At 54.1% G+C, this 57,671-nt stretch carries 46 protein-coding genes, 3 pseudogenes and 1 other annotated feature (1 of these 50 only partly in view); of the genes and pseudogenes, 35 read left to right on the top strand and 14 right to left on the bottom strand.

What is annotated here, in order from left to right:
- The 4 genes and pseudogenes from JGC47_RS14165 to JGC47_RS14155 form a co-directional block, all read left to right on the top strand.
- Positions 1-3,981 carry the 3' portion of an RHS repeat-associated core domain-containing protein gene (locus JGC47_RS14165; protein ID WP_013035848.1) on the top strand. 627 nt of this gene lie to the left of the window's left edge, so 3,981 of the gene's 4,608 nt are visible here — the last part of the coding sequence; its start codon lies beyond the left edge, outside the window; its stop codon occupies positions 3,979-3,981.
- A 3-nt stretch (positions 3,982-3,984) separates the two neighbouring features.
- Positions 3,985-4,464, top strand: a complete 480-nt coding sequence (locus tag JGC47_RS14160) for a hypothetical protein (RefSeq protein WP_013035849.1) — start codon at positions 3,985-3,987, stop codon at positions 4,462-4,464.
- Positions 4,465-4,504: 40 nt separating this feature from the next.
- Positions 4,505-4,750: pseudogene (locus tag JGC47_RS18050) on the top strand (hypothetical protein); the annotation flags it as partial.
- 419 nt (positions 4,751-5,169) lie between these two features.
- Positions 5,170-5,377 (top strand): annotated as a pseudogene (locus tag JGC47_RS14155) (hypothetical protein).
- A gap of 163 nt (positions 5,378-5,540) precedes the next feature.
- Here the strand turns inward: JGC47_RS14155 and JGC47_RS17685 are convergent.
- Positions 5,541-7,156: pseudogene (locus JGC47_RS17685) on the bottom strand (TonB-dependent siderophore receptor); the annotation flags it as partial.
- Between the two features lie 389 nt (positions 7,157-7,545).
- Here JGC47_RS17685 and JGC47_RS17680 point away from each other — a divergent pair.
- The 4 genes from JGC47_RS17680 to JGC47_RS14125 all read left to right on the top strand — a co-directional run bounded on the left by JGC47_RS17680 (position 7,546) and on the right by JGC47_RS14125 (position 14,329).
- Positions 7,546-8,385 carry a hypothetical protein gene (locus JGC47_RS17680; RefSeq protein ID WP_004164802.1) on the top strand — a complete coding sequence of 280 codons (840 nt, stop codon included), beginning with the start codon at positions 7,546-7,548 and terminating at the stop codon, positions 8,383-8,385.
- A complete protein-coding gene (locus JGC47_RS14135) occupies positions 8,373-12,350 on the top strand; it encodes a membrane-targeted effector domain-containing toxin (RefSeq protein ID WP_004164801.1) in 3,978 nt (1,325 codons plus the stop codon). The genes JGC47_RS17680 and JGC47_RS14135 overlap by 13 nt, the downstream gene beginning before the upstream one ends.
- Positions 12,351-12,528: 178 nt before the next feature.
- The gene (gene tri1, locus JGC47_RS14130) at positions 12,529-13,623 is read left to right on the top strand and encodes an ADP-ribosylarginine hydrolase Tri1 (protein ID WP_004159844.1); all 1,095 of its coding nucleotides are present in this window, start codon (positions 12,529-12,531) and stop codon (positions 13,621-13,623) included.
- 61 nt (positions 13,624-13,684) lie between these two features.
- The gene (locus JGC47_RS14125; RefSeq protein WP_004159843.1) at positions 13,685-14,329 is read left to right on the top strand and encodes a DNA-3-methyladenine glycosylase I; all 645 of its coding nucleotides are present in this window, start codon (positions 13,685-13,687) and stop codon (positions 14,327-14,329) included.
- A gap of 444 nt (positions 14,330-14,773) precedes the next feature.
- On the opposite strand, the gene JGC47_RS14120 is transcribed toward JGC47_RS14125, so the two are convergent.
- Positions 14,774-15,913, bottom strand: a complete 1,140-nt coding sequence (locus JGC47_RS14120) for an acyltransferase family protein (RefSeq protein ID WP_004159842.1) — start codon at positions 15,911-15,913, stop codon at positions 14,774-14,776.
- Positions 15,914-16,249: 336 nt separating this feature from the next.
- Here JGC47_RS14120 and prfC point away from each other — a divergent pair, with 336 nt between their 5' ends.
- From prfC to yjjJ, 10 genes are all read left to right on the top strand, one after another.
- Complete coding sequence (prfC, locus tag JGC47_RS14115; RefSeq protein WP_004159838.1) at positions 16,250-17,839, top strand: peptide chain release factor 3; 1,590 nt, start codon at positions 16,250-16,252, stop codon at positions 17,837-17,839.
- 273 nt (positions 17,840-18,112) lie between these two features.
- Positions 18,113-18,727: a molecular chaperone OsmY gene (osmY, locus tag JGC47_RS14110; RefSeq protein WP_004159837.1), complete on the top strand. Its 615-nt coding sequence runs from the start codon at positions 18,113-18,115 to the stop codon at positions 18,725-18,727.
- Between the two features lie 122 nt (positions 18,728-18,849).
- A complete protein-coding gene (locus tag JGC47_RS14105) occupies positions 18,850-19,011 on the top strand; it encodes a DUF1328 domain-containing protein (RefSeq protein ID WP_004159835.1) in 162 nt (53 codons plus the stop codon).
- 102 nt (positions 19,012-19,113) lie between these two features.
- The gene (locus JGC47_RS14100) at positions 19,114-20,166 is read left to right on the top strand and encodes a patatin-like phospholipase family protein (RefSeq protein ID WP_004159830.1); all 1,053 of its coding nucleotides are present in this window, start codon (positions 19,114-19,116) and stop codon (positions 20,164-20,166) included.
- Entirely contained in the window at positions 20,163-20,939 is a 777-nt protein-coding gene (locus tag JGC47_RS14095) for a metal-dependent hydrolase (RefSeq protein ID WP_004159829.1), read from the top strand. Before JGC47_RS14100 ends, JGC47_RS14095 begins: the two co-directional genes overlap by 4 nt.
- Positions 20,940-21,201: 262 nt before the next feature.
- A complete protein-coding gene (gene deoC / locus JGC47_RS14090; protein ID WP_004159828.1) occupies positions 21,202-21,981 on the top strand; it encodes a deoxyribose-phosphate aldolase in 780 nt (259 codons plus the stop codon).
- 122 nt (positions 21,982-22,103) lie between these two features.
- Complete coding sequence (gene deoA / locus JGC47_RS14085; protein ID WP_004159826.1) at positions 22,104-23,426, top strand: thymidine phosphorylase; 1,323 nt, start codon at positions 22,104-22,106, stop codon at positions 23,424-23,426.
- Between the two features lie 63 nt (positions 23,427-23,489).
- Positions 23,490-24,713, top strand: a complete 1,224-nt coding sequence (gene deoB, locus JGC47_RS14080) for a phosphopentomutase (protein ID WP_004159825.1) — start codon at positions 23,490-23,492, stop codon at positions 24,711-24,713.
- A gap of 73 nt (positions 24,714-24,786) precedes the next feature.
- Complete coding sequence (deoD, locus tag JGC47_RS14075; RefSeq protein ID WP_004159824.1) at positions 24,787-25,506, top strand: purine-nucleoside phosphorylase; 720 nt, start codon at positions 24,787-24,789, stop codon at positions 25,504-25,506.
- A 146-nt stretch (positions 25,507-25,652) separates the two neighbouring features.
- Positions 25,653-26,984: a type II toxin-antitoxin system HipA family toxin YjjJ gene (gene yjjJ / locus JGC47_RS14070; protein ID WP_004159823.1), complete on the top strand. Its 1,332-nt coding sequence runs from the start codon at positions 25,653-25,655 to the stop codon at positions 26,982-26,984.
- A gap of 29 nt (positions 26,985-27,013) precedes the next feature.
- Here yjjJ and JGC47_RS14065 read toward each other — a convergent pair whose 3' ends face one another.
- Positions 27,014-27,673, bottom strand: a complete 660-nt coding sequence (locus tag JGC47_RS14065; protein ID WP_004159822.1) for a YtjB family periplasmic protein — start codon at positions 27,671-27,673, stop codon at positions 27,014-27,016.
- A 158-nt stretch (positions 27,674-27,831) separates the two neighbouring features.
- Here JGC47_RS14065 and serB point away from each other — a divergent pair, with 158 nt between their 5' ends.
- Genes serB through nadR form a run of 3 tightly spaced genes read left to right on the top strand, consistent with a single transcriptional unit; the run spans position 27,832 to position 31,482 of the window.
- Positions 27,832-28,809: a phosphoserine phosphatase gene (gene serB / locus JGC47_RS14060; protein ID WP_004159820.1), complete on the top strand. Its 978-nt coding sequence runs from the start codon at positions 27,832-27,834 to the stop codon at positions 28,807-28,809.
- Between the two features lie 9 nt (positions 28,810-28,818).
- Positions 28,819-30,201 carry a DNA repair protein RadA gene (radA, locus tag JGC47_RS14055; protein ID WP_004159819.1) on the top strand — a complete coding sequence of 461 codons (1,383 nt, stop codon included), beginning with the start codon at positions 28,819-28,821 and terminating at the stop codon, positions 30,199-30,201.
- A 48-nt stretch (positions 30,202-30,249) separates the two neighbouring features.
- Positions 30,250-31,482, top strand: coding sequence for a multifunctional transcriptional regulator/nicotinamide-nucleotide adenylyltransferase/ribosylnicotinamide kinase NadR (gene nadR, locus JGC47_RS14050; RefSeq protein WP_004159818.1), 1,233 nt, complete (start codon positions 30,250-30,252; stop codon positions 31,480-31,482).
- Positions 31,483-31,553: 71 nt separating this feature from the next.
- Here the strand turns inward: nadR and JGC47_RS17810 are convergent, their stop codons facing one another.
- Positions 31,554-31,676, bottom strand: coding sequence for a hypothetical protein (locus tag JGC47_RS17810; protein WP_004159817.1), 123 nt, complete (start codon positions 31,674-31,676; stop codon positions 31,554-31,556).
- Between the two features lie 170 nt (positions 31,677-31,846).
- Between JGC47_RS17810 and JGC47_RS14045 the strand changes: the two genes are divergently transcribed.
- Together JGC47_RS14045 and JGC47_RS14040 are read left to right on the top strand one after the other, a co-directional pair.
- Positions 31,847-33,013, top strand: coding sequence for a collagen-like triple helix repeat-containing protein (locus JGC47_RS14045; RefSeq protein ID WP_004159815.1), 1,167 nt, complete (start codon positions 31,847-31,849; stop codon positions 33,011-33,013).
- Between the two features lie 60 nt (positions 33,014-33,073).
- Positions 33,074-34,813, top strand: a complete 1,740-nt coding sequence (locus JGC47_RS14040) for a ShlB/FhaC/HecB family hemolysin secretion/activation protein (protein ID WP_004159813.1) — start codon at positions 33,074-33,076, stop codon at positions 34,811-34,813.
- Positions 34,814-34,905: 92 nt separating this feature from the next.
- On the opposite strand, the gene JGC47_RS14035 is transcribed toward JGC47_RS14040, so the two are convergent.
- Positions 34,906-35,907, bottom strand: coding sequence for a zinc-binding alcohol dehydrogenase family protein (locus tag JGC47_RS14035; RefSeq protein ID WP_004164798.1), 1,002 nt, complete (start codon positions 35,905-35,907; stop codon positions 34,906-34,908).
- 97 nt (positions 35,908-36,004) lie between these two features.
- Here JGC47_RS14035 and JGC47_RS14030 point away from each other — a divergent pair, with 97 nt between their 5' ends.
- Positions 36,005-36,886, top strand: coding sequence for a LysR family transcriptional regulator (locus JGC47_RS14030; RefSeq protein WP_004159809.1), 882 nt, complete (start codon positions 36,005-36,007; stop codon positions 36,884-36,886).
- A 65-nt stretch (positions 36,887-36,951) separates the two neighbouring features.
- On the opposite strand, the gene ettA is transcribed toward JGC47_RS14030, so the two are convergent.
- Positions 36,952-38,619, bottom strand: coding sequence for an energy-dependent translational throttle protein EttA (gene ettA, locus JGC47_RS14025; RefSeq protein ID WP_004159807.1), 1,668 nt, complete (start codon positions 38,617-38,619; stop codon positions 36,952-36,954).
- A gap of 272 nt (positions 38,620-38,891) precedes the next feature.
- On the opposite strand from ettA, the gene JGC47_RS14020 reads away from it, so the two are divergent.
- Positions 38,892-39,161, top strand: a complete 270-nt coding sequence (locus JGC47_RS14020) for a hypothetical protein (RefSeq protein ID WP_223386160.1) — start codon at positions 38,892-38,894, stop codon at positions 39,159-39,161.
- Positions 39,162-39,454: 293 nt separating this feature from the next.
- On the opposite strand, the gene deoR is transcribed toward JGC47_RS14020, so the two are convergent.
- Together deoR and JGC47_RS14010 are read right to left on the bottom strand one after the other, a co-directional pair.
- Positions 39,455-40,198 carry a DNA-binding transcriptional repressor DeoR gene (gene deoR / locus JGC47_RS14015; protein WP_004159804.1) on the bottom strand — a complete coding sequence of 248 codons (744 nt, stop codon included), beginning with the start codon at positions 40,196-40,198 and terminating at the stop codon, positions 39,455-39,457.
- 296 nt (positions 40,199-40,494) lie between these two features.
- Positions 40,495-40,728 carry a hypothetical protein gene (locus JGC47_RS14010; RefSeq protein ID WP_004159802.1) on the bottom strand — a complete coding sequence of 78 codons (234 nt, stop codon included), beginning with the start codon at positions 40,726-40,728 and terminating at the stop codon, positions 40,495-40,497.
- Between the two features lie 213 nt (positions 40,729-40,941).
- Between JGC47_RS14010 and sltY the strand changes: the two genes are divergently transcribed.
- The gene (gene sltY, locus JGC47_RS14005) at positions 40,942-42,864 is read left to right on the top strand and encodes a murein transglycosylase (protein WP_004159798.1); all 1,923 of its coding nucleotides are present in this window, start codon (positions 40,942-40,944) and stop codon (positions 42,862-42,864) included.
- Positions 42,865-42,950: 86 nt separating this feature from the next.
- A complete protein-coding gene (trpR, locus tag JGC47_RS14000) occupies positions 42,951-43,283 on the top strand; it encodes a trp operon repressor (protein ID WP_004159797.1) in 333 nt (110 codons plus the stop codon).
- Here trpR and yjjX read toward each other — a convergent pair.
- Complete coding sequence (gene yjjX / locus JGC47_RS13995; protein WP_004159796.1) at positions 43,269-43,817, bottom strand: inosine/xanthosine triphosphatase; 549 nt, start codon at positions 43,815-43,817, stop codon at positions 43,269-43,271. The two genes, trpR and yjjX, sit on opposite strands and share 15 nt — an antisense overlap.
- A gap of 50 nt (positions 43,818-43,867) precedes the next feature.
- Here yjjX and gpmB point away from each other — a divergent pair, with 50 nt between their 5' ends.
- Positions 43,868-44,515 carry a 2,3-diphosphoglycerate-dependent phosphoglycerate mutase GpmB gene (gpmB, locus tag JGC47_RS13990; RefSeq protein ID WP_004159795.1) on the top strand — a complete coding sequence of 216 codons (648 nt, stop codon included), beginning with the start codon at positions 43,868-43,870 and terminating at the stop codon, positions 44,513-44,515.
- Positions 44,516-44,722: 207 nt separating this feature from the next.
- Here gpmB and JGC47_RS13985 read toward each other — a convergent pair whose 3' ends face one another.
- Entirely contained in the window at positions 44,723-45,082 is a 360-nt protein-coding gene (locus tag JGC47_RS13985; protein WP_013035854.1) for a hypothetical protein, read from the bottom strand.
- A gap of 105 nt (positions 45,083-45,187) precedes the next feature.
- Positions 45,188-46,072, bottom strand: a complete 885-nt coding sequence (gene robA, locus JGC47_RS13980) for an MDR efflux pump AcrAB transcriptional activator RobA (protein WP_004159793.1) — start codon at positions 46,070-46,072, stop codon at positions 45,188-45,190.
- 206 nt (positions 46,073-46,278) lie between these two features.
- Between robA and creA the strand changes: the two genes are divergently transcribed.
- Positions 46,279-46,752 carry a protein CreA gene (creA, locus tag JGC47_RS13975; protein ID WP_004159792.1) on the top strand — a complete coding sequence of 158 codons (474 nt, stop codon included), beginning with the start codon at positions 46,279-46,281 and terminating at the stop codon, positions 46,750-46,752.
- 72 nt (positions 46,753-46,824) lie between these two features.
- Here creA and arcA read toward each other — a convergent pair whose 3' ends face one another.
- Complete coding sequence (arcA, locus tag JGC47_RS13970; protein ID WP_004159791.1) at positions 46,825-47,541, bottom strand: two-component system response regulator ArcA; 717 nt, start codon at positions 47,539-47,541, stop codon at positions 46,825-46,827.
- 988 nt (positions 47,542-48,529) lie between these two features.
- On the opposite strand from arcA, the gene thrL reads away from it, so the two are divergent.
- From thrL to thrC, 4 genes are all read left to right on the top strand, one after another.
- On the top strand, positions 48,530-48,601 hold the full coding sequence (gene thrL, locus JGC47_RS18045; RefSeq protein ID WP_071524094.1) for a thr operon leader peptide: 72 nt from the start codon (positions 48,530-48,532) through the stop codon (positions 48,599-48,601).
- Positions 48,537-48,658 (top strand) — a sequence feature (Thr leader region). Its footprint overlaps the gene before it by 65 nt.
- Positions 48,659-48,682: 24 nt before the next feature.
- The gene (gene thrA, locus JGC47_RS13960) at positions 48,683-51,145 is read left to right on the top strand and encodes a bifunctional aspartate kinase/homoserine dehydrogenase I (RefSeq protein WP_013035856.1); all 2,463 of its coding nucleotides are present in this window, start codon (positions 48,683-48,685) and stop codon (positions 51,143-51,145) included.
- 2 nt (positions 51,146-51,147) lie between these two features.
- Positions 51,148-52,077, top strand: coding sequence for a homoserine kinase (gene thrB, locus JGC47_RS13955; RefSeq protein ID WP_004159786.1), 930 nt, complete (start codon positions 51,148-51,150; stop codon positions 52,075-52,077).
- A 3-nt stretch (positions 52,078-52,080) separates the two neighbouring features.
- Positions 52,081-53,367 (top strand): threonine synthase, encoded by a 1,287-nt coding sequence (gene thrC, locus JGC47_RS13950; protein WP_004159784.1) that lies wholly within the window; start codon positions 52,081-52,083, stop codon positions 53,365-53,367.
- 63 nt (positions 53,368-53,430) lie between these two features.
- Here thrC and yaaA read toward each other — a convergent pair whose 3' ends face one another.
- The gene (gene yaaA / locus JGC47_RS13945) at positions 53,431-54,207 is read right to left on the bottom strand and encodes a peroxide stress protein YaaA (protein ID WP_004159782.1); all 777 of its coding nucleotides are present in this window, start codon (positions 54,205-54,207) and stop codon (positions 53,431-53,433) included.
- A gap of 267 nt (positions 54,208-54,474) precedes the next feature.
- Between yaaA and tal the strand changes: the two genes are divergently transcribed.
- Positions 54,475-55,428, top strand: coding sequence for a transaldolase (tal, locus tag JGC47_RS13940; RefSeq protein WP_013035857.1), 954 nt, complete (start codon positions 54,475-54,477; stop codon positions 55,426-55,428).
- Between the two features lie 194 nt (positions 55,429-55,622).
- Positions 55,623-56,210, top strand: coding sequence for a molybdopterin adenylyltransferase (mog, locus tag JGC47_RS13935; RefSeq protein ID WP_004159779.1), 588 nt, complete (start codon positions 55,623-55,625; stop codon positions 56,208-56,210).
- 127 nt (positions 56,211-56,337) lie between these two features.
- On the opposite strand, the gene JGC47_RS13930 is transcribed toward mog, so the two are convergent.
- On the bottom strand, positions 56,338-57,489 hold the full coding sequence (locus JGC47_RS13930) for an acyltransferase family protein (RefSeq protein WP_004159777.1): 1,152 nt from the start codon (positions 57,487-57,489) through the stop codon (positions 56,338-56,340).
- Positions 57,490-57,671 lie beyond the last annotated feature (182 nt).

The raw sequence follows: 57,671 nt of genomic DNA, 5'->3' as shown, positions 1-57,671 counted from the left end.
GTACTGGCCGAAGGCTGCGAAAAAGTGCTGATTAACGGCCAGCCGGCGGTGCGCAACGGCCACCGCAGCAGCTGCGAAGCGAAGGTCGAAGTCAGCGACGATACGCGGGTACGCATCGGTGGTAACACCATGGTGGTGCGCGAAATTCGCAGCGGTAAAAGCGCCATCGCCTGTTTTATCGGCAATCTGCTGGGTGGCGGGCTGGGTAAAGAGCTGGGCGCAATGGCCATCCAACTGCTGGATCGCAGCGTGGCGCGGCTGATGGTGCGGCGTGCGCTGCGCCAGACCGTCTGCGCCCTGGGCGGGGAAGCGGCCGGAACGGCCATCTCCGCCAGCGCGGCGGCGGGCGGTGGCGCGGTGGCGCGTGCGGCTTCCCACACCCCGCATCCGGTGAATATCGCTCTTGGCTCCAAGATCCTCGCCGGTGAAGAAGATCTCGACTTTGTGCTGCAGGATCGCATTCCGCTTTACTGGCAGCGTGTCTGGCACAGCCGCAACGCCGCCTGCGGCATGCTCGGCAGCGGCTGGATGCTGCCGTTCGAGACCCGTCTGCTGCAGGTGCGCGCGCCGGACGGCAGCCTGCATTTCACCTGGCGTGATATCTCCGGCCGCGAGCTGGGCCTGGGCGAAGTGCGCCCCGGCGACGTCATCCAGTTCCACGAAGACGGCTTCACCCTCTACTGCACCCTGCAGGGCGTACTGGTGATGCAGACCGCACAGGGCGAGTTCTTCCTCTACGAGCCTGACAGCACCCGCACCGGTGAGTGGCGCATTGCGCGCCAGTACGACCGTCACGATAACTGCCAGCATTTCAGCTGGAACGATGCCGGGCAGCTGGTAGCCATCACCGGTGATAATGAGGCGCTGGACGTGCGCCTGAGCTATGAGCCGCAGCACGGGCGGCTGGCGGCGGTGCATCAGCAGGTGGACGGTGCGCCCCGGCTGCTGGTGCGCTACGACTACAACGCCGGGGGGCAACTGTTGGCGGTACGGGATGCTGACGGCGTAGTCACCCGCCGCTTCAGCTGGGATCGCGCCAGCGATTTGCTGGCGTCACACGGCTATGCAAGCGGGATGAACATCACCTACCGCTGGCAGCCCGCAGCCGGTGCGGCAAACTGGCGGGTGGCGGAGTACCAGGTTTGCGACGGCACGGAATGCCTTGAACACTGGCTGATTGACTGTGACGAACAGGCGCGGCGCGCTACCGTCACCTGCCTGTCCGGCAGCAGCAGCGAACACTGCTGGGATGAGCAGGGCCGCATTACCGCCTGGACCGACGGCTACGGCGCGCAGTGGCGCTACCGCTGGGCGGAGGAGGGTGAACTGTTGCTCAGCAGCGAAGGCCCGGAAGGGCGGCGCTGGGAATACGGTTATGACGACCGCGCCAACCTGACGCGGGTCACCGATCCGCTCGGACGGGCGACGCTGACCCGCTGGCACCCGGTGTGGGCGCTGCCGGAGCAGGAGGTGACGGCGGACGGCGCGGCCTGGCGCTATCAGTACAACGCCGCGGGTGACCTGGTGACGGTCACCGATCCTGAGGGCGGCGTTACCCGCTTTGACTGGAACACACAGGGCGACCTTATCAGCCGCACCGACGCGCTGGATAACACCCAGCATTTCTGGTGGGACGCACGCGGCCAGCTGCTGCGCGACGAGGACTGCTCGGGACAGAAGAGCCACCGCTGCTATGATGCCGCCGGCATGCTGGTCAGCCACACGGACGCCGCCGGCAACGGTACGCGCTGGCAGTGGAGTCCGGCCGGTCGTCTGCGCATGTTGCTCCGCGCCGACGGCCGCGAAACGCGCTATGAATACGACGAAGCCGGGCAGCCGTGCGCCGAAATCGTTGATGGCCACAGCGAGCGCCGGGTAAACCGCAACGTGCGCGGTCAGGTGATCGGTGAGATCGACCCGGCGGGTCACGCCACCCGCTACCGCTATGACCGCTTTGGCCGCATGACCGGATTAATCAACGCCAACGGCGAACGCTGGCAGTTTGAATATGACAACGGCGTGCGGCTGCTGGCGCAGACCGACTATGCCGGCAGGCGCAGCCGCTATCGCTATGACGTGCTGGGGCAGCTGACGGCGGTGACGCGGCAGCCGCTGGCGAATGATACGCCGCCGCTGCCCGAACAGACCACGCTGATGGAGTACGATGCGCTGGGTCGCATCAGCGCGAAGCAGACGGCGGAACAGCGAACCGCGTACGCATATCAGCCGCATGGCATCACGCTGCACAGGGTGGCGCTGGCACGGTGGCGGCAGGCGCAGTCTGCGGGGCGGGCGGCAGAGTGGGATGAAACGCTGACCTTCAGCCACGACGCGCTGGGCAACCTGCTAAGTGAGGAGAACCAAGGCGGGCGCTGGCAGCATCAGTACGATGCGCTGGGCAACCTGCAGCAGAGCACGACACCCGACGGGGCGGCGCTGCGGTTTATGCGCTACGGCAGCGGGCACCTGCTGCAGGTTGACCTGCAACAGGCGGGCCGCCGCGTGGAGCTGGCGGGCTACCGTCGCGACGCGCTGCACCGCGAGGTGACGCGCAGCCAGGGGCCACTGAGCCTGGAGACGCGCTATGACCGGGCCGGGCGCATCGTGATGCGGCGCAGCGCGCTGCTGGAGCGGCGCTACCAGTGGGACGGGCTGGACCGGGTGACGCAGCAGATGCTGATTCAGGGCGGCGGCGCGAAGGCGGACGAGGCGGAGTTTGCGCAGCAGCGCTTTGGTTACGATGCGCTGGGCCAGGTGACCAGCCGGCTGCGGCCGCAGCACGCGGAGCGTTTTCACTACGACGCGGCGGGCAACCGCACGGCCCATCCGGGCCAGACGGTGTGGCACAACCTGCTGCTGCGGCTACAGGGTGCGCGCTGGGAGTATGACGGCTTTGGCCGCCTGGCGTGGCGGCGCGCGGGGCGTGACGGTACAGAGCAGCGCTTCGCCTATGACGACGAACACCGCGTCAGCGAGGTCACGCTGACCGGCCACCGCGAGTACAGCCGGGCGGTCTACCGCTATGACCTGCTGGGGCGGCGCACGCAGAAGATCCTCTACCGCCACGGCGAGGCGGAAGAAAACGCCGAGGTTATCCACTTCGACTGGAGCGGGCTGCGGATGGTGGGCGAGCGCAGCAGCCGCACGCCGCAGCGGCGCACGCGCTATATCTACGGCGAGGGCGGCTGGGAGCCGCTGGCGCGGGTGGACAGCGTGGGCGAGGACGACCCCGGCGAGGTGTTCTGGTATCACACGGAGCTGAACGGCCTGCCGGAGCGGATGACGGATGAATACGGCGAACGGGTATGGCAGGGGCGTTTCTCGGCGTGGGGTGAAGCGGAGCACGAAAGCAGCCCGCGCGGGCTGCGGCAGAATCTGCGCTTCCAGGGGCAGTATTTTGACGCCGAGACCGGGCTTCACTATAATTTATACCGCTATTATGATCCGGTGGGTGGAAGGTTTACTCAGACAGATCCGATCGGGTTGGCGGGGGGAGTGAATACCTATGCTTACGTTCCTGACCCTCTCAATTGGATCGACCCGCTGGGATTAAAAGCCAGATGTGCACCTACTAAAGAAAATGATCATAATCAGGCAGCATTTGGTAGACAGTGGCAGGGAAGAGGAATTTATAAAGGTCGTGATTCGTGGTCAAATACTATGCTAAAAGAAGGTGACATTGTTTATGGTGGTGCACCTGGACAGTCTGGCTTCTATTTTGACAAAGCCACTTTGGATGCGGCTGGCGGTAGCAGAGAAAAACTCTGGAAAAGCTTACAAGTTCTACCTCACCCAACATATGGATATAGAAGTAAAATACAAGCTTACCGTATTAAAAGAGAAACAATTGCTGGTACTGGTAAGGCTTTATCACAAGATCCGTCCCAAGGATTTGGAACAGGTGGCGGGACGCAGTTCTTTTTCTCTAATTATAAAACCGTCTTAGAGCCCATTGGAAATCCTTTTGGATTAGGTAGTTAAAATATGAAATTAGAATTTAACTTAAATAGTTTGATCATAAATGGCAATATTTTATTATCACCTTTTCAAAGTAAAAATAAACTCATAAGCGAGAATTTGCCATGGGAAGAATGGATAAGAAATGATAATGAGGTTGTGTCATACAGAATTATATTGGTAGATAAGAAAAGTAAGTCTAAAGTTTTTTTGATTGTGACATTCATTTCTCCAATAAATGATAATTCTTTGCTGTGTAGCTGGTATTTGTCCCCAGAGAATCTAATGAATGGAGAACAAAAAAAACCTGAAGGAAAAGTCACAAAATCTTTAAGGAAATGGTTTTTTGATAAAACAAAAGTTGAGATTCCTATTGGTGGAGATTGGGGACATATCGATGCCGTTTATGATCATTGGAACACTGTAGGTGTTATAGCTTGTAATTATAGATATTCATTCAAAAGCGAATCTGAGTGGGAAAAATACAGGAAAATAAATGAATTCTAATTACTTTTGCAACATTTAATTTCCGAGCTTGAGGGAATGAGTTGCTAAAGCCTTTGATAAAGGAATTTATAAAAAAAGGCAACCTTACAAGTATTAAACGTTCTATAAATATCATGGATTGAATAATATAATTGGCAGGAAATATTCATGGCTAACTATTGAGAAATATAGTTCTGAGGAAATGTTAAGACAAAGTTTTCGTGATGGGCTTAACCTGTATGCGTATGCGCCGAATCCGTTAAGTTGGCTTTATCCGCTGGGGTTGAGTAAATGCAAATCTGATTTTTATGTGGGACCTGCTTGAGCAAGTGTGACGATGCCTTCTACTGCTTATCGATAGATGAGCACTAAATTTGCCAGTCAAACGATGGAAAGAAAGTCGGCTCCATTAAGTTATTTCTGATATACAAAATATAAAACAGGACATGAAGTCAGAGATGTTTATCAAATATTTTATGAGAAAGGCAACCCTGATTCATGGAGTGATGCCCGACTGTTAGGTGAATTCGACACTCTGCAACTTTATAAAAATGGAGTGCCTCAGGTCAAAGTTCCACTTGCCAATGGCGACAAAGGGCCGGGATATGAACTTTTCACCAGTGCATATCCACAATATGGAAAAGGTGGAGCATTGCAATTATTACCGGCAGAAAAAGGCTATTCAGTATTCTTCGACAAAATCAGCATCCTCCCAGAGTAAATGCTATGACAGAGAAAGAGTTAAGAGAGAAACTTGTTTATTTAATAAATAAGTATGTGCCAAAAAATGAAAGGGAACCTTTTTATGAACTTATTTCAAGGGAAGATGTTCCTGTTAAAGGTATTTTGGCGGATTTTAATAAAGTAAAAACAATCACTGTCGAAAAAAAAAGATGGTGATTTAATAAGTGATATATATTTTAATTTTTGCTAAATGAAGCCGGAGCCGATCCCAAAGATCAATCCGGCTTTTTACCTTAAATATCCCTTCACGCCAGCATCGCCATCATCCGCCGTTTCGCCCGGTTGTGACGGCGGGGATGCGACCGCCGCCGGCGCACGACAACCGGCTACAGGTGTGCTTTACCGATCAGCTATCAGAACAGCACCGAGTAGTTCAGGCCAAAGGTACGCCTACGGCCTTTATAGCTGTAAAGAGTGGCATCGCCGTATGTCGGGCTATACAGCCCTGGTGCACGTCGACCCCAGGCGGTGGTGTACGCTCTATCCAGCAGGTTCTCAATGCTGAAGCTAAGTTTGCCGACGGGCAAATCGTAGCTGCCGAGGAAATCCACGGTGTGATAGCCGTCGATCTTTTTACCCGCCGCATCCGAGAAGTCGAAGGTTTGCATGCTCTGCAAACGCAGGCTCCAGTCGCCCGGCGCCCAGTTCAGCCAGGCGCTGACTTTCGCAGGGCTGGCACTGTCGACGGTAAGTTTATCCCATTTGCCATCAGCGCGGGTTTCGGACTTGATGAGGTTAAAGTTGGATCCGGTGCTCCACTCACTGTTATCAAAGAAGTAATCGATCTGACCTTCGATGCCATAAATGCGGCGTCAGTCATCGTCAAGGTTGATGGTCATATCGGTTTTATTGATGCTGATGGTTTTATCAGACAGTGAATAATAAGCCGCAGCTGGGTATACACGCTATCGCCGGTACAACGCCAGCCAAGTTCATAGGCGTCTACCTTGATATCATCAAGTTTGGAGTCATTGACGTTAACGCTGTTGGTCAAATTATAGTGACCATTTGCCAGATTATAGGTGCCGGAACCGTAGTATTTGGCGACATCCGGTATCTCAAAGCCTTGTGAAAAGTTAAACCATACCTGCTAACGTTCCGTAATACGGCCGAGTATGCCGGCGTTAAACAGCAAATTGTTATAGCTGGTTTTGCCGCCCGGCACATCAGCGGAGGTCGCTTTGCCGCTGGCAATGGCCTGCTGCTGCGCATAACTCACAAAGTCATCGACTCTGTTTTCGGTGTATTGATAACGCACGCCGCCGCTTAAGGTGATGGCATCAATGGGGTAACTGCTTTGCAGGAACGGGGCCAGATTGGTGATGCTGTAGTCGGGGTAGCGGCCAACGTGATAGGTGTTTTCCAGCGTCATCCCGCCGCTTTGCGCGCCTTCTGTCAGGTTGAGGAATTGCTGATTGGCATTGAAGCTTTCATGGTCGGCGTCTACGCCGTAGGTTAGCGTCAGCGAGTCGACAGGTTTACCGTTCAGCGTCAGCTTGCCGCCATAAAAGTCAGTTTTCTGCCGGGAAGCGCCGATGCTGGCTACCTGGCTTTTGGTCAAGGTTGGGAACGGGTAAAAGGTCAGGCTGTCATCACGGTAATAGACCTGAGCCACCAGATCCTGCCCAAGGAAATCGACATTGGAGTATTGCAGGTTAATCAGATGACGTTCAGTTCCCTGCAGGTAGTCAGAATTGAGGTTGCCGGAGTTATACGCTTTCCCCTCGCCGGTCACTGCCGAGAAGTTTTCGCCGAGGAAAAGACCGTGCTGCCGTCCGACTCGTTCATGCAGTACTGTGTGGTCAGCTGCAGCTGCTGATGGTCGTCAATGTTAAGCGTGCCGGTGCCCATCAGGTCCAGCCTGTCTGAACTGCAAGCTGGTTTGGGTATTATCGATAATGACTTCGTCACCTTTGCCGTCATACCAGCCGCCGTAGCGCTGATATGACAACGAAAGACGACCCGATGCTTGTCACTTAAGCCTGCATTTCTGCCCACCCCCTGGTGAGGGGGGAAGCCAAAAAAAAGGATGACCAAAGGCGGTGCTTGCCGCGCTGGTAACCATCAGTTCCGGGCTGAGCCGCGGACGCTTGCAGGGGCCTCCGCTGGCTGCGGCGGCATTTATCGTTGTGCAAAGCCGGGTATTCCTTCCGTCTGCGGTGCCGCAGCTCAGTTATGGCGACATGTTGTGTGACAGATAGGGAATGTCGCAACGTAAGCGGCGTTGATGCGTCCTGGCACCGTAAGGAATAAGAGCGTTATTTGCTATCAATAAATGTCAACTGACTGAAATTGATGAGCGACTTCCATTACCTTGATAGGTGTTATGCCAACCCACCTGTCAATGGAGATCGCATCGTGACCAATATCAATTTGCAGACTTCACCACAGATCATCATCCCCTGTACGTCGGGAACTGCTTCCGGGATTGACGAGCAGTCAACCTCACTGAACGGGTTGCTGAAATCCGTGACCAATTCGACCGCGAGGTATCTGGTCGATCCTGTTATCAACACCGGGATGGGGGTTTACAGGTCGTTACGCGAGCGATCACCCTGGCGTGAATATCTGCCCTGCAAGCAGGATATTGAACTGAAAGGGATCCAGTCAGAGGGTGAGGCTTTGCGCAGCGAAGCTGAGTTAATCAATGATTCGCGCCGCAGACAGAATGAGCACCAGATCCTGCCGCTATTGCTGAAGGGGAAAGTAGGGATTGCCCTTGGCGCGGCTTTACTCGCCGGAGCGGGCTTAGGCAGCGGATATTATTTCAGAAGAAAGTCGGGGAATTTCACCGAGGATCAACCCGCTACGTGGTCTCTCACTTCTGACCATTCGCCTGGCGGTAGTGGCGGAACGCCGGAGGACTCATTGGGTATTCATCCGTATGATCATGATGATGCAGTGAGCAGTAACAGCTATCAATTTCGCTCCCTTTCAGATGTGGTACCAGGAGAAGAAAAAATATCTACAACTAAGGTACAGATAGCTAACCCAAGGGGAAGGCGGCATGTTGATATTCCCGAAAAAATAAAACCGGTAAACCGGAAAATTAGCTGGCTTCTCTACAACGAAAATTATCTGGATGAAGTGAATGTCAGTAAAGAAATTATGCTGTATGCTGCCGCAGGTTATTTGCTTGGTCGGGGGGGGATGGCTCCGTCGGGCAAAATAACAGATACAGAATATTGGCCAGAATAATATTATCTTCCGCCGACCTGTATGGCGGGGGAGAGGATGAGTTATTATCTCTGGAGCAGGAAAAATCTGCGGTTCGCTTCTGGTTTTTCAGTAATGTTCTGGGAAGTTCCCTGGTGGAGAATATTACAAAAAAAATTGCGTCCTTTCATCCTTATCCTTTTGATTATACGCCCATTGCTATTAAGGATGTCTTCTCTGTAACAAAGCTGTATAGTTACGGTAATCTCTATTTAAAAAGGCTTGGAGAAAATTATACTGATGCATTTAAAAAGATGTGGAATTCTATACTTCATGAAGAGATGCCCTTTCTCAAGTTTGCCGATACTTTAGATAAAACTTTTGTACTGCACGGTGAGAAATTCGCTTCTCTTTATGCAGGAACGAGGTTTTTAAGTGATGTTAAAAAATCGAACTATAGCGCAGAAGAAGCCGTCAAAGCCGGTGATGTAATATGGAAATATGCGTTAAGTGGTCATTTCACAGAAGATCAACTAGGTTATCTCCAGGCGCCGGCCATTTATTTTATGGCCCGACATTCACCAGACAAAGTCGCTTATGTGATGCCATTCAACGAAACCAGTGCTGTTGCCGTTCTCGAATACATACGATACAGAAAAATGAACGCATTGATTCCGCTCTTCAACAATTATAGCACGGCGGTCAAATCATGGCTCACTAAGAGGAAGCTGGCAGACAAGATTATATCTCAGTGCCCCACAGGAGAACTTTACTCTCTGCCTGATATAGCTGATGGCATCCGCCATGAACAGGAGCGTCGTAAAAAGGGCGTTGATGCATCAAGACAAATTTATATGAATGGAATGAGAAAACCTTGTAAGAGTGCGCCAGAGAATTTGAACAGTAAGTATCTGGAGCTAACAAGTCACGTCGCAGACAGCTTCTACCAGTTCGACCAATTCCTCGTTAATTCAGCATTTGAAGATTTACCAATAATTGAGTATCAATTTATTACGGCTAAAGAGTCCATCATGTGTCCGGTTGATTTTAGTATGCATACAGATAAGCCGCGGGGCCTCTCAATCAGGCCGGTAAGAGATATGGATATAAAAGTTTCCCTGGAGAAAACCGAGCTTATTTCCGTTATGCAGGCAGCTGAAGAGAGAATATACGCGCTGGTGGAACAAATCGAAACGGCAGGAGGGTATAAGGTTATCAGGGTTGATCGTGATATCCTTAAATTCATCAGTGCCGGAATTTTAGATTACAACAAATTCGCAGCTAACTGCCGGGTCGTTGGTAATGAGTTAAAAAGCAATCATGACACTTTTTTCTTTTCAATAAAATCCGTTCTCAACACAGTTGTAGCCAGAGAGGGTAATATTGAATTTCTCGTTAATTTTTTAAGCGCAAAGCATCGTGAGAATCTTTATCATTCTCTTTATGAATCGGGTAACGATCAATCAGATTTTATAAGTATGTGGAACGTGCTCAAGCATATTATCCCTTTATATGACTGTATTGATGGAATAGTAAAAAACGAGCCTGCTCAGGCTTTACCTTCATGCCTGATGGATGCATTATCACTGACGCCCGGAGTCGGTATTGCGACAAATCTTAGCGGGCGTTTTGCTATCAGCCTTTCAACCGGCATCCGTCATGGCATCGCTACTGTAGGCAAAGCGGGGATCGCATTGGCGGTTAAAAATACGCTTAAGCATGTCAGCCTGCCCAGCATCGGCGAAATGGCCATATTAGGAAAAACAGCACTCAGAAGCATCGATCCAGGTTTTGAACTGCTGTCGACCGCCAGCAGGAGTTTTAGTGCGAAAATCAAGGTACTGCTGGCTTCCGATAAAAATACGGCTGACCTGGCTGCCAGGATCACTCCATCGAACGCTATCGGTAGCAGGCAACTTGCACCAGCAGATGAAGCACTAATGGCTTTGGTACCCGGTACGGAATTAAGAATACCTCTTAAAAGTATCGTGAATAATAATGGGCAGAACGTTTATGTGCGGTTTAACCCTGAAACGGGAGAAGCATTCGGAATACATTATCATCTCGAAGGCGAACAGCTTCATCAAATCGCTATGAAATATCCTGTTGAGAGTGACTATGCTGAAAATAACCTTGAATATACACTGGGTGATGTAACTCCATTAAATCGCGATAATCTTCTTACGCTGACTTCTGATGGTAAAGGCGTATACAGATATATCGATGCGTTTACACATCAAATTACGCACGCATTAAAAATTAATGGGCAATTTTATCGGGTTCGTCCCGGAGGGCAGGAGTGGTTGTGGCACGTTGACGGTAAAAATGATATCAAGCTTGCCCGTTTTGATGACGTTTATTATAAAGTCGATGAAGATAAAATAATGGACGTGAAGTATACAACCTGCCGGTCACGGCGCGCACCCACCGGGCACTGCATACGTTTGTCCCCCAAACTTGAAAATGCTTTCAAAGAAAATAAGCGCTGGGGAGTCACAATACATGATATCCCCTATATCAGACCCGCAGATTCTCACCCAGGGCTGTATATTGATGCAGATCGAAAGATTTATATAAAATATGAGAATGTCTACTTCAGACTGAAGAATGAACACAAAAATAAACCGGATGACATCCTTTCAGTCATAAGACCCAAAACGGGCTTATTTTCGGGAAATGTTATCACTAGAAGAATAGCAGAAGTTACCGTCAGCAGACAAAAAGGGGCATATCACTTCACCACGCCGGAAGAGAATATGAGTGAATGTGCCGGAGTCAGTAAAGACGTTTCAGAGCTGCATTCTGCGATGAGAAGGTTATCATTTGCTGATTATCACTCTTATGATATACCCGAAGAGATGAGAGAAACTATTCAAGTGATGGATAAAAAAACATTGCAGGATAGAGACTATTACTTTCATGGCTTGAGGCCATCACAGCAGGATGTCGTCGATAAGTTCAGAAAAATAACAGATGATATGCTGCTGGATGCCGAAGAATTTTTTAAAAGGGAAGCGGGCAATTTCAATAAATGTGATATTCCCACCATTGCCTCAACGGATGAGCCGAAAGATGTTTTAAAAAAAATATATGATAAAGCAGGTGGCATTGTTATCGGGGAATCTCACTCTTCGATAGCGAGTAAAAAATTCATTGTCGACAATATAGATCGACTCTATGAAAACGGCGTCAGAACGATTTTCATGGAACATCTGCAGAAGGATATGCACCAGGCCGATTTGGATAATTACTTAGTAACGGGGAAAATGACGGACAATCTGCAACGTTTCATCATACAGTTGGATCGTGATTATGCTACCGACTATGAGGGCAAATATTCATTTATGGGGCTGATTAAAGCCGTACAGCAGAGACATATCCGCATCACGGCTATCGACTCATTTGTCAGTTATTATGGTTTGAAGCCAGGTCAGGCCGGGACTAACAGAGTGAAATTAATGAATTACTACTCTCATTTACTGATAAATAAATATCAGCTGCACCACCAAAATAAATGGATTGCTTTGGTGGGTAATACCCATTCAAATACCTTCTTTAATATACCGGGCGTGGCTGAATTAAACAGAGCGGTAGGGACCAGGGTCAGAGACATCCCACAGAATGAAGCGGGAGGGATATTTAAAGATCCTGGCGAAGTTTGTAATTCTATTCAATCATGTAGGGGGAATGTGCTACAAGGGGATATCTTGCTTGAAATGGCGGTAGTTAATCCGCCCGGCTGGGTGACAATTCCTCGGATAAGAAACACTTTGAAAAAACCTGGCCATTTTGCTATTTGCAGGAAAGGTAATAAAAATGTACTGACCTATATGAACAGGGACTCAGTTATTCAGGATATCCCCATCGAATCAGGTGAGGATAATAAGTTCTACCTGGACACAAACGAAAACAAGTGGCAGGGGGTTGCCAGCGAGCGGTTTGAACGCCTTGATGCGATGATAGACTTCATTATAAATGAGCGAGGAATGAAGCTGCTTGCCTTATAATCATTGCGCGCTACTCTCTGGTCGGGTATGTGCAACGCCCTGACTGACTGTTAGAATATGTATTACCCGGTGCGGCGGATACGCTCGTCGCATCAGGGTACTCTGTTTGCGCCGCCTGTTGTACAACTCAGCCTGCTTTTCGCCCGGCTTCCGTCCCTCCTCAGATAAGAAGAGAGTTATGCCCATCGATCTGCGTCAGCCTTATCCACTGCTCAACGGCTATGTCTTCAACCATTACCGTCAGTACTGCCCCAGCGAGTATCAGCAAGATCTCGCACAGGGCCGCGATGTGCACGTTGATTATGCCCGCTGGCTGAATGAGCAAAGCCCGCTCCCACAGTGGTTGCGCCATCCGCAGCAGCAGGGCAGCGAACAGCAGCGGCTAGATCGCGCCAAAGGGGCGCTGGTCGGGTTGGCGGTAGCGGATGCGGTGGGCACCACCCTGGAGTTTCAGCCGCGTGACCAGCAGTTCGTTAGCGATATGGTCGGCGGCGGCCCGTTCCAGCTTAAGGCGGGCGAATGGACCGATGACACTTCAATGGCGCTGTGCCTGGCGGAAACCTATCTTCACCACGCCAGGCTTGATCTGACCGGGTTTCGCAACCGGCTGGTTAACTGGTATCGGCACGGGGTAAACAGCGCCAACGGCATCTGCTTTGATATCGGCAACGCTACCCGCCATGCGCTGGAGCAGTATCTGCTTCAGGGGGCTGACTGGTTTGGCAATACCGATCCCCATAGCGCGGGCAATGCGGCGATTATCCGTCTGGCTCCGGCGGCGATTTTTCAGCGTCACTCCCTGCTGCGTACCCTGCATGATGCAGAACAGCAGGGGCGTGCGACTCACGGCGCAACGGAGTCGCTGGATGCCAGCCGCCTGCTGGCGCGGGTGCTCTGTTTATTGCTGAACGGCGCAGATAAGCACACCGCAATGGCTCCGGCGCTGTGTCCGTTCAATGCGCGCACCGCGCTGATCAATGCCGGGGAATATCGGCAGAAATCCCGCGCGCAGATCCGCTCCAGCGGCTATGTGATTGATACGCTTGAAGCGGCGATGTGGGCGATATGGCACACCGATAATTTCCGTGACGCGGTGCTGCTGGCGGCCAATCTGGCCGACGATGCCGACAGCGTGGCCGCCACCGCCGGGCAGATTGCCGGGGCGCTTTACGGCTACGATGCCATCCCGGCGGGCTGGCGGGAAAAACTGGTCGAAGAGCCGCGCATCGCCCAGCTGGCGCAGCGGCTGTATGAAACCGCCCCGGTGGCATAGCGCATTTTTCTCAGTTGCTGCCTTGTTTGCTTTACCCCCAGCTGACGCACCGGAGACGAGAATGGAAAAAAAAAGCTCAGAACGACAGCCGCCGGGATTGATCCTCAGCGCTGACGGGCGTCCCTGCTGTTACTGGCAGCCGTCAATGCCCGACTATCATGATAATGAGTGGGGCAGGCCGGTGGTGGACGACCGTCTGCTGTTTGAAAAAGTCTGTCTGGAGGGCTTTCACGCCGGCATGTCGTGGCAGATGATTTTTCACAAGCGTGAACATTTTCGCCGCGTCTTTGATGGCTTCGACTATCGGCGCGTTGCGCGCTACGACGACAACAATGTGGCGCGGCTGATGGCGGATAAAGGCATCGTGCGTAATCGGGCTAAAATTTGCTCGACGATAAATAATGCGCGCCGTGCGCTGGCGCTGGAGCAGGAGGCGGGCTCACTGGCCGCCTGGTTCTGGCAGTTTGCCCCCGCAGCAGAGGATCGCCCGGCGCCGATCGATCTTGACTACTGGCAGACGCACAAAACCTCACCACAGGCGCTGGCGATGTCGCAGGCGTTGAAGAAACGCGGCTGGACGTGGGTAGGGCCGGTAACCGCCTATTCACTGATGCAGGCGCTGGGAATGGTGAACGATCATCTTGTGGGCTGCTGCTGCCGTGAGGCATGCGAAACCGCGCGATCGCAGTTAACATGGCCGCTGTAAGTGCATTAATGCGGCGCATCGCGGTCTTTCGATTTATTAAGCGCCCGCAAGCATCATGATATCAAATGCTCCTTTTATGCCAGAGATGGCCTGCCGCCGCGCTTTTACCATTATTGCTTATCCAGACAACATTTTCTGTTTATGATTTTTCCCATTTATAGAAATTTCATATCTCGCCACCCTACAAACTGTGCTTTGATTCCGTGCAACAGGAGAAAGCTTGCTCTTAATTATTCGCACTCATTCGTCATTATCCTCATTGCTATTTGACGGGCTGGTGGGTGTTGATTGGTTAAAAACGGTTCATCATATTCAGACAAAAGAAGGACTATAATGCGGGCAGACAGCAAGTTTATAGCTGGTTAATTAACGTAAGTCATAACAGTTACAAAAATGATGTCTGTGGGGAGTTTGTTATCGCATCCTGTGTGAAATAAATATTATTCACTTAGTGTATTTAACTCTCAGTCCCATAAACGGCTTTTCTATCATATAAAATGTAAAAAAAGATGCGATTATGATTAACGGCACCCTGACCGCTGACTCAGCGATAGATAAAGAGACGGTGGTGGGGTTGTCCCATCCTGTAAGCTCATTTATCATGCGACCCACCGGGAGGTGGAGGAGATACATAGAAAAGCTAATCATCCCCAACTTAGACAGAGATTCGCTGATCCTTTTACACTCGGGTAATTTCGCCGTCAGATAGCAAACCACAACAACAGACCAGCAGAGGGCCTCGATAGGGAATGAAAATGCGCTAAATCCAGTTGTTGTCTTTTTAAATAAAAAAAGACATGTCAAAGAAGTCAATGAAAACAATAAAAATGGTATTTGATATATCCAGCGTGATAAGAATGACAACGAGCCATTTCTATAGGCGTAAGCGGCCAGCATCCCAAGTGCAAACTGGTCAAGTCTGCCAATCATGGTGTGATACATATTGTAATATATATCGCCCCCCTTAAGAACGGCTATATTAAATCTGGTGGCAATCATTAATACCACTAAGCCAGCTAAATACTTTGGCCCGTATTTGTTTAAGAATAAAGCAAGAAAAGGGAATATCAGGTAAAACTGAAACTCTACGGCAATAGTCCATATTGGTCCGGAAGGATAGAATTCGTGACCCCATCCAGTATATGAGTTACCGGTATTAAGCTGTAACGTTAACACCCTGAATATGTCCATGGGCGTAGACTGCTGCCTGCTACAGCAGATCAAAATAAATACAAGAAAAACTAAAAGCGGGAATATCCTTAGTATTCTGTTATAGATGTAGCCCGAATAACGTATTTTGTTTTCACCGCAGTTGCTTATCAGGCAAAAAAGAAAACCGGTAAGAACTAAGAAAAATGACACGCCGCTCGATCCATTTTCCAGCCACAGTCTGAAAAATGCGTTAACAGAGTATGTCCCGTCCCAGTTAATGTCTCCGCGAAAATGATGTAGCATAAGCAACACGGCGGCAAAAAAACGTAGGTGATCCAGGCGCTCCATATAATTAATATTAAGTGATTTCAATATCTTGTCCAGGATAATCAGTTGTTTTTGGGTGGGGTTTTGAAGTGAACCATTCTTCATCAGAACATCGCCGATCTTATTACATCTCTGAGTGTAGTCAAGATTTTCAGCAGCAGCGTCAGGTATGATGGCCTCAACGCGAGGGGGAAGCCCTCTTGTGGCGTTAGCACGGTGGGATGAGAGCACAGCAGGGCTGACGATCTTACCTGTTCATCGTGACCGCTCTCGGCCATGTCATCGTCACGATACGCTGCCACCATAAGGATTCGATACCGACGATCCGTCATCGCAATGGAGAGCATAGGGGCGCAGTATCTGGATCGACTTATGTTTGTTAAACTGCTTAGCTAAAACCAATATGAGTACACGCTTGAGTACATAATTCAGGGTTACAGAATGACAGAGTTAGTAAAAGCCTTTGAAATAGAGCGCCGCCGCACTTTTGCCATCATTTCTCATCCGGATGCCGGTAAAACCACCATCACCGAAAAAGTGCTGCTGTTCGGGCAGGCAATCCAAACCGCCGGTACGGTAAAAGGCCGTGGCTCCAGCCAGCATGCCAAATCTGACTGGATGGAAATGGAGAAGCAGCGTGGCATCTCCATCACCACTTCAGTGATGCAGTTTCCCTATCGCGGCAGTCTGGTAAACCTGTTGGATACCCCGGGGCACGAAGACTTCTCTGAAGATACCTACCGTACCCTGACGGCGGTGGACTGCTGTCTGATGGTGATTGACGCGGCAAAAGGCGTTGAGGATCGCACCCGCAAGCTGATGGAGGTCACCCGTCTGCGTGACACGCCGATCCTGACCTTTATGAACAAGCTGGATCGCGATATCCGCGACCCGATGGAGGTCATGGATGAAGTGGAAAGCGAGCTGAAAATCGCCTGTGCGCCCATCACCTGGCCGGTTGGCTGCGGCAAGCTGTTTAAAGGCGTTTACCATCTGTATAAAGATGAAACCTACCTGTATCAGTCCGGTAAGGGCCATACCATTCAGGAAGTGCGCATTGTCAAAGGGCTGGATAACCCGGAGCTGGATGCGGCCATCGGTGAAGACCTCGCCGCGCAGCTGCGCGACGAGCTGGAGCTGGTGCAGGGGGCCTCGCACGAATTCGACCGTGACGCGTTCCTCAAAGGCAAGCTAAGCCCGGTTTTTTTTGGTACGGCGCTGGGTAATTTTGGCGTTGACCATATGCTGGACGGGCTGGTGGAGTGGGCGCCGTCGCCGATGCCGCGTGACACCGATCTGCGTACCGTTTCCGCTGGCGATGAGAAATTCAGCGGTTTTGTGTTTAAGATCCAGGCTAATATGGACCCGAAACACCGTGACCGCGTGGCGTTTATGCGCGTGGTATCCGGTAAGTACGAAAAAGGCATGAAGCTGCGCCAGGTACGTACCGGTAAAGACGTGGTGATTGCCGATGCGCTGACCTTTATGGCCGGTGACCGATCACACGTTGAAGAGGCGTATCCCGGCGACATTATCGGCCTGCATAACCACGGGACTATCCAGATCGGCGACACCTTCACCCAGGGCGAGAATATGAAGTTCACCGGCATTCCGAACTTCGCGCCGGAACTGTTCCGCCGCATTCGTCTGCGCGACCCGCTGAAGCAAAAACAGCTGCTGAAAGGGCTGGTACAGTTGTCGGAAGAGGGCGCTGTACAGGTGTTTCGTCCGGTGCATAACAACGATTTGATCGTTGGCGCGGTGGGGGTGCTGCAGTTTGATGTGGTGGTGGCGCGGCTGAAAAGTGAATACAACGTTGAGGCGATTTACGAAGCCATCAACGTCTCTACCGCCCGCTGGGTTGAATGCGACGATGTGAAGAAGTTTGACGAATTCCAGCGTAAAAATGAGATTAACCTGGCTCTTGACGGCGGTGATAACCTGACCTACATCGCCCCGACAATGGTCAACCTGAACATCACTCAGGAGCGTTATCCTGACGTGACGTTCCGCAAAACCCGCGAGCATTAATCTCGCTTTATGCCGACGGCGGCGGGCCTCCCTGGTCCGCCCGCTTACAGACTGCTCCTAAAAACCTGTTTTTTGCTGCTTTATCAATCAATCGCTCTACCGTTTCCGGTGAAATCCTGATTACCAACTATATTCATTGCCACAGGACGAAAATATGCGGCGCGGTTGCTGCAACGTTCACAGGCGATAGCACCATGCCGACCCCTACAGTCACGTCGTTTGTGGCTGAAAAACTCACCGTTGTGAGTGAACCAAGACAAAAGGAACAAATCGATGATGAAGACTAACATTGCAAAAACTCTGATGGCAGTAATGGTAGGTTCTGTACTGGTAAGCGGTTCTGCTCTGGCAGACGAATCGTTGACCAATAAAGCGCAGACCAGCGCGGACAGTGCAGGCGCCAAGCTCGACAGCTCGATGAAAAAAGTTGGCGGCTATATGGATGACAGCGGCGTTACCGCTAAGGTGAAGGCGGCGCTGGTTGATGACGAAGCGATCAAAAGCACCGATATCTCTGTTGAGACCCACAGCGGCGTGGTAACGCTTAACGGCTTCGTGGCTACGCAGGATCAGGCAGAAAAAGCAGTAGCGGTAGCGAAGAAAGTCGAAGGCGTGAAGTCCGTTAGCGACAAACTGCATGTGAAAGACAGCACCAAACAGAGCGTGAGCGGTTATGCCGGCGACACGGCAACCACCAGCGAAATCAAAGCTAAACTGTTAGCGGACGACATCGTACCGTCACGCCATGTGAAGGTCGAAACCACTAATGGTGTCGTACAGCTAAGCGGTTCGGTAAAAACTCAGGCGCAGTCTGAACGTGCCGAAGGCATTGCTAAAGCCATTGACGGCGTGAAAAGCGTTAAAAACGATCTGAGCGTGAAGCCGTAACCGGTTGGCGGCCCCATACCGGGGTCGCTACCCGTACCACCCGTTAAGAAATAGTCCGGCCAAATTCAGGCCAGCCGGACGCTAAGCAATAGTCCGATTTCACTACAGGTAAGGAGGGGCTTATGTTTCGTTGGGGTATTATCTTCCTGGTTATTGCGTTGATTGCAGCGGCATTAGGTTTTGGGGGGCTGGCGGGTACAGCAGCATGGGCAGCTAAAGTTGTCTTCGTTGTCGGTATCGTTATCTTCCTGATCAGCCTGTTCACCGGCCGTAAGAAGCTATAATCAATTGCTCAAGCGCATTGCAAAGGTTGGCAGCAAGCGCTCCACGGCGGTAAATGATGACGGGTATCCTCTTTACGCGCCGTAACTGAGAGGATACCTGACTTGGGCATACACATTCCGATTACCCCTGGTAACATCGAGCCGCTAAGGCTACAGCGATTCCGGCCAGGCAAGCTTGCCCTGGTGTGCGAAGGCGGCGGACAGCGCGGTATTTTCACGGCAGGCGTGCTGGACGAATTTCAACGTGCACACTTCAACCCATTTCATCTGATGCTTGGCACTTCTGCCGGGGCGCAAAACCTTTCAGCCTTTGTCTGCGCACAGCCAGGTTATGCCCGCCGGGTAATTATGCGTTACACCACCAGTAAACGTTTTTTTGATCCTCTGCGCTTTGTGCGCGGTGGGCACTTGCTCGATCTTGACTGGCTGATTGAAATCACACGCAAAGAGCTGCCGCTGGCAATTGAAGCCGGTGAGAAACTGTTTGCCTCCGGGCGCGAGTTTTATATGTGTGCCTGCCGCAGCGACGATTACAGCGCCAGCTACTTTGCACCCACTTCAGAAAACTGGCACGATTTAATCAGGGCTTCCAGCGCCATACCGGGCTTCTGTCGTCGCGGCGTTAACCTGGCGGGCGTCAGCTATCTGGACGGCGGTATCAGCGATGCCATCCCGGTGCGTGAGGCGGCGCGGCGCGGGGCTGAAACTATCGTCGTTATCCGTACCGTTCCGCCGCAAACCACCTTGACGCCACACTGGCTAAAAAGGGCGGAACGCTGGTTGAGCGATGGCGCACTGCAACCGCTGGTCAACATCATTCAGCTGCATGAAGAGAGCTATCTTCAGACCCAGCATTTCATTAACCAGCCGCCGGGTCAGCTACGTATTATTGAAATCTATCCGCCGCACCCGCTGTCCAGCATGGCGCTCGGCAGCCGGGTGGCCTCGTTAAATAAAGATTATCATTTGGGCAGACGCTGCGGACGTTACTTCCTTGCCACGCTTGGCGAGTGGTTGAACGAGGATACTCAACGGGTGCATCAGCAGATTGTGATACCGCCAGCCCCCGTGGCCAATGAGGCAAACCGTCTGGGAGCGAGAGTGGAACCACGGGTGGGTGCTGATTCTGATTACAATAAGGGGTCGCTGGCATGACGCCATGTTTTGTCGATACGCACTGCCATTTTGATTTTCCGCCATTCGTTGGCGATGAACAGGCAAGCCTGCAACGAGCCGCTCAGGCCGGGGTAGAGAAAATCATTGCCGTCAGCGTATCGGCCACGCATTTTGATCGGGTGATGGCGCTGGCAGAACGGCATTCTGCGGTGTATGCCGCGCTCGGGCTGCATCCGATGGCGGTGGCAGAGCATAATGAGCAAAGCCTTGTCGCGCTTGAACAGCATCTGCAACGGCGTCATCACAAAGTGGTGGCCATCGGCGAGACCGGCCTCGATCTGTTTATCGACCACCCGCAGTTTGAGCGGCAGCAGGCATTGCTTGATGCGCAGCTGCGCCTGGCGCGCGATTACAGTCTGCCGGTGATCCTGCATTCGCGCCGTACTCATGACAAGCTGGTGCAGCAGCTGCGCCGTATCGATCTGCCGAGGCGTGGCGTGGTGCACGGTTTCGCCGGGAGTGAACAGCAGGCGCTGGCGTTTATCCGCGCCGGTTATGCGATTGGCGTAGGAGGCACGATCACCTATGAACGTGCCAGCAAAACCCGTCACACTGTTGCCCGCCTGCCGCTAACCTCACTGCTGCTGGAAACCGATTCACCCGATATGCCGCTGCAAGGTTTCCAGGGGCAGCCCAACCGTCCTGAGCGAGTCAGAGATATCTGGCACGCCCTGTGCGCTCTGCGCGACGAACCCCCGCAGCAAATAGCTGAAACGCTACGCGAGAACACCCTTACCCTGTTTGGCGTATGAATACGGAGAGCGGCAGCCTGACGATCCTCTGATGTGATAATTCTAACATTATTCTGACGTTTACTTCGTGCCCGTTGCCGCCTCTGGCAGCCGCTTGACGATGATCGCCGCGAAATTCATCTCACAATGATGCCACTGTCCTATGCTGTTCGTGAATCTTCCCACAAAATAATGACCCACAGGCTGTTATAATCCTCACATTGCGGGCGATCTCCGGCGTGAGCCTGTCAAACGCCCCCATCCAACTTTTCTGGAGATAATCATGTCTGATGTCAAAACTCAGGCGCTGCGCGCGCTGCAACTGATGGATTTAACCACGCTCAATGATGATGATACTGATGCCAAAGTGCTCGCTCTCTGTCGTCAGGCGAAATCTCCGGCCGGTAACACCGCTGCCATCTGCATCTATCCGCGCTTTATTCCACTGGCGCGCAAAACGCTGCGTGAGCAGGGGACGCCGGAAATTCGCATTGCCACGGTGACTAACTTCCCCCACGGTAATGATGATATTGAGATTGCGCTGGCGGAAACCCGTGCGGCGATTGCTTACGGGGCCGATGAGGTTGACGTGGTATTCCCGTACCGTGCGCTGATGGCCGGTAATGGCACCGTCGGCTTTGAGCTGGTAAAAGCCTGTAAGCAGGCGTGTTCGGCAGCGAATGTGCTGCTAAAAGTGATTATTGAAAGCGGTGAGTTAAAAGAGGACGCGCTGATCCGTCAGGCGTCAGAAATAGCCATCGATGCCGGTGCCGATTTCATCAAAACTTCCACCGGAAAAGTGCCGGTCAACGCCACGCCAGCGGTAGCGGAGATCATGATGCGTACTATTGCCGCGAAAGGTGTTCACCAGCAGGTTGGCTTTAAGCCAGCCGGTGGCGTACGTACCGCAGAAGAAGCGGCGCTGTATCTGCAACTGGCAGACGACATCCTTGGACCGGACTGGGCTGATGCGCGTCATTTCCGTTTCGGTGCATCCAGCCTGCTCGCCAGCCTGTTAAACGCAGCGGGGTTTAACAGTGCTGCCAGCGACAGCAGCTATTAATCATTGCGCATCCACCCCGTGTCTGATTAACCATCCTGCACTGCGTTTGCGTATCCAAAACGGCGACTGCCATCACGCCAATATGGACCCGTATCATTGATGGCATTGATCTGGGAGTCATTGTGTTTCTGCCACAAGAAATCATCCGCAAAAAACGTGATGGTCATGCACTGAGCGAAGAAGAGATCCGTCAGTTCATCAACGGCGTGCGTGACAACTCGGTTTCAGAGGGGCAGATCGCCGCGTTGGCGATGGCGATCTGGTTCCGGGATATGACTCTGCCGGAGCGTGTGGCGCTGACTATGGCGATGCGTGATTCCGGTTCGGTACTCAGCTGGCAGGCGCTGAATCTCAACGGCCCGCTGGTGGACAAACACTCAACCGGCGGCGTTGGCGACGTCACGTCGCTGATGCTTGGCCCGATGGTGGCCGCCTGTGGCGGCTATGTGCCGATGATCTCCGGTCGTGGGCTTGGTCATACCGGCGGCACGCTGGATAAACTGGAAGCCATTCCCGGTTTTGATATTTTCCCACCGGACGATCGCTTTCGCCAGATTATCAAACAGACAGGAGTGGCGATCGTCGGCCAGACCCGTTCGCTGGCTCCGGCGGATAAGCGCTTCTATGCCACGCGTGATATTACCGCCACGGTAGATTCCATCCCGCTTATTGCTGCCTCGATCCTTGCCAAGAAACTGGCTGAAGGCCTGGATGCGCTGGTCATGGACGTAAAGGTTGGTTCCGGGGCGTTGGTGCCGACTCTGCCCCAGTCTGAGGAGCTGGCGCAGGCTATTTTTGGCGTAGCAAACGGTGCCGGTTGTAAAACCACCGTGCTGTTAACCGATATGAACCAGCCGCTGGCTTCCAGTGCCGGTAATGCGCTGGAAGTGCGTGAAGCGGTGCAGTTCCTGACCGGCGGGTATCGTAATCCGCGCCTGCTGGAAGTGACGATGGCGCTGTGCAGCGAAATGTTGCTCTCCGGCGGGCTGGCGAAGTCAGGCGACGAAGCGCGGATGAAGCTGCAGGCGGTGCTGGACAACGGCGCCGCCGCCGGGGTGTTCGCGCGCATGGTGGCGGCGCAGAAAGGCCCGGCGGACTTTATTGAGCGTATCGACAGTTACCTGCCCGCGCCGATGCTAAGTAAAGCGGTTTATGCCAGCACCAGCGGCACCGTCAGCGCGATGGATACCCGTGCGCTGGGGATGGCGGTAGTGGCGATGGGCGGCGGTCGCCGCCGGGCCAGTGACAGCATTGACTACAGTGTTGGCTTCAGCGAACTGGTGCAGCTGGGCGATAAGGTTGATGGCCAGCGTCCGCTGGCGGTGGTCCATGCCGCCAGCGAAGCCGGCTGGCAGCAGGCGGCGCAGGCATTGCAGCACGCCGTCGTTGTCGGGCAGGTGCAGCCGGCGCCAACGCCAGTTATTTATCGCAGAATCTCGCAATAAGCGGTATTCTGCTGCGATCGGATTTTTTTAACTCTTAACGCGAGAACCGCGCAGGAGAACGGCATGAAACGTGCATTTATCATGGTGCTGGATTCTTTCGGAATAGGAGCCAGCAAAGACGCTGATAAATTCGGCGATAAAGGCTCGGATACCCTCGGCCATATTGCCGAGGCGTGCTTCAAAGGTGAAGCGGACAAAGGGCGTAAAGGCCCGCTCCATCTGCCTAATCTGACCGCATTAGGCTTAGGTAAAGCGGCAGAGGCATCAAGCGGGAGATTTCCGCCGGGGCTGGATAAAAACGCTGACATCATCGGCGCTTACGCCTATGCCAGCGAACTTTCTTCCGGTAAAGACACGCCGTCAGGTCACTGGGAAATTGCCGGTGTGCCGGTGCTGTTTGACTGGGGCTACTTTAGCGACACGCAGAACAGTTTCCCGCAGGACCTGCTGGATTTACTGGTGGAAAAAGCCGATCTGCCCGGCTATCTCGGTAACTGTCATTCGTCCGGGACGGTGATCCTCGACCAGCTTGGCGAAGAGCACATGAAGAGCGGCAAACCGATCTTTTATACCTCCGCCGACTCGGTATTTCAGATTGCCTGTCATGAAGAAACCTTTGGCCTTCAGCGTCTGTATGCACTGTGCGAAATTGCGCGCGAAGCGCTGACCGCAGGCGGTTACAATATTGGCCGCGTGATTGCACGCCCGTTTATTGGCGATAAGCCGGGCCACTTTGAGCGTACCGGCAACCGTCACGATCTGGCAGTCGAACCCCCGGCACCGACCGTTTTGCAGAAACTGGTTGATGAGCAGGGCGGCGAGGTGATTTCCGTCGGTAAAATCGCCGACATCTATGCCCAGGTCGGCATTACCAAAAAGGTTAAAGCGACCGGCCTTGATGCGCTGTTTGCTGCCACTGTTGCCGAAATGAAGACCGCGCCGGACAACAGCATCGTGTTCACCAATTTCGTTGATTTTGATTCAACGTGGGGGCACCGCCGCGATATTCCAGGCTATGCCGCCGGGCTGGAGCTGTTCGACCGCCGTCTGCCGGAACTGATGGCGCAGGTGAAAGAAGGGGATATCCTTATTCTTACTGCGGATCATGGTTGCGACCCAAGCTGGCACGGAACCGAGCACACGCGTGAGCATATCCCGGTGCTCATTTTCGGGCCGGGCGTCAAGCCGGGTGATTATGGCTATCGTGAGACGTTCGCCGATATTGGCCAGACGGTTGCCCATCATTTCGGCCTGTCACCAATGGCCTGGGGCAAACCGCTCTTCTGAAGGTTAAAGCGCGCTTTAACACTGTTCGTAACCGGCCAGCTTGACCTGGCCTGCAATAACATAAGGATTAAACATGGCTACGCCTCATATTAACGCTGAGATGGGTGATTTCGCTGACGTGGTGCTGATGCCCGGTGACCCGCTGCGCGCAAAGCACATTGCTGAAACCTTCCTGCAGGATGCCGTAGAAGTCAATAACGTACGCGGTATGCTGGGTTATACCGGCACCTATAAAGGCCGCAAAATCTCGGTAATGGGCCACGGTATGGGCATCCCTTCCTGCTCAATCTATGCCAAAGAACTGATCACTGAATTCGGCGTAAAGAAGATTATTCGCGTTGGTTCATGCGGCGCGGTACGCAACGACGTGAAGCTGCGTGATGTGGTGATTGGCATGGGAGCCTGTACCGATTCCAAAGTGAACCGCATGCGTTTCAAAGACCATGACTTCGCAGCGATTGCTGATTTCGAGATGGTACGCAACGCGGTTGATGCTGCACAGGCGTTGGGCGTGAAAGCGCGCGTGGGGAATATTTTCTCCGCCGATCTGTTCTACTCGCCGGACCCGCAGATGTTCGACGTGATGGAGAAATACGGCATTCTCGGTGTGGAAATGGAAGCGGCCGGTATTTATGGCGTAGCGGCAGAGTTCGGCGCCAAAGCGCTGGCGATCTGCACCGTGTCCGACCATATCCGTACCCACGAGCAAACCACTGCCGCCGAGCGCCAGACCACTTTTAGCGAGATGATTGAGATCGCGCTGGAGTCGGTTCTGCTGGGCGATAAGGCGTAATTTCCCCCTGTCGAGGCTGGTATCTGCCAGCCTTTTTTATTGAGTATCTATTCATATTTCATCTCTCCTGAAAGCTTTTTTTCTTTTATCACAGGCCATTACGTGCTAATTATCTATTCATCAATCTATCCACCGATCTATTCATTATGAGCGATCTGACGTCACTGCTGCTACAGGGACCGCTGGATGCCGCCAGCCTGCAGGCGCGGCTTGGCGTCAGCCAGGCCACGCTGTCCCGCCTGATTAAGGCCCGGCCGCAGGTGCTGAAATATGGTCGCGCCCGCGCCACGCGCTATGCCCTGCTGCGACCGCTGCGCGAGGTCAGTCAGTTTCCCTTGTGGCAAATCGATATCGCCGGTCAGGCCCATGCTGCCGGGCAACTTTACAGCGTTTGGCCAGCGGGAAGCTGCGTGGTGCAGGACGCAAGCGCCAGCTGGCACTATTATCCCGGATTACCCTGGTATTTAAGCGATATGCGCCCGCAAGGCTTCCTTGGGCGGGCGTGGGGCCGCGACTGCGCGCGGCAGCTGGGGCTGCCGGAGGATATCCGCCAGTGGAGTGACGATCATTGTCTGTTGGCACTGAGCAGCCGGGGAGCCAACGTCACGGGCAGCTGGCTGATCGGCCAGCACAGCTACCGGCAGTGGTTGCAACAGCCACGCCCGGCGGCGATAGTGCTGGCCGACAAAGCCACCCGTTATCCGCAACTGGCCAGCGAGGTTCTGGCCGGCGAGCAACCCGGTTCTTCTGCGGGGGGCGAACAGCCTAAGTTTGCCAGCCTGGCCGAGCTGCCCGACGGCAGTCTGGCACATGTTTTAGTTAAATTTACCCCGGCGCGCGCTAACGAAAACAGCCAGCGCTGGTGCGATCTGCTGCGTGCCGAGGCGCTGGCGTTACGGCTGATGCAACAGCATGGGCTGGCAGCGGCGCAGACGGCGCTGATAGCCGCCGGCAACGGTCAACTGTTCCTTGAGGTGGTGCGCTTTGACCGCGCAGGGGAAAACGGGCGGCACAGCATGGTCTCCCTTGAGGCGGTGCAGGCAGAGTTTATCGGCAATCCGCACCACTGGCCTGCAGCATTACAGCAGCTGGTGCAGCAGAAGCGCCTGAGCGATCGCGATGCACAGCGCGGCACGTTACAGTGGGCATTTGGTCGCCTGATTGCCAACGGCGATATGCACGCCGGCAACCTGTCGTTTTTCCTCACCGATGGCGGCTTACGGCTGACGCCAGCCTATGACATGTTGCCGATGAGCTTTGCACCGAACAGCGCCGGTTATATGCGCGACAGCGCCGTGGCGCTTCGGCTTGATGACAGCGTGAGCCAGCACCACTGGCAAACCGCACTGGAAATGGCCGGGCAGTACTGGCAGTTTATCAGCGCAGAATGCGCCTTCAGTTCGGGCTTTCGGCAGCTGGCGGCGGAGATGCAGCAGCAGCTGCACGGGCTGGCCGGGCACATTGCGCGGATGGCGTAAGTGAACTGAAGCTTTAGCGGCTGGCCGGGTTATTTTTCCGCGTTGGCCGACGATGAATCATCCTCATCGTCTTCTTTCACCGGGTTATTGGCGGTAAGCAGGAACGGTGACTGCTGCCAGCGGGTGCGGCGGTCGCGCAGCAGCGTACGGGTGAGAATGATGCCGATAGCCAGCGCCAGCAGCATCATCAGGCGCAGAATATTGGTGGTGTTATCCACCTGTTTAGCTTCGGTGACCAGCACATGGGTATCCAGCGTGACGCGCAGGAAACCGCCGGGGCCGTCTTTACTCTCCAGCGGTTGTACAATCTGATGGTTGAAATAGCTGCCGGCCCGCTGTCCGTCGAGCGCCAGGCGATCGCGCACATTGATATTTTGACCGCTGTGTGCCACCAGGTTGCCCGAGCCATCGTACAGTGAAATATCAAGAATACGGCTTTCGTGCGTCAACTGGTTGAGCGTGTCGACGATTTTTTGCTGGTTATCGTCTGAATTATCCATCAGCGGCGTCAGACTCCAGGCCACCTGGCGGGTCAAGGTATGCGCCAGCTCTTCTACCTGTTCGGAACGTGCCGCCTGGTGGCTCAGACTGAACCATGATGCGCCCTGCATGAGCACAACCAGTAACGCGAGGCTAATCAGTACGATCGCCGTGCGGTGCAGGCGAAACTTGATTTTGGCTTTTGCCATGTCGACCCTTAAAATTGCCAGATGAACATCTGCCGCCTGAAGTCAGGCGGGGATAGCTTTATGTTGCCAGAAGGCGGGCTTACAGGGTAGCCTCTTGCCAGGTTTTAATACGCTCCTCGTTTACGCGTAACGGGGTGAAAGTTCTTACAGGAGCTGTAATGCCAAACAGTCTGACCTGGTGCGACCTGCCTGCAGAAGTCTCTCTCTGGCCGGGATTACCTCTTTCTTTAAGCGGCGATGAAGTGATGCCGCTTGACTACCGTGCTGGCCGCAGCGGTTGGCTGCTATACGGGCGGCAACTCGACAAAGCCCGCCTCACCGCCTACCAACACCAGCTGGGGGCAGCGATGGTCATTGTCAGCGCCTGGGCGGTGGAAGACTACCAGGTGGTGCGTCTTGCCGGTTCACTGACGCCGCTGGCGGCCCGCCTGGCGCATGAAGCCGGGCTGGATGTTGCGCCGCTGGGCCGCATCCCGCATCTGAAAACGCCGGGTTTGCTGGTGATGGATATGGATTCGACGGCGATTGAGATCGAGTGTATTGATGAGATTGCCAGGCTGGCGGGCAGCGGCGCACAGGTGGCCGAGGTCACCGAACGCGCGATGCGCGGCGAGCTGGACTTTGCCACCAGTTTGCGTCAGCGCGTGGCGACGCTGAAAGATGCGGATGCCCGTATCCTGCAAACCGTACGTGACGAGCTGCCGCTGATGCCGGGCCTGACTTCACTGGTGCAAAAGCTGCAAGCGCTGGGCTGGCATGTGGCCATTGCCTCCGGCGGTTTCACCTGGTTTGCTGAATATCTGCGTGATACGCTGCGATTGTCGGCTGCGGTTGCCAACGAGCTGGAAATCCGCGATGGTAAACTGACGGGTGAAGTCGTGGGCGATATTGTTGACGCCGCATACAAAGCCGAGACGCTGCGCCAGCTGGCGACGCGTTTTGCCATTTCACCGCAGCAGACCGTTGCCGTTGGCGATGGTGCCAACGACCTGCCAATGATCAAAGCCTCCGCGCTGGGGATTGCTTACCACGCCAAGCCGAAGGTCAATCAACAAAGCGAATTCATTATTCGTCATGCTGACCTGCTGGGGGTGTTCTGCATTCTCAGTGGCAGCCTGATCCACGAAGAGCGTTAAGGGGAAGATTTGGCCAAAGCGGTAAAGCGCGCCTTTGTTTGTAACGAATGCGGCGCAGATTATCCTCGCTGGCAGGGGCAATGCAGCGCCTGTCATGCCTGGAATACCATCACCGAAGTGCGGCTGGCGGCATCGCCCACCGTGGCGCGCAATGAACGTCTGACGGGTTATGCCGGCAGCGCTGGCCCCAGCCGGGTGCAGAAGCTGTCGGAAATCAGCCTGGATGAGTTACCGCGTTTCTCTACCGGCTTCAAAGAGTTTGACCGCGTGCTCGGCGGCGGCGTGGTGCCGGGCAGTGCCATTCTGATCGGCGGCAATCCCGGTGCCGGGAAAAGTACTCTGCTACTGCAAACTCTGTGCAGGCTGGCCGAGGGGATGAAAACCCTGTACGTCACCGGGGAAGAGTCGCTGCAACAGGTCGCCATGCGCGCCCATCGGCTGGGGTTACCCACCGCCAACCTGAATATGCTGTCGGAAACCAGCATTGAGCAGATCTGCCTGATCGCTGAACAGGAACAGCCGAAGCTGATGGTGATTGACTCGATCCAGGTGATGCATATGGCGGATATCCAGTCTTCACCCGGCAGCGTTGCCCAGGTGCGTGAAACCGCCGCTTATCTGACGCGTTTTGCTAAAACCAAAGGTGTGGCTATCGTAATGGTCGGCCACGTCACTAAAGATGGTTCGCTGGCAGGCCCCAAGGTGCTGGAGCACTGTATTGACTGCTCGGTGCTGCTGGATGGCGATGCCGATTCGCGCTTTCGTACTTTGCGCAGCCATAAAAACCGTTTTGGTGCGGTCAATGAGCTGGGCGTGTTTGCCATGACCGGGCAGGGGCTGCGCGAAGTCAGCAACCCGTCTGCCATCTTCTTAAGCCGTGGTGACGAAATCACTTCCGGCAGCTCGGTGATGGTGCTGTGGGAGGGGACGCGTCCGCTGCTGGTCGAAATCCAGGCGCTGGTAGACCATTCGATGATGGGTAACCCCCGGCGCGTTGCCGTCGGGCTGGAGCAGAATCGTCTGGCGATCCTGCTGGCGGTGCTGCACCGCCACGGCGGCCTGCAAATGGCCGATCAGGACGTGTTCGTCAACGTGGTCGGTGGCGTCAAGGTAACGGAAACCAGCGCCGACCTGGCGCTGATGCTGTCGATGGTCTCCAGTCTGCGCGACCGTCCGCTGCCGCAGGATCTGGTGGTCTTTGGTGAAGTGGGGCTGGCAGGAGAAATACGCCCGGTACCCAGCGGGCAGGAGCGTATTTCTGAAGCGGCCAAACATGGATTCCGCCGGGCGATTGTTCCAGCCGCCAACGTGCCGAAGAAGCCGCCGGAATATATGAAAGTGTACGGTGTGAAGAAGCTGGCCGATGCGCTGGCCATCCTTGACGACCTATAATGACATGACGCGGGGCAGCATGGCCCGCCGATCCTGCAGGAGGCATACGTGTCGTCTTTTGACTATCTTAAAACCGCAATCCGGCAGCAGGGCTGTACTCTGCAACAGGTGGCCGATGCCAGCGGCATGACTAAGGGCTATCTCAGCCAGTTGCTCAATGCCAAAATCAAAAGCCCCGGCGCGCAGAAGCTGGAGGCGCTGCACCGCTTTCTCGGGCTGGAATTTCCACGTCGGGAAAAGACCATTGGCGTGGTCGTCGGTAAGTTCTACCCGCTGCATACCGGGCATATTTATCTTATCCAGCGCGCCTGTAGCCAGGTCGATGAACTGCATATCATCATGGGCTACGACGAGCAGCGTGACCGTAAGCTGTTCGAAGACAGCGCCATGTCGCAGCAGCCTACGGTGAGCGACCGTCTGCGCTGGCTGCTGCAAACGTTCAAATACCAGAAGAACATCCATATTCATTCTTTCAATGAAGAGGGGATGGAGCCGTACCCGCACGGCTGGGACGTGTGGAGCGCCGGTATTCAAGAGTTTATGGCAGATCGGGGCATTATCGCGGATTTGATCTACACCAGCGAAGAAGCCGATGCGCCGCAGTTCCGCGCTCACCTTGGTGTGGAAACGGTGCTGATCGATCCGCAGCGTTCATTTATGAATATCAGCGGCGGCCAAATCCGTCAGGATCCGTTCCACTACTGGGAATATATCCCCACTGAGGTGAAGCCGTTCTTTGTGCGCACCGTGGCGATCCTCGGCGGTGAATCGAGTGGTAAGTCAACGCTGGTTAACAAGCTGGCTAATATTTTCAATACCACCAGCGCCTGGGAGTTTGGCCGCGACTATGTCTTCTCGCATCTGGGCGGCGACGAGATGGCGTTACAGTACTCCGACTACGACAAAATCGCTCTTGGCCAGGCGCAGTACATCGACTTTGCGGTGAAATACGCCAACAGGGTGGCATTTATCGATACCGATTTTGTCACCACCCAGGCATTCTGCAAAAAGTATGAAGGGCGTGAACATCCGTTTGTGCAGGCGATGATCGATGAGTATCGTTTCGACCTGGTAATCCTGGTGGAGAACAACGTGCCCTGGGTAGCGGATGGATTACGCAGCCTGGGCAGTTCGGTGGATCGCAAAGAGTTTCAGGCGCTGCTGATCACGATGCTGGAAGAGAATAATATCCGCTATGTGCAGGTAAAACAGGATAACTACGATGAGCGTTTTTTACGCTGCGTGGAGCTGGTAAAAGAGATGCTCGGCGCTCAATCGTAATTGTACTTGCGGGCAGCGCCGGGCGGGTTCCGGCTGTCTGCGACCATCACGCCTGTTTCCCAGGCGTGACCTTAATATTGCTGTACCCCTTCAGTAACCAACGTTTGCGGTTGACGGTCAGTGGTGATCCGTATGCTTTTTTTCAGGTTTGCAGCCGCGATCACAATCAGCCCGTGGCCGGTTATGTGGTTCATTTTTTCCCCTGCTTTTTCCCGTCGGTATTTCCTCCTATCTCATTGTAAATTATCACATAAATCAGGTCTTTTTTGCCTGAAAAATAAACAGCCAGCGCGCATCGCATAAAATGCGTAAACGCATATACTTAAAGTGCGCCAACGGGCGTGTTCATTGTGGAGGGCCTATCATGCGCCCTGACAATCCCGGCCGGCTGGGAAAGATTGGGCTGGCAATCCTGCTTGCATTATCTCTGGCTGCCTGTAGCGGCGGCGGCGGTAGTTCGGGCCATACAGCAAAAAATACCACGGCGGCAAGTTCCGGCAATGGGGGCGGATCGGGCGGTAGCGGAGCAAGTAACGGTAGCGGGTCCGGCGGCGGCTCATCGGGTGGTGGTGGCTCATCGGGCGGCGGCGGTTCTGGTTCCGGCGTACTCACCACCGGTACTATTCTTAACAGCCTGGGGGCTGCGGTCGGCAATGTGGGGTCACAGGTTAGCAGCATTGCTACTCAGACGCCCGTTGGTAGCCTGCCGGTTGGCGGGTCGGGCGTTGTCACATTACTTGACAGCGCAGGACACGCCGTTACCACCATCGGCAGCGGCATCCAAAATGGGGTGGGTCAGTTAGGCACTAATCCCAATGCTATCGGCGTCACCGCCGCAGGGGTTCCTGCCGGGGTAGCGGTTCTTGGAACCGGTATCAGCGGGCTGGGAAATTCTCTGTCCGGCAGCACGGGTAATACGCCGCTCGGCGGAGCCACTGGCACCGCTGGCAACCTGGTTAGCGCCGTCGGGGGGCTGGTAACCTCAACGGGCAACGGGCTGGCGCAGAGCCTGCAGTCTGGTCCTGCATCGGGTGTGACCACGGCCGCAACTGGCCTGGTAACTCCGCTGGTAGGACAGGTGCAAAACGTGACCCAGGGCGTGGGTGGCGCAACCGGTTTGGGTGCGCCTGTCAGCGGTTTACTTAACAGTGTGGGTAACATTGTGACCGGCGTCGGAACGCAAATCAGCACCACGACACCTGCTTTAAACGGTCTTGGTCAGGCCGTGCAGAATACCGGGATAGCGGTTTCCCAAACCGGTGGGCTTGTTACCCCGTCGGGTAATGGTTTATCCGGCGGACTGTTGAGTGGCAGCCTGTCACTCAGTGGAGCAGGAGCCGCTGCGGCGAGCGGGCCTCTGGGAAGTGTGGCGACTGCCGTTGCAGGATCGGCTGCGGCGAGTGGCTCACTGGGTAATATCGTCACCACGCCTGGAGGCGCGGCTTCATCTGGTGGTTTACCGCTGATTGGTAATACGGTAAACGGCTTAACATCTGGACTGAATTCAGGGTTAATCGCCCCGCACCACTAACAACGGAATGTCTTTAAATGCCCCCTGCTTGCAGGGGGTTCTTTTGCCCGGAACGGGCTAATGGAGACAATTACTTTGAAAATAAAATTAAGCGTCGTTGTTTTTATCACCGTTGTTAGTGGCCAAAGCTCAGGCGAAATGCTGCCAGCGCTGGTTGACCCAAATAATCCCACCCGGCAGTCCAGAGATGTGTCAGGCCCCGAACCCGTGAACCAGCTTACACCGCCAGGGGCACTGCCTGAATTAGCCGCGCCGTCGCCAGCGATGACGTTGCAAACCCTTGTCACCTTTGAACGTATCCACTTTGTTGGTGGAACCCGATATCCACTGGTCACCCTGATGCAGCCATTTAACGCGCTGGTGGGGAATAAGGTTTCCCTGCAAACGTTAATGGCAGCCGTCGACAGCATCACCCAACGTTATCATCGCGAGGGCTATCCTCTCTCCTATGCCTATATCCCTGCCGATAATTTCCACCAGGGGGTGCTTAACATTGGTCTGGTAGAAGGATATGTCGCTAACAGCCAGATTCGTAGCGATAACCAGCAGACTGGTCGCTGGCTTGGCGCGCTGTCGCAGCGGATTATGGCAGAGAAACCGCTAACCCAGGATACCTTCGACCGTTACAGCATGCTGATGTCGAGAACGCCTGATACCAAAGTGAAGGCAACGGCGCAAGCTCCCAATAATATTTATGGTGCGACCAATCTGGAGGTCGACGCGCAGCGTAGCCATAACTGGAATGTGATTAACACCCTGGATATACGCAAAAAGCAAAGTCTGGATTTAGTGAGCGCCACGCTGAGCGGTTTAACGCCCTATGCTGAGCAATTGGGCGTGGCCACTATCATCCCGCTAAATAATCAAACCCGTGAATCGTACCTGGGGCTTAACTATCAACAATATCTGGGTGATGATGGCCTGCAGCTACAGGTTAAAGGCAGTTATCTCAACCAAAACCCCAAAGACTTCACCACGATATTGACACAGGCTAACGGCGTGAATATTAATGCGCGTGAAAAAGAGGTGCTGTACAACGCCGGGGTGGGGCTGAACTATCCGCTCTTACTGACAGCAAAGCAGCAATGGAGCCTCGGCGGGGAGCTGGACTACGTTCATAAACGTTATGACTATACTCTGCAGGCCGAGCAGGGGGGGATAACGGCGGATCTGCCCGCCATCAACCAGCAAATTCGCTATCCGGCGGTAGAGCTTAACCTCTCCGGCAGTCATCAGTATCAGCAGGCCAGCTGGAATACGCGCTTCAGCGTGCGTCAGGGAATAGACGGCCTGGGAGCCAGCAATACCACCGGCCCCGGGGATCTCTCTTTTACCCGCTGGCGTTTCAATGGTGATGCTGCCTGGGTATTTAACCAAAAATGGCGTCTGAGTAGCGCAGTTGAAGGAGACTGGTCTGACAGTTCATTGCCCGAGCCGGAACGCCTTACCTTTGGCGCTTTTCGTTTCGGCAGTGGTTATCCTGACTCCGATGCGACGGGTGATTACGGGATGGGTGGACAGGTCGAGATGCGTTATCTGCACGATCGCAGCACGGGGGACTGGGTTAAAACCATTCAGCCTTATGTGAAAGTCGACGCTGCCCATACCGCTTTTCATCAATCGGGCTTATCCAGCCAGAAGCTGGCATCTTACGGTGCGGGGGTGATGTTTGGTGACAACCGACACTATGCACTGACGCTGGAAGCGGCACGTCCGATTGCCGATGTGCCGATTGACAGCAGCAGGCGCGACTGGCGTTTCAGTGCGACCTTCACCTATAACTTCAACAACGGTAGCTGATCCTGGCTGCAGAAGGATGATGATGCTCAAGTGGCACGGCTGCCAGGATCAAGGAAAAGGCCGATCCTCACTATCAGGATCGGCAGGCGCGCTTAGTAAACCATTACCACTTTGCCACGCATATGGCCTTCCAGCACCAGACGATGCGCTTCAGACAGCGTCTCCACGCTTAAACCGTGCAAAGTCTTACTGAGCGACGTGGTTATTTTACCTTCATCCAGCAGCTGCGCCGTGGCGTTGAGAATTTCACCCTGGCGGGCGATATCCGGGGTAGTAAACATGCTGCGGGTATACATAAATTCAAAGTGCAGCGCAGCGCTTTTCAGCTTTAGCTGCTCCATATCCAGCGGCCCGGCGTTTTCCACGATGGTGCAGATCTGGCCTTGCGGCGCAATCAGCTGGCTCATGGCTTGCCAGTGACCGTCTGTATCATTCAGACAGAAAATATAGTCAACCTGCTTCAGGCCATGCTTCTCCAGCTCACCAGCCATGTCATGATAGTTGATCACCAGGTCAGCGCCGCGATCGAGGCACCACTGCAGCGAATCCGGGCGCGAAGCGGTGGCGATCACTTTCACCTTGCTATGCAGTTTCGCAAAGGGAATAGCCAGCGATCCAACGCCGCCGGCTCCGCCGACGATCAGCAGTGTCTTACCTTCACCTTCACTGTCGATATGCAGGCGGTCAAACAGCCCTTCCCATGCGGTCAGCGCGGTCAGTGGGATGGCTGCCGCCTGTGCCCAGTCGAGAGTTTTCGGCTTGTGGCCGGTGATGCGTGCATCAATCAGCTGATGCGTGGCATTGCTACCGGGGCGGGTAATATCACCGGCGTAGAAAACCTCATCACCCACGGCAAAGCCGCTCACCTTGTTTCCCACCGCCAGCACCACGCCGCTGGCGTCCCAGCCGAGTATGCGCGGCTGTTGCAGACCATTTTTCTGTGCGCCTTTATGCACTTTGGTGTCTACCGGATTGACCGAAGCGGCTTTCACTTCAACCAGCAGATCGTATTCGTTGGGGGTCAGCTGCGGCTGCTGGATTGCAATAAACTGCTGCGGGTTTGCCGGGTTAATAGCAATGGCATTGTGCGTCATGGTGCGTCTCCTTAAAGGTGTGAGATTCAGTGTAGGCAACAATCGGGCCAGTGATAAGATGGACAATAATGTTTTCAGCGTTCGTATGAGATAAACAATGGCGTTTAAACAGTTACAGGATATGGCCCTGTTTGCTCTGGTCGCCGGGTGCGGCAGCTTCACCGCTGCGGCTACGCGTGCGGGGTTACCCAAATCCAGCGTCAGCCAGCGCATCAACCAGCTGGAACAGACGCTGGGGCTGAGGCTGATTAACCGTACCACACGTCAGCTTAACCTGACTTTTGCCGGTGAGCGTTATCTGGTGCACTGCCAGGAGATTGTGCAGGCCAGTGAAAGGGCCGGGCTGGCGATTGAACGGTTGCGTGATAATCCCAGCGGGCGTTTGCGCATCACCTCTCCCGCCGGTATTGCCGCCACCCTGCTGGCGCGGGTAAACACCGCCTTTCAGCAGAAGTACCCGGACGTAACGCTGGAGGTGTCTGTTTCTGATGAGATGTGCGACCTGGTGCAGAGCCGGTTTGACGTGGCGCTGCGTACCGGAAAGCCGCAGGATTCATCGCTGATAGGCCGGCGTATTGGCGACGGCCAGCGGCGGCTGGTGGCATCGCCGGGTTATCTTGCTGATTACCCGCCGCTTGCTCATCCCCGTCAGCTGTCGGAGCATCGCTGTATTGCTCATCGCGCCTGGAATGAATGGCTACTGCAGCGCAACGATGAGTATTATCGCTGGCTGCTGCCACCCACCCATATGACGGATAATCTGCTCTATGCGCGCGAGTGTGCGCTTTCTTCGGGCGGGATCACCCTGTTGCCGCGTTTTTTGTGCTGTGAAAAGCTGGTGCAGGTGTTGCCGGCGTGGGAAGTGGAGGGCAATGAACTGTGGCTGGTTTACCCGAGTCGTAAGCTGAATTCACCGGCGCTGTCGCGCTTTGTTGATTTTGCCATGCGGTCAGAAATACTGCGCGATTTTTATCGTTAAGGGCCGATCCCGGACGGATCGACCCTTCAACAACCACAGCGACCGCCAGACGGTCGCGGCAGGTATTACTTGATCATACGTTTGTACTTGATGCGCTTCGGCTCCAGCGCTTCCGCGCCCAGCGTACGCTTTTTGTACTCTTCGTATTCGGTGAAGTTACCTTCGAAGAACTCGATCTTGCCCTCATCCTGGTAATCCAGAATATGGGTGGCGATGCGGTCAAGGAACCAGCGATCGTGCGAGATGACCATGGCGCAACCCGGGAACTCCAGCAGGGCATTCTCCAGCGCGCGCAGGGTTTCGATATCCAGATCGTTGGTCGGTTCATCCAGCAGCAGCACGTTGCCACCCACCTGCAGCAGCTTGGCCAGATGAAGGCGACCGCGCTCACCGCCGGACAGTTCGCCCACGCGCTTGCCCTGATCGACGCCTTTAAAGTTAAAGCGGCCGACATAAGCACGGCTCGGCATTTCGCTATTGCCGATGCGCATGATGTCCTGGCCGCCGGAGACTTCTTCCCACACCGTTTTACTGTTATCCATGCTGTCGCGGAACTGATCTACCGAGGCCAGCTTAACGGTATCTCCCAGCACGATGCTGCCGGAATCAGGCTGTTCCTGACCGGACATCATGCGGAACAGGGTGGATTTACCTGCGCCGTTCGGGCCGATGATGCCGACAATCGCGCCCTTCGGTACGGAGAAGGTCAGATCGTCAATCAGCAGGCGGTCGCCGTAAGATTTACGCAGATTACTGACTTCCAGCACTTTATCACCCAGGCGCGCGCCCGGTGGGATAAACAGTTCGTTGGTCTCGTTGCGCTTCTGGTAGTCCGTGTTGTTCAGCTCTTCAAAGCGTGCCAGGCGGGCTTTGCCCTTTGACTGACGGCCTTTAGCCCCCTGGCGCACCCACTCCAGCTCTTTCTCAATTGATTTGCGACGGGCGGCTTCGGAAGAGGCTTCCTGTGCCAGACGCGCGTCTTTTTGCTCCAGCCACGAAGAGTAGTTACCTTCCCACGGAATACCCTCGCCGCGGTCCAGCTCCAGGATCCAGCCGGCAACGTTATCAAGGAAGTAACGGTCGTGAGTAATCGCCACCACCGTGCCTTCGAAATCGTGCAGAAAGCGTTCCAGCCAGGCCACGGATTCGGCATCCAGGTGGTTGGTCGGTTCGTCGAGCAGCAGCATGTCCGGCTTTTCCAGCAGCAGACGGCACAGGGCTACACGGCGGCGCTCACCCCCTGAAAGATTAGCGATCTTCGCATCCCAGTCCGGCAGACGCAGCGCATCGGCGGCGCGCTCCAGTTGGGTATTGAGGTTGTGGCCATCGTGCGCCTGGATGATCTCTTCCAGCACGCCTTGCTCCTTCGCCAGCTTATCGAAGTCAGCGTCTTCTGCCGCGTACAGCGCATACACTTCGTCAAGGCGCTTTAGCGCACCAACCACTTCAGCAACGGCTTCTTCTACTGATTCACGGACGGTGTGTTCCAGGTTCAGCTGGGGTTCCTGTGGCAGGTAGCCGATTTTAATCCCCGGCTGTGGGCGGGCTTCCCCTTCAATATCCTTATCGATGCCGGCCATAATGCGCAGCAGGGTGGATTTTCCCGCGCCGTTCAGGCCCAGAACGCCGATTTTGGCACCCGGGAAGAAGCTAAGGGAGATGTTCTTTAAAATATGACGCTTCGGCGGGACGACTTTGCCCACGCGGTGCATGCTATAAACGAATTGAGCCACGTTAGTTTGAGCCTCTGGTTAACGGGTTTCTGAGGTTGCCTGAACTTCTTATGGGCCAGCCGGGCATGTTCTGATCCGGCCGGTGATGCGCCATCTGCGTCGCAATAAATTCTGCACCCGCAGCGGCTGTCAACGCCAGCGCGCACCGGTGTGGCGCGAAGGCCAGACATGATGCGGCGAATTTTAGCGTTTTTTCGCGCGTTATCCTACCTGTCGCGAATGGAGTTACCAGTATAGCAACCACCCGCTGCCCTGGGCGAGTCAATCCGGGTATGAAAATCCTTGAGCAGGGGGCGACTGAGGTTTCTGAGCATTCAGCCTTAAGGGCATCCTGTATCTTGCAAACAGAGTTGCCAGAGAAGCGGGCGCAACAAGCAAAGATGATAGCAAAAGCGGCTGCGGAAGCATTTAGCGTGGATTTCACCAGGCTGTTGCCGGTTTCGATTTCGGTCAATCTGCCCTCGATTGCGCAAACAGGTGACTTCATTTCAGAGGCGCCATGTTTGATATACCCCACGTCGGTTTTGAGTGGGCACGATTAAACGGTATGCCATCACCTGAAGATCCCGTCAGGCTATCTTGCCGATCTGCGGGGCAACCGCGCACATCAGACCGATGACGTTTTTTGATCATTTTCTGCCTTAATGATATTAAACCAAACCTCCTGTTTACCAGCGATGTGAGACCTTCTATCAATCAGATAAGGTCAAAAGCAGGACTTTTCGCAGTGGTTATCAGAGTTTATAAAACCACCAACCCAACTTCCAGATGTCATTGTCGTAGCTGCAAGCAACTTCATATTTAATCTGCGCTGTTTCATTGCATTTCAGCCGGTTTAGGGTGCGGTTACCGCAATTGGCAGATCTTCAGGCGGTTGCGCATCACTGATCAGCAGATCAAAGGCGCTAAGGGGGGCAATGCGCGCCGGCAGCACCTGGCCGAACTTGCTGCTGTCCGCTACCAGAAACTTATGTCGCGAGCGCTGTAACGCCAGATGTTTGAGCGGTAGCTCATTGAGGTTATAGCAGCTGGCACCTTGCTGCAGGCTGACTCCGGCTGCGGAAATAAAGGCTTTATCCGGGCACAGACTTTCCATCAGCGACGGCTGACCGAGCTGGGTAAAAATGGCGTTATCCGGGTGATACTCACCGCCGCACAGGATCACCCGACAGGCGAGTTTTTCTTTTAGCGCGATAAACGTGTTCATCGCACAGCACACGGCGGTAAACGGCAGATCGCCGTCAATGGCGTCGATAATCCATGGCACCGTGGTGCCGCAGTCAAACCAGACGGTATCCCGGGCGGCAATCAGCGGGGCCGCCAGCTGTCCCAGCAGGCGTTTCTGCGCCACCTGCTGCAGCTGCCGGTCAGAAACAAAATAGGGATTGCGGTGAAGCATCGGATCGGCAACCAGATAGCCGCCGAGTAGCGCCACCGCGCCACCCGCTTCGTTCAGATCGCGGCGAATGGTCATCTCAGAAACCGCCAGCAGCCGTGCCGCTTCTTTCAGGTGCATTTTGTCGAGGCGTTTCAACGCCTGGGCCAGTCTGTTAATGCGCTTGTCGCGCCGGGTTTCCATATGACTTAATCCATTATCGCGGATGATGAGACGTTACAGGTTTGCTGAACGCGTTTACCTGGCTTGCAGTTTACCTTCAGCAAGACAGATGCGTAAACGTCGGCGCAACACAGCCATGTTTGCTTATATCGCCACCAGGCCATGCACGCTGTCCTTTGCCATATCTTTGCCAAAAACGCGCTGTATGATCTCGCCGGCGTCACATGACCCGCTACCGATCGGCCAGCCCGCCACATCAATATTGTCTTTAACCGCATTGGCACGCCAAACAGCGGTAGCGAGGGCGGCGGCTGTTGTCAGCGGGCCAGCAGCGGCTCCAGCCGGGGGCGTAACGGCTCCGGGGTAGCGACATACAGCCATGCGTTGTTGTCAGTGGAAAGTTCTGCCAGTAGCCTGTCCGGCACCGGCAGCAGCTGCCGGGGATGCGGCTGAAAAGTTGCCGCCAGTACTTTCACGTCAACCCGGTGGTCAAAGCCATAAGATGCATTCCGTTTGCTATACAAAATGAGATCTAACAGGGCAAAGCGCATGCCTGTTTTTACTTCTATAAAAGTGATGTTTTCAACAGGCTGCTGGCATATTGCACAATGGCTGCGTGCGGCTTGAGCAATATCGGGGCTGGTAAACGCGCTTGATTCAGTAAATATTTGTTGTGCTCATGGCAGGAAGGGCCGCTTCTGGTTAGCATAAAGGCAGTTCATTCGGCGGTTCAGGCAAAACGAGGCGGTAACGTGAAGAAAGTCATGGCAGACAAGTGGCAGTGGTGGATAGCGGCGGCCTGTTTAACGGTGGTTACCGGCAGCGTGCGGGCAGACTCACTCGACGAACAACGTACCCGCTACCTGCAAATCAAGCAGGCGTGGGATAACAAACAGATGGACGTCGTGGAGCAGCTGATGCCCACACTGCGAGATTATCCGCTGTATCCCTATCTTGAGTACCGCCAGCTGGCGCAAAACCTTGATCAGGAAACCGGGCTGGCGGTGAATGCGTTTATCAAACGCTACCCGACGCTGCCGCCGGTGGCTTCGCTTCCCGCGCGCTTTGTTAACCAGTTGGCGGCGCGTGAAGACTGGCGCGGGCTGTTGGTATTCAGCCCACAGCCGCCCAAGCCGGTCGCTGCGCGCTGTAACTGGTACTACGCGAAATGGTCCAGCGGGCATCCGCATCTCGCCTGGCAAGGGGCTAAAGACATCTGGCTGACGGGGAGCACATTACCAGCCGCCTGTGACAAGCTGTTCAATGCCTGGCAGCAGGCCGGGCAGCAAAAACCTGTCACCACCCTTGAGCGCATTCGCCTGGCGATGAAAGCCGGCAACACCAGCCTGGTCAACACGCTGGCGAAGCAGCTGCCTGATGATTACCAGACGATCGCCAACGCGGTGCTGGCTTTGCAAAATAATCCGCAGACGCTGGAGTCGTTTGCCGCCAGCGTAGGGCCGACTGACTTTACCCGCCAGGCCAGCGCGATAGCGTTTGCCAGCCTTGCGCGCAGCGATGCGGAGCAGGCGCGGCAGCTGATACCGCGCCTGGTACAACTGCAAAAACTGGATGAGCAGCAGCGGCAGGAGCTGAAAGAGGCGGTGGCCTGGCGTCTGATGAGCAACGATATCACCAGCGAGCAGGCGCGCTGGCGCGATGATGTGGTGATGCGCAGCGACTCTACCACGCTGCTCGAACGCCGGGTGCGCATGTCGCTTGGCAATAACGACCGCCAGGGCATGAATACCTGGATTGCCCGCTTGCCGGTTGAAGCCAAAGAGAAAGATGAGTGGCAGTACTGGCAGGCGGATCTGCTACTTGAGCAGGGCCGCAAACATGAGGCAGAGGGCATTCTGCGCAAGCTGATGCAGCAGCGCGGTTTCTATCCGATGGCGGCGGCGCAGAAGCTGGGCGTTGATTACCCGTTGCAGGTGGATAAAGCCCCGGCGGTTGACGGCAGCCTGACGCAAGGCACGGAAATGGCCCGCGTGCGTGAACTGATGTACTGGGGCATGGATAACCTGGCGCGCAGCGAGTGGAGCTATCTGATCTCCAGCCGCTCCACCGCCCAGCAGCAGATGCTGGCCAGCTACGCCCTGTCACAAAACTGGTGGGATTTGAGCGTGCAGGCAACGATCACCGGCAAACTGTGGAACAGCCTGCAGGAGCGCTTCCCGCTTGCCTGGCAGCCGCAGTTTGCGCGCTACATCAACGGCAAGGCGATCCCGAAGAGCTATGCGATGGCGATTGCCCGCCAGGAAAGCGCCTGGAACCCGAAAGCGCGCTCGCCGGTCGGGGCATCCGGCCTGATGCAGGTCATGCCAGCCACTGCCCGGCACACCGTCAGCAAATTTGGCATTGAGGGTTACAGCAACAGCAGCCAGCTGCTGGATGCAGAAACCAATATTCAGATTGGCACGCAGTACCTGGAATCGGTCTATCAGCAGTTCGGTGAGAACCGTATTTTCGCCTCGGCGGCGTATAACGCCGGGCCGTCGCGGGTACGTACCTGGCAGGGTAACAGCGCCGGGAAGCTGGACGTAGTGGCGTTTATCGAAACCATTCCGTTCTCTGAAACCCGGGGCTACGTAAAAAACGTGCTGGCCTACGATGCCTATTACCGTCATTTCCTTAACCAGTCGGACAAGCTGTTTGCCGATAAGGAATGGCAGCAACGCTACTGATCGCCCGCTACAGGCTGGCGGCTTCAAGTTGACAGGTTATAATGGTATGCTGTTGTACTAGTTAAATAGTATGGCAGCTCACCATTATGACCAACTACTCATCCGTTACCACTAGCGCCGATGCGCCAGATAAAGACTGGCAGCGCTTTGCCACGCTATTGCAGCGTGCCTGTCAGAGCGATCTACAGCTGCCGTTGCTGCAACTGATGTTGACGCCGGATGAGCGTGAGGCGCTGGGGACGCGTTTACGTATTGTTGAAGAACTGATGCGCGGTGAAATGAGCCAGCGGGAACTGAAAAATGAACTTGGAGCCGGCATAGCGACGATTACACGCGGTTCTAACAGCCTCAAAAGCGCGCCTCCGGCATTGAAAGCCTGGCTGGAAGCGCAGCTGTTAACGAATTCAGCTAAGGTCTGAATCCTCGTCATCCACCTTGCGCTGGTAGATGTCGTTATGGAAAGGGCAGAGCGCGAGGATCAGTGCCTGATGGTACACGCTTGAGCGCGTCAGGTGACCGGCGGTAAAAGCGCCAATCGCGCCGCCTTTGTGCTTGATATTCTCAATGCCGGTCAGACGTGCCATCTCTTCCCCCAGTTCGCGCCCCTGATGAATGCCTTTCATCACGATGGCGGGCAGCGTAAAGCTGGCAGAGCGCGACTCACCGCGCAGCTTTTGGTTTTCTACCACCATCCATGCGAACGCGGTATCATCTTCAATTCCGGCTTCGATCGCCACCCAAAAGTCGGCTTCCGGTCTGACCTGGCGCGCGTTCATCACGCGCTGGCGTGCGCCAGTTCTCGTTTCCGTGTTTGAAATCGGCTGCGCAGCAACGCCGCTGTCGACCTCGACACCCTCAATATGGCAGGATCCTGCTCCGAAGATATCGCTGAACGCCTGAGAAATTGCCTTAATTTTGGCTGGATTGATGGTAGCAGCGACAACATGGTACATAATTGTTTGAACCCTCTACGCAAATTTGTCGCAGTATAACGGAAAAAAGCATGTTACAGGTCTATCTTGTTCGCCACGGAGAAACGCTATGGAATGCGGCGCGTCGCATTCAGGGGCAGTCAGACAGCGCGCTGACTGAGAAAGGAGAGCAGCAGGCTTATCAGGTGGGGCAGCGGGTGAAAAACCTTGGCATTACCCATGTGATCACCAGCGATCTGGGCCGTACCCGCCGTACCGCCGAGATAGTTGCCGATGCTTGCGGCTGCTCAGTGCTCCTCGACCCTCGCTTGCGCGAGCTGAATATGGGGGTGCTGGAGCAGCGTGAGCTGGACTCACTGAGTGCAGAAGAAGAGAGCTGGCGTAAAGCGCTGGTGGACGGCACGGAAAACGGCCGTATCCCCCAGGGCGAGTCGATGAGCGAAATGGCCCAGCGGATGCGTCAGGCGCTGGATGCCTGCCTGTTACTGCCAGAAGGCAGCCGCCCGCTGATTGTCAGCCACGGTATGGCGCTGGGCGTGCTGTTGAGCACCATCCTTGGCCTGCCGGCTAATGCGGAACGCCGCTTGCGCTTGCGTAACTGCTCAATTTCCCGCGTCGACCATCAGCAAAGCCCGTGGCTGGCCTCCGGTTGGGTGGTGGAAACGGCGGGTGATGTTGCACATCTTGATGATACGGCGCTCGATGAGCTGCAGCGCTGACTGTTGCACAGCAGAAGGGCGCCGCATTATCGGCACGACTTATTCTGGTGGTGATGATGCAGAATGATCGGGTTTATGAGTAAGGGTTTGATTAGCAGTGAGTTGGCGTTCTATGCAGCATGATGTTGGCGATCAAAGATGCTGTTCAGGATCCTGGCTTTGGTGTAGCACGGCGGTGATGTTTACCCCGTGCGTCGCCCGGCGAAGTCAACTTTGTGGCGTCCGCTGGGGGAAGAAGCGCAGTCCCTGGCGAACCTCGTCACGCGGCGTTCCCGGACGCGGATTCTTCCCCACTATTGCCATGCTGGTGTGCTGCTGACGCATGAACTCCTCTTCCTTATCAGGGCCTCGCTGGTTTGGCTTATCAAAGAATGTTCTATCCCGATAGCGTATTGCCGGGCGGGTAACTTGCGGGTCATGGATCACACGCTTTTCCCTTAGTGTGCTGAAATACTCAGGGCCATTTACCAGATCACCGTTCCTGATCAGAACAACCGGTTCGCGCCGCGTATTGACGAACACATCATCAAACTGCATTTTGACCTCGCTGGCCGTGAAGCTGAACATAAGGATCACCTTATATTGATCAAACAGGTACGATTTGACTCTTTCGTACCTGTGTTAAACAGCCGGGGAAAGCGCGCCAGCGCTTTGTACAGTCAGCGGGTGCTATCAGATTGCTTCTGGCTGACGGCGGATGGGGATCAGATACTCGCAGTGAATATCGGTCGGTGGCTCAGAACGCTTTTTACCGCCGTGGGTATAGAAGCGCTCGATATCCTGCCCCTTACGCCGCGTGAGTTTTAATGTTGGCATGCAGGTACCGTAGACCTGCAGTACAAATTCTTGCAGCCCGCTGCGTGGGCCTTTATAGGTAAACTGCACATAGTCACCGGCTTCCAGCAGCACCGTGTGCGTGGCGTGCAGCTGGCTGGACATTTGGTCAGACAACACCGCTGTAGTATAGAAGATCTCCTGCTCATCATCTTTATCGTTGCTGGGGCGTGCCTCGTGCAGGCCGTACAGTATCGGTGGAACCGTGTCTGTTTCGGTCAAAAACTGACGCCAGAACTGCAGGCGCATTTCATCGCGGAAAGTGGAAATCTGCTCCAGCGCACAGCAATAGCTTTGGGCCAATCCAACCAGCACGGTTTCAGGCAACGTGACCCAGCTTGGCTCCGGCATCACATAGTTGCCAAAGCGGATCGGCGGGCGCAGGCCAAACGCAATCCAGTCGGACGAGCGGCGATACCAGGCGGGCGTTTGGGAAAATTGTTTTTTAAAGGCGCGGGTGAAGGTTTGTTGCGAATCAAAACGGTACTGCAGCGCAATGTCCAGAATAGGGCGGCTGGTCAAACGTAAAGCCACTGCTGCTTTAGACAGGCGGCGGGCACGAATATAGGCGCCAATGGCATGACCGGTGACGTCTTTGAACATTCTTTGTAAATGCCATTTTGAGTAACCTGCTTTTGCTGCGACGTTATCAAGTGATAACGGTTGATCAAGGTGGCTCTCCAGCCAGACAAGCAAATCTCTAATGATACCGGCTTGGTCCATATATCGTCCTCATGTGACTCGGTTTTGATGCAATAAAAGCAAAGACAATGAATACTAGCACTAATTGTCAAAGCAAAATATCAGGTTTTTTTGTAAAAACACCAGCTGTCCACCACTATCAGCCACGATATATCAGAATGATCAAACCGTGCTTCATTTGCGGGGTAATTTACAATGTCCGATATTTTCATTGAAATGGTAACGTTATGACAATTAAAAAAATGTTAGTAGTCGCTTCAACTTTGTTTTGCTCTGCGGCGTTGCAGGCGGAGCAGGTGGGTTCAGTGGATACCGTCTTTAAGATATTTGGCCCGGATCATAAGATTGTGGTTGAAGCCTTCGATGACCCGGATGTTAAAAATGTCACCTGCTATCTCAGCCGCGCGAAAACCGGCGGCATCAAAGGGGGGCTGGGACTGGCTGAAGATACTGCGGATGCTGCCATTTCCTGTCAGCAAGTTGGTCCGGTTGAACTTAGTGACAAGATCGCACAGGGTAAAGCGGAAGGGGACGTGGTATTCCGGCAGCGCACCTCACTGGTGTTCAAGAAGCTGCAGGTCGTGCGTTTCTACGATAAGAATCGTCATGCGCTGATCTATCTGAGCTATTCAGATAAGGTGGTGGATGGTTCGCCAAAAAATGCGCTTAGCGCCGTGCCGATTATGCCGTGGAGTAAATAGCCCGGGGTTGCAGGTCAGGACAAAGAGGTAAGCCGTGGGACGGGCAGCTCAACAGCGCCCGTCCCGCCGAGATCAGTCCTGTAATTCACCACAGAAACGGTAACCTTCGCCGTGAATGGTGGCGATGATTTCCGGCGTATCAGGATTGGATTCAAAATGTTTACGGATGCGACGGATGGTCACATCAACGGTACGGTCATGGGGCTTAAGTTCACGGCCAGTCATTTTCTTTAACAGATCGGCACGGGTCTGGATCTTGCCTGGATTTTCACAGAAATGCAGCATGGCGCGAAACTCACTGCGCGGCAGCTTGTACTGCTCGCCCTGAGGGCTGACCAGTGAACGGCTGTTAATCTCCAGTTCCCAGCCGTTAAAGCGATAGCTTTCCACCAGCTTACGATCTTCGCTAACGGCCGCCAGGTTCATGGTGCGTGAAAGCAGGTTGCGCGCCCGAATAGTAAGCTCGCGCGGGTTAAATGGCTTGGTGATATAGTCATCAGCACCAATTTCCAGCCCGAGAATTTTATCAACTTCGTTATCACGGCCCGTCAAAAACATCAGCGCCACGCTTGCCTGCTCACGCAGTTCACGCGCCAGCAGCAGGCCATTTTTGCCGGGCAGGTTGATGTCCATGATCACCAGATTGACGTCGTTATCGGTCAAAATCTGGTGCATCTCAGCGCCACCCGTCGCTTCATAAACCATGTAGCCTTCGGCTTCAAAAATACTTTTGAGCGTATTACGAGTGACTAATTCGTCTTCAACGATAAGTATGTGCGGGGTCTGCATGTGATCGCTACCTAAAATTGCCAACAAAAATCGAAACAGGACATACGGCTGTTGCCCTGGCGAGAACCTGGTATTAACGGCCAGAAAATAACAACAGCAGTACAGAATTATGTTATTGGTACGGCATCCCTGTACCTTCAACAACGGCCTGGCACCCAATATGGAGGTCACAGCGTTGCTTTTTGCGTCCGATATCCGGGTAACAGATCTGGGTTAGTGCCAGATGATGCAAGGACTTGCCGTTGCTGCGGCGGTGTTGGGCACCGCGCAGCGATCAGGACAGATCCTGCATGCCGCAGAAGTGCCTGAACGGTCGTATACTAACTGTTTTGACGGCGACACAGCAGTAACAACAACTATCGTGATGCGGTAAATTAACATCTGATTGACCTGCATCAAACTTATTGTAGCACGTTAACACTTTAGTGAAAAACGCTGACCAAGAGACTGGTTTAGCTGACAAACATAGAAAAGCATTAACGTTCGAACATCGTACGTTAACCCACAGTTTACATTGCCTTTTGGTAAAATTTAACTGATTGATAGGATAGGTATTATTTATCGATAAGGCTTCTTTTGCCTGAGACTTAGCTAAAACCAGCTGTGTCATCTGATTGGGCGGGTTTGTGTTGACCGATCAAACCTGTGCTCAGGCAGACAGCGATTGCCGTTTTTTCAGGCCGGTGGCTGTCATGGTAAGACAAGCGGCGTTAAGCCGTTCAGGCAGGACGGCCATGCGTTTCCCTCTGAACCCTGTGGCATGCTATAGAAAAAAATTATAGATATAAATTCTGATAAACAAATTGAGGTTAGATTTTTTTACGGCTTTATAAGAAAAAGATAACATAATAAATTGGCTTGCGGGCAAAAAAGCGCTTGCCGTCGCTGTCGCTACTCCTGGCCCTGCTTGATAAAATAATTGACTTAGCCGGTACTTTGCTTTACTTCTGAAAGCAGACAGTTTTTACAGACAGACGATAAATTTCAAATGCGTAATGACAGCCTGATTATCACAATCATTATTACCACCACCATTACCACAGGTAACGGTGCGGGCTAACGCATACAGGATAAATCAAGAAAAAGCCCGCACCTGACCAGTGCGGGTTTTTTTTTCGGCAAAATTCAGGAGAGTTTGAACATGCGAGTGCTGAAATTCGGTGGAACCTCGGTAGCCAATGCGGAACGTTTTCTGCGTGTGGCTGACATTTTGGAAAGCAATGCACAACAGGGACAGGTTGCTACCGTGTTGTCCGCGCCGGCAAAAATTACCAACCATCTGGTGGCAATGATTGAGAAAACCATTAGCGGCCAGGATGCTTCAGCGAATATCAGCGATGCAGAGCGTATTTTCGCCGCGCTGTTGCAGGGGCTGACCGACGCCCAGCCGGGGTTTGCTTATGACCGTCTGAAAGCGGTGGTGGACCAGGAATTCCTCCAGCTCAAACAGGTGCTGCATGGTATTGCGCTGCTGGGGCAGTGCCCGGACAGCGTCAATGCGGCCATTATCTGCCGGGGTGAAAAGCTCTCAATCGCCATAATGGAAGGTGTGTTGCAGGCGCGCGGCCACGGGGTTAGCGTGATTAATCCGGTCGAGCAGCTGTTGGCCATCGGCCATTATCTGGAATCCACCGTTGATATTGCCGAATCCACCCGCCGTATCGCCGCCCGCCAGATCCCGGCCAGTGATATGGTGCTGATGGCCGGCTTTACCGCCGGTAATGAACATGGAGAACTGGTGGTGCTGGGGCGTAATGGCTCAGATTACTCTGCGGCGGTGCTGGCAGCCTGTCTGCGCGCTGACTGTTGCGAAATCTGGACCGATGTTGACGGCGTGTACACCTGTGACCCGCGTCAGGTACCGGATGCGCGGCTGCTGAAGTCGATGTCCTATCAGGAAGCGATGGAGCTTTCCTATTTCGGCGCTAAAGTTCTTCACCCGCGCACTATCGCTCCTATCGCCCAGTTCCAGATCCCCTGTCTGATCAAAAATACCGGCAATCCGCAGGCCCCCGGAACCCTGATAGGCGGTAACGGCAGCAATGATGACAACCCGGTAAAGGGCATCACTAACCTCAACAATATGGCGATGTTCAACGTCTCCGGCCCGGGGATGAAGGGCATGGTCGGCATGGCGGCACGCGTGTTTGCCGCCATGTCACGCAGCGGAATTTCGGTAGTGCTGATCACCCAATCCTCCTCGGAATACAGCATTAGCTTCTGCGTATCGCAGAGCGATCTGCCGCGTGCGCGTCGGGTGCTGGAAGAGGAGTTCTATCTGGAGTTAAAAAACGGCCTGCTGGAACCTTTGGATGTTATGGAGCAGCTGGCGGTGATTTCGGTAGTGGGCGATGGTATGCGCACTCTGCGCGGCATCTCCGCCAAGTTCTTTTCAGCGCTGGCGCGGGCCAACATTAATATCGTCGCTATCGCCCAGGGATCGTCCGAGCGTTCCATCTCGGTGGTGGTCAACAATGATCAGGCGATCACCGGCGTGCGCGTGGTTCATCAGATGCTGTTTGCCACCGACCAGGTGATCGAAGTCTTTGTGATCGGCGTTGGCGGCGTGGGTGCTGCGCTGATCGAACAGCTGCATCGCCAACAAATCTGGTTGAAAAATAAACACATCGATCTGCGTGTCTGTGGCATAGCCAACTCGCGGGCGTTGCTGACTAACGTGCACGGCATCCCGCTGGATAGCTGGCAGGATCGGCTAAAAGCGGCGCAACAACCGTTTGATCTTGGGCGGCTTAATCGCCTGGTGAAAGAGTACCACCTGCTCAACCCGGTGATTGTCGACTGTACTTCCAGCCAGCAGGTGGCGGATCGGTACGCTGATTTCCTCGCTGACGGCTTCCATGTGGTGACGCCGAACAAAAAGGCCAATACGTCATCGTACAATTACTATCAGCAAATGCGAACGGCAGCGGCAAAAGCGCGCCGCAAATTCCTCTACGATACCAATGTGGGTGCCGGTCTGCCGGTTATCGAGAACCTGCAAAATCTGCTGAATGCGGGGGATGAATTGATCAGCTTCTCCGGCATCCTTTCCGGTTCCCTGTCGTTTATTTTCGGCAAGCTGGATGAAGGCGTTTCGCTGTCTGATGCCACCCAAATGGCGCGTGAAATGGGCTTTACCGAGCCGGATCCGCGTGACGATTTGTCCGGTATGGACGTGGCGCGTAAGCTGCTGATCCTCGCGCGCGAAGCAGGTTATCAGCTGGAGCTAAGCGATATAGAAATTGAAGCGGTGCTGCCGCCAGAGCTTACCGCCATTGCCGATGTTGACGAGTTTATGGCGCGTTTGCCGGAGCTGAACGAAGGCTTTGCCGCGCGGGTGTCCAGCGCCCGTGATGCCGGAAAAGTGTTACGTTTTGTTGGTGCCATTGAGGAAAGCGGGGCGTGCAGGGTTAAAATCGCTGCTGTTGACGGTAACGATCCACTGTATAAAGTGAAAAATGGTGAAAATGCGCTGGCGTTCTATAGCCGTTATTACCAGCCGATCCCACTGGTGCTGCGCGGTTACGGCGCCGGTAATGATGTGACCGCAGCGGGCGTATTTGCCGATCTGTTACGTACACTGTCGTGGAAGTTGGGAGTTTAATCATGGTTAAAATTTATGCCCCTGCCTCAATTGGCAATGTCAGCGTCGGTTTCGACGTGCTGGGGGCGGCGGTATCGCCGGTTGATGGCACCCTGCTGGGCGACTGCGTCAGCGTGGAAGCCGCCACTGAGTTCAGCCTGCATAATGAAGGTCGTTTTGTCAGCAAGCTGCCCGCTGACCCAAAAGAAAATATTGTTTACCAGTGTTGGCAGCGTTTCTGCACCGCCATTGGCCAGCACGTCCCGGTTGCCATCACGCTGGAAAAAAACATGCCGATTGGCTCCGGCCTTGGCTCCAGCGCCTGCTCGGTGGTTGCCGGGCTAATGGCGATGAACGAATACTGCAACAAGCCATTAAATGATAACGAGCTGCTGGTATTAATGGGCGAGCTGGAAGGGCGCGTCTCCGGCAGCGTTCACTTTGACAACGTGGCACCCTGTTTTCTTGGCGGTATGCAGCTCATGCTGGAGGAAAACGGCATTATCAGCCAGCCGGTGCCAGGCTTTGATGACTGGCTGTGGGTGATGGCCTATCCGGGCATCAAGGTGTCGACGGCGCAAGCGCGTGCCATCTTGCCCGCGCAGTACCGCAAAGAAGATATTATTCGCCACGGTCGCTATCTGGGCGGCTTTATTCACGCCTGCCATACACAGCAGCCGCTGCTGGCCGCGAAGCTGATGCAGGATGTAGTTGCTGAACCTTATCGCACCAAACTGTTACCGGGCTTTGCCCAGGCTCGCCAGGCAGCTACTGATATTGGCGCGCTGGCATGCGGTATTTCCGGCTCCGGGCCAACGCTGTTTGCCGTTTGTAATCAGCCGGATACCGCAAAACGTATGGCAGACTGGCTGGGTCAGCACTATCTGCAAAATGAGGAAGGCTTCGTTCATATCTGCCGTTTAGACACGGCAGGCGCACGTAAACTGGGATAACGTATGAAACTGTATAATCTTAAGGATCACAACGAGCAGGTAAGCTTCGCCCAGGCGGTGAAGCAGGGGCTGGGCAAACAGCAGGGCCTGTTCTTTCCCCTCGAGCTACCTGAGTTCGAACTGACCGATATTGATAACATGCTGAACATGGATTTTGTGACTCGTAGCAGTAAAATCCTCTCGGCGTTTATCGGGGATGAAATTGCTCCGCACCAGCTGAATGAGCGTTTGAAAACGGCGTTCACCTTCCCGGCACCGGTGGTGGAAGTCACTGACGATATCGCCGCGTTGGAGCTGTTCCACGGTCCGACGCTGGCGTTTAAAGACTTTGGCGGCCGCTTTATGGCACAGATGCTGGCTTATGTCAGCGGCGCAGATGAGCAGATCACTATCCTCACCGCCACTTCCGGCGATACCGGAGCCGCCGTTGCTCATGCTTTCTACGGCATGGAAAACGTGCGCGTGGTGATCCTTTATCCACAGGGCAAAATCAGTCCGCTACAGGAAAAACTGTTCTGTACCCTCGGCGGTAATATCGAAACTATCGCCATCGACGGCGATTTCGATGTTTGCCAGTCACTGGTTAAACAGGCATTTGACGATGAAGAACTGAAAAAGGCCATTGGCCTTAATTCGGCGAACTCGATTAATATCAGCCGCCTGCTGGCGCAGATCTGCTACTACTTTGAAGCCGTTGCGCAGCTGCCGCAGGAGAAGCGCAATCAGCTGGTGATATCGGTGCCGAGCGGCAACTTTGGTGACCTGACGGCTGGCCTGCTGGCGAAATCTCTTGGCTTGCCGGTGAAGCGTTTTATTGCCGCCACCAACGCCAATGATACCGTGCCGCGCTTTCTGGCCAACGGCCAGTGGACGCCAAATCCCACCGTGGCAACGTTGTCGAACGCGATGGACGTCAGCCAGCCAAATAACTGGCCGCGCGTTGAAGAGATTTTCCGCCGCAAAACCTGGCGCTTAACGGATCTTGGCTACGGTGCCGTCGACGATGAGACCACCCAAGCGGCGATGCGTGAGCTGGCCGACCTCGGTTACCTTTCTGAGCCACATGCGGCTATCGCCTGGCGGCTGCTGCGAGATGGATTACAGGAAGGGGAGTTTGGCCTGTTCCTTGGTACTGCACACCCGGCTAAGTTTAAAGAGAGCGTGGAAGAGATCCTGCAACGCACTTTGCCGCTGCCGGATGCGCTGGCCGAGCGCGCCGATCTGCCGCTGCTGTCTCACAGCATGAAAGCGCAATTTACCGAACTGCGTGCGTTCCTGCTGAACACCTAATCTGCCGTCAGGGCTGGCCGCGGCTAAAGGCCAGCCCTGCTGTTTTAATGCAAATCCCCTGTGTTACGCCATTTCCCGCCGTTTAAACACCAGCTCATTACCCGCGCTGGCATCAGCAGCAAAGGCATAGCCGTCAACGTCAAACTGCTTAAGCTGTTCCACTTTCGTCAGCCGGTGCTGAATGATATAGCGGCACATCAGGCCGCGCGCTTTTTTAGCGTAAAAGCTGATAACCTTAAATTTGCCGTTTTTTTCATCAAGAAATACCGGCTTAATCACATCGCCGCCGAGCTGCTTCGGTTTTACCGACTTGAAATATTCATCAGAAGCGAGGTTGATCAGCAGGTTATCACCCTGTTGCGCCAGCGCCTCATTCAGTGCGCCGGTCAGTTTGTCGCCCCAGAAACTGTAGAGATCTTTGCCCGCCGGGTTCGCCAGCTTAATTCCCATTTCCAGGCGATAAGCCTGCATTAAATCAAGCGGGCGCAGCAGCCCGTACAGGCCGGACAGCATACGCAAATGCTGCTGGGCAAATGTGAAATCATCCTCACTGAAGGTTTCAGCCTGCAGGCCGGTATACACATCGCCTTTAAAAGCGAGGATCGCCTGACGCGCATTGTCCGGCGTGAAGTCCGGCTGCCAGTCGTTAAACCGTTCGGCATTGAGCAGCGCCAGCTTATCGCTGATATGCATCAGGGAAGCGATGTCCGCCGGAGAGAGTTGACGTGCCACGTTAATCAGTTTTTGTGACTCTGCCAGTAGCTCAGGCTGCGTGAAGCGTTTGGTCGCCAGAGGGCTTGTAAAATCCAGCGTTTTGGCCGGGGAAATCACCATCAACATGCTCGCGTCCTTTTGTCTTTTAACCGCTTATCATTCAGAGAATCCGCCAGCGGCTACTGTAGCAAAAAAGCGCCAGACAGTGACTAATCACTGCTATCGGCGGCCGAAAAAGGCGAGCATAACCGGCGAAAGGCGACATTTATGCAGCAAATCTGGCCTGCCGTGTTCGCGGGAACGGCGCTGCTTGCATGGCCGGGCGCGCGTGCTATCATCCGGGGCAGAGATTTTTAGCACCCCGACATATCAACCTTGATGAGAATGACATTCATGACGGACAAATTATCCTCCTTGCGTCAAGTCACTACCGTTGTTGCTGATACCGGCGACATTGCGGCGATGAAACTCTATAAGCCTCAGGATGCCACCACAAATCCTTCTCTGATCCTGAGCGCGGCACAGATCCCTGAATACCGTAAGCTGATCGACGCCTCCGTGGCATGGGCGCGCGACCAGAGCAGTAATAAAGATGAGCAGGTGTCTTACGCCGCTGACCGTCTGGCCGTTAACATCGGTCTTGAGATCCTGAAGCTGGTGCCTGGCCGTATTTCCACGGAGGTGGATGCGCGCTTGTCCTACGATACCGAAGGCAGCATCGCCAAAGCGCGTAGCCTGATCAAACTGTATAACGATGCCGGCATCAGCAATGATCGCATCCTGATCAAGCTGGCGTCCACCTGGCAGGGGATCCGTGCCGCTGAACAGCTGGAAAAAGAAGGCATCAACTGTAACCTGACGCTGCTGTTCTCCTTCGCCCAGGCGCGCGCCTGTGCTGAAGCGGGCGCTTTTCTGATCTCCCCGTTTGTTGGCCGCATCCTTGACTGGTATAAAGCCAATACCGATAAGAAAGAGTACGCGGGCAATGAAGATCCCGGCGTGATTTCTGTCAGCGAAATCTACCAGTACTACAAGCAGCACGGCTATGAGACCGTGGTGATGGGCGCCAGCTTCCGTAATGTGGGAGAGATCGTCGAACTGGCTGGCTGTGACCGTCTGACTATCTCCCCGGCTCTGCTGAAAGAGTTGGCGGAAACCGAAGGCAGCATTGAGCGTAAGCTCTCTTACAGCGGTGAAGTAAAGGCGCGTCCGGCGAAAATGACCGAGTCCGAATTCTTGTGGCAGCATAATCAGGACCCAATGGCGGTACAGAAACTGGCTGAAGGCATCCGTAACTTTGCCGTCGACCAGAGCAAACTGGATAAGATGATTGCTGATTTACTCTGATAACCGGCACTTATGAAGCACAGGCGGCTAGTACGCCGCCTGTGCATACTCCGGTCACTGACGCCTGTCAGTGACCGGGGACTGGCCCCTGATACGAACTGATGCCGGTATCTGCCGGACTGCCGTGCGCTATACTTCCTGCTTAACTATGGTTTATTCTTCCCCTCATTCCCCTTGTACACAGCGAAGCGCATATGAACAAATTACGCATAGGACTGATTTCCGTGTCCGATCGAGCCGCCAACGGCATTTACCAGGATCGGGGCTTACCGCTGCTGGAAGAGTGGCTGGAGCAGGCGCTGATATCGCCATTTGAAATCGAAAAACGTCTGGTGCCTGACGAGCAGCCGATGATTGAGCAGGCGATCTGCGAACTGGTCGATGAGCGGTTCTGTCATTTGGTGTTGACCACCGGCGGAACCGGCCCGGCGCGGCGCGATGTGACCCCGGATGCCACGCTGGCCATTGCCGACCGTGAAATGCCCGGCTTCGGTGAGCAGATGCGGCAAATTAGCCTGAACTTCGTCCCCACCGCGATCCTGTCACGCCAGGTGGCGGTGATACGTAAACAGTCGCTGGTGATTAATCTGCCCGGGCAGCCAAAGTCGATCAAAGAAACGCTGGAAGGTCTGAAAGACGAGCAGGGCCACAGTCTGGTAGCGGGAATATTTGCCAGCGTGCCTTACTGCATCCAGCTGCTGGAAGGGCCGTACATTGAGACCGACCCGCAAGCAGTAGTCGCATTTCGCCCTAAAAGCGCCCGCCGCGAGACAAAAAGCTGAAGATACAGTTTGAACAGCATTCACGTTCTGTAAAAAAATCCATCCAGCCCTGAACAGCCCTGCCATTTGTCGGGGCTGTTCAGCAGAGCCGTATTTTTATTCAGCGTTCGCTGAAAGAGATTTATTCTCAGTTTTCAGAAGCTTCAAGCCGGCGACTGCGAGGAGAAAGGAGATATTTCCCAAGCCGGATCCCATTTTTTTCAATCAAATGGTAAAGCACGGTGGATAGCAGGTAAACAGGCGGAATAACGACGGCGCAAACGATGGAAAAGCGTAACAAGGGGCTATATCCATTTAAGTTCCAGTGTGTAAGCAGCAGGGCGATAGTCGGAATAACAATTAGCAGGTGGAGCAAATACACCGAGTATGAGACATCTCCCAGCCAGGCACTAAAACGATTATTAAGGATTTTTCTGGGCCACCAAATGAATGACGTCAGTTTGCTTCCTTCAGGATGTTTCCAGAGGATGAGCGCCATAAATAATATCATCAGCACTTCCATCACTATTTGAAGCTTCATCACCTCCGCTGCAATAAATACGCTGGCAGCCGGACCTGCCAGAGCAAATAAAAGGTGCAGGAGTGATTTACTACGAACGGCTTCAGCCAGCAGCATGCCGGAGAGGAAGATATTCAGCTTGATGAAGATAAACGAAGGCATCGGAAAAGCTTCATAGTAATCGCGGAATATAAATTTCCCTATGATGCACAGCAACATAATAGCCAGCAGGCTACGGGCATAGCCGAAACGCCCCGCTATCAGCATAATGAAGGGGAACAGCAGATAGAACTGCATCTCCAGGCCAATGCTCCAGTCGGGAAGGGCGGTGTTAAACCCGTATTCAGGTAAGACGCCGAATATGAAGGTGACGTGAGTAAGAATATTAGACAAGGACTGATCTGAATATCGCGACGCTTCAGTAGCAGAACCGGGGGAATACTGTGAGATAATGTCCCGCATTTCACCCAGCCATGGGCCAAAGCAGATAGCGAATACTAATAATGTATAATAAAGCGGTGCGATGCGAAAAAATCGGCGAATCCAGAATTTTCTTATTGTTTCTGCTTTATTCCACGGTTCTCTATCCTTGCGTTCGATATAATTCTTAGCCATCAAATAGCCAGAAAGAAGAATGAACAGATCGACACCGATCCCAGGCGAAGAGATAAGTTTTATATGGAAATTGACCAGCAAACTAATATGCCCCAGCAGAACCCACAGAGAAGCTATCCCTCTCAGCCCTTCCAGCTCTTTTGACCATCCTTGCGATGCCGTCATTTTGTACCTCACATGTACCTGCTAACATTTCATAATATGCACACAATAAAGGAAGTGATATTGGCTTTACATCATTTATGCTTCTTAAGGGTTGTTTATAGGACAATCCTTAAAACAGTGATTTGATAAAAGGGAATGAGAAACAGATCCCCGGTCAAGCTGGAATATCAATGACAGATAAA

The organism is Erwinia amylovora, from assembly GCF_017161565.1.
In the GTDB taxonomy this organism is placed as follows: domain Bacteria; phylum Pseudomonadota; class Gammaproteobacteria; order Enterobacterales; family Enterobacteriaceae; genus Erwinia; species Erwinia amylovora.
This window is presented reverse-complemented; position numbering and strand designations above follow the sequence as displayed.

What these genes read in the sequence shown, in the direction of transcription:
- JGC47_RS14160 (WP_013035849.1), top strand. Translation starts at nt 3,985, where the DNA reads ATGAAATTAGAATTTAACTTAAATAGTTTGATCATAAATGGCAATATT.
- tri1 (WP_004159844.1), top strand. Translation starts at nt 12,529, where the DNA reads ATGCCCATCGATCTGCGTCAGCCTTATCCACTGCTCAACGGCTATGTC.
- JGC47_RS14125 (WP_004159843.1), top strand. Translation starts at nt 13,685, where the DNA reads ATGGAAAAAAAAAGCTCAGAACGACAGCCGCCGGGATTGATCCTCAGC.
- JGC47_RS14120 (WP_004159842.1), bottom strand. Translation starts at nt 15,913, where the DNA reads ATGAAGAATGGTTCACTTCAAAACCCCACCCAAAAACAACTGATTATC.
- prfC (WP_004159838.1), top strand. Translation starts at nt 16,250, where the DNA reads ATGACAGAGTTAGTAAAAGCCTTTGAAATAGAGCGCCGCCGCACTTTT.
- osmY (WP_004159837.1), top strand. Translation starts at nt 18,113, where the DNA reads ATGATGAAGACTAACATTGCAAAAACTCTGATGGCAGTAATGGTAGGT.
- JGC47_RS14105 (WP_004159835.1), top strand. Translation starts at nt 18,850, where the DNA reads ATGTTTCGTTGGGGTATTATCTTCCTGGTTATTGCGTTGATTGCAGCG.
- JGC47_RS14095 (WP_004159829.1), top strand. Translation starts at nt 20,163, where the DNA reads ATGACGCCATGTTTTGTCGATACGCACTGCCATTTTGATTTTCCGCCA.
- deoC (WP_004159828.1), top strand. Translation starts at nt 21,202, where the DNA reads ATGTCTGATGTCAAAACTCAGGCGCTGCGCGCGCTGCAACTGATGGAT.
- deoB (WP_004159825.1), top strand. Translation starts at nt 23,490, where the DNA reads ATGAAACGTGCATTTATCATGGTGCTGGATTCTTTCGGAATAGGAGCC.
- deoD (WP_004159824.1), top strand. Translation starts at nt 24,787, where the DNA reads ATGGCTACGCCTCATATTAACGCTGAGATGGGTGATTTCGCTGACGTG.
- yjjJ (WP_004159823.1), top strand. Translation starts at nt 25,653, where the DNA reads ATGAGCGATCTGACGTCACTGCTGCTACAGGGACCGCTGGATGCCGCC.
- JGC47_RS14065 (WP_004159822.1), bottom strand. Translation starts at nt 27,673, where the DNA reads ATGGCAAAAGCCAAAATCAAGTTTCGCCTGCACCGCACGGCGATCGTA.
- serB (WP_004159820.1), top strand. Translation starts at nt 27,832, where the DNA reads ATGCCAAACAGTCTGACCTGGTGCGACCTGCCTGCAGAAGTCTCTCTC.
- JGC47_RS17810 (WP_004159817.1), bottom strand. Translation starts at nt 31,676, where the DNA reads ATGAACCACATAACCGGCCACGGGCTGATTGTGATCGCGGCTGCAAAC.
- JGC47_RS14045 (WP_004159815.1), top strand. Translation starts at nt 31,847, where the DNA reads ATGCGCCCTGACAATCCCGGCCGGCTGGGAAAGATTGGGCTGGCAATC.
- JGC47_RS14040 (WP_004159813.1), top strand. Translation starts at nt 33,074, where the DNA reads ATGGAGACAATTACTTTGAAAATAAAATTAAGCGTCGTTGTTTTTATC.
- JGC47_RS14035 (WP_004164798.1), bottom strand. Translation starts at nt 35,907, where the DNA reads ATGACGCACAATGCCATTGCTATTAACCCGGCAAACCCGCAGCAGTTT.
- JGC47_RS14030 (WP_004159809.1), top strand. Translation starts at nt 36,005, where the DNA reads ATGGCGTTTAAACAGTTACAGGATATGGCCCTGTTTGCTCTGGTCGCC.
- JGC47_RS14020 (WP_223386160.1), top strand. Translation starts at nt 38,892, where the DNA reads ATGAAAATCCTTGAGCAGGGGGCGACTGAGGTTTCTGAGCATTCAGCC.
- deoR (WP_004159804.1), bottom strand. Translation starts at nt 40,198, where the DNA reads ATGGAAACCCGGCGCGACAAGCGCATTAACAGACTGGCCCAGGCGTTG.
- JGC47_RS14010 (WP_004159802.1), bottom strand. Translation starts at nt 40,728, where the DNA reads ATGCGCTTTGCCCTGTTAGATCTCATTTTGTATAGCAAACGGAATGCA.
- sltY (WP_004159798.1), top strand. Translation starts at nt 40,942, where the DNA reads ATGGCAGACAAGTGGCAGTGGTGGATAGCGGCGGCCTGTTTAACGGTG.
- trpR (WP_004159797.1), top strand. Translation starts at nt 42,951, where the DNA reads ATGACCAACTACTCATCCGTTACCACTAGCGCCGATGCGCCAGATAAA.
- yjjX (WP_004159796.1), bottom strand. Translation starts at nt 43,817, where the DNA reads ATGTACCATGTTGTCGCTGCTACCATCAATCCAGCCAAAATTAAGGCA.
- gpmB (WP_004159795.1), top strand. Translation starts at nt 43,868, where the DNA reads ATGTTACAGGTCTATCTTGTTCGCCACGGAGAAACGCTATGGAATGCG.
- JGC47_RS13985 (WP_013035854.1), bottom strand. Translation starts at nt 45,082, where the DNA reads ATGTTCAGCTTCACGGCCAGCGAGGTCAAAATGCAGTTTGATGATGTG.
- robA (WP_004159793.1), bottom strand. Translation starts at nt 46,072, where the DNA reads ATGGACCAAGCCGGTATCATTAGAGATTTGCTTGTCTGGCTGGAGAGC.
- creA (WP_004159792.1), top strand. Translation starts at nt 46,279, where the DNA reads ATGACAATTAAAAAAATGTTAGTAGTCGCTTCAACTTTGTTTTGCTCT.
- arcA (WP_004159791.1), bottom strand. Translation starts at nt 47,541, where the DNA reads ATGCAGACCCCGCACATACTTATCGTTGAAGACGAATTAGTCACTCGT.
- thrA (WP_013035856.1), top strand. Translation starts at nt 48,683, where the DNA reads ATGCGAGTGCTGAAATTCGGTGGAACCTCGGTAGCCAATGCGGAACGT.
- thrB (WP_004159786.1), top strand. Translation starts at nt 51,148, where the DNA reads ATGGTTAAAATTTATGCCCCTGCCTCAATTGGCAATGTCAGCGTCGGT.
- thrC (WP_004159784.1), top strand. Translation starts at nt 52,081, where the DNA reads ATGAAACTGTATAATCTTAAGGATCACAACGAGCAGGTAAGCTTCGCC.
- yaaA (WP_004159782.1), bottom strand. Translation starts at nt 54,207, where the DNA reads ATGTTGATGGTGATTTCCCCGGCCAAAACGCTGGATTTTACAAGCCCT.
- tal (WP_013035857.1), top strand. Translation starts at nt 54,475, where the DNA reads ATGACGGACAAATTATCCTCCTTGCGTCAAGTCACTACCGTTGTTGCT.
- mog (WP_004159779.1), top strand. Translation starts at nt 55,623, where the DNA reads ATGAACAAATTACGCATAGGACTGATTTCCGTGTCCGATCGAGCCGCC.
- JGC47_RS13930 (WP_004159777.1), bottom strand. Translation starts at nt 57,489, where the DNA reads ATGACGGCATCGCAAGGATGGTCAAAAGAGCTGGAAGGGCTGAGAGGG.